This is a genomic window from Salibacterium salarium (assembly GCF_030813635.1).
Lineage (GTDB): Bacteria > Bacillota > Bacilli > Bacillales > Marinococcaceae > Salibacterium > Salibacterium salarium.
Genome location: NZ_JAUSUM010000006.1, coordinates 1 through 55,438 on the forward strand (window position 1 = coordinate 1; position 55,438 = coordinate 55,438).

Annotated in this window: 58 protein-coding genes, 1 tRNA gene and 1 other annotated feature; of the genes, 57 read left to right on the forward strand and 2 right to left on the reverse strand. The window is 40.9% G+C overall.

Going from position 1 to position 55,438, the window contains the following annotated elements:
* Positions 1-343 precede the first annotated feature (343 nt).
* The 10 genes from J2S78_RS16715 (at position 344) to rsmI (ending at position 7,294) form a co-directional block, all read left to right on the forward strand.
* Positions 344-535, forward strand: coding sequence for a sigma factor G inhibitor Gin (locus J2S78_RS16715; RefSeq protein ID WP_306900410.1), 192 nt, complete (start codon positions 344-346; stop codon positions 533-535).
* Positions 536-618: 83 nt separating this feature from the next.
* Positions 619-2,076 carry an aminotransferase class I/II-fold pyridoxal phosphate-dependent enzyme gene (locus J2S78_RS16720; protein ID WP_306900412.1) on the forward strand — a complete coding sequence of 486 codons (1,458 nt, stop codon included), beginning with the start codon at positions 619-621 and terminating at the stop codon, positions 2,074-2,076.
* Positions 2,073-2,708 carry a dTMP kinase gene (gene tmk / locus J2S78_RS16725; RefSeq protein ID WP_306900413.1) on the forward strand — a complete coding sequence of 212 codons (636 nt, stop codon included), beginning with the start codon at positions 2,073-2,075 and terminating at the stop codon, positions 2,706-2,708. Before J2S78_RS16720 ends, tmk begins: the two co-directional genes overlap by 4 nt.
* A gap of 98 nt (positions 2,709-2,806) precedes the next feature.
* On the forward strand, positions 2,807-3,136 hold the full coding sequence (gene darA, locus J2S78_RS16730) for a cyclic di-AMP receptor DarA (protein ID WP_125563612.1): 330 nt from the start codon (positions 2,807-2,809) through the stop codon (positions 3,134-3,136).
* 15 nt (positions 3,137-3,151) lie between these two features.
* Positions 3,152-4,138, forward strand: coding sequence for a DNA polymerase III subunit delta' (gene holB / locus J2S78_RS16735; RefSeq protein ID WP_306900415.1), 987 nt, complete (start codon positions 3,152-3,154; stop codon positions 4,136-4,138).
* Between the two features lie 2 nt (positions 4,139-4,140).
* A complete protein-coding gene (locus J2S78_RS16740; protein ID WP_306900416.1) occupies positions 4,141-4,956 on the forward strand; it encodes a PSP1 domain-containing protein in 816 nt (271 codons plus the stop codon).
* Between the two features lie 28 nt (positions 4,957-4,984).
* Positions 4,985-5,329 carry a DNA replication initiation control protein YabA gene (gene yabA, locus J2S78_RS16745; protein WP_125561332.1) on the forward strand — a complete coding sequence of 115 codons (345 nt, stop codon included), beginning with the start codon at positions 4,985-4,987 and terminating at the stop codon, positions 5,327-5,329.
* A gap of 102 nt (positions 5,330-5,431) precedes the next feature.
* Complete coding sequence (locus J2S78_RS16750) at positions 5,432-6,169, forward strand: tRNA1(Val) (adenine(37)-N6)-methyltransferase (protein ID WP_306900418.1); 738 nt, start codon at positions 5,432-5,434, stop codon at positions 6,167-6,169.
* Positions 6,156-6,425 (forward strand): GIY-YIG nuclease family protein, encoded by a 270-nt coding sequence (locus tag J2S78_RS16755; protein ID WP_306900419.1) that lies wholly within the window; start codon positions 6,156-6,158, stop codon positions 6,423-6,425. The genes J2S78_RS16750 and J2S78_RS16755 overlap by 14 nt, the downstream gene beginning before the upstream one ends.
* Complete coding sequence (gene rsmI, locus J2S78_RS16760; protein ID WP_306900421.1) at positions 6,422-7,294, forward strand: 16S rRNA (cytidine(1402)-2'-O)-methyltransferase; 873 nt, start codon at positions 6,422-6,424, stop codon at positions 7,292-7,294. The genes J2S78_RS16755 and rsmI overlap by 4 nt, the downstream gene beginning before the upstream one ends.
* Before the next feature lie 86 nt (positions 7,295-7,380).
* Here the strand turns inward: rsmI and J2S78_RS16765 are convergent, their stop codons facing one another.
* The gene (locus tag J2S78_RS16765; protein WP_306900422.1) at positions 7,381-7,536 is read right to left on the reverse strand and encodes a hypothetical protein; all 156 of its coding nucleotides are present in this window, start codon (positions 7,534-7,536) and stop codon (positions 7,381-7,383) included.
* A gap of 70 nt (positions 7,537-7,606) precedes the next feature.
* Positions 7,607-7,891, reverse strand: coding sequence for a transition state genes transcriptional regulator AbrB (gene abrB / locus J2S78_RS16770; protein ID WP_125561338.1), 285 nt, complete (start codon positions 7,889-7,891; stop codon positions 7,607-7,609).
* Positions 7,892-8,283: 392 nt separating this feature from the next.
* Positions 8,284-8,557 (forward strand) — a binding site (T-box leader).
* Positions 8,558-8,754: 197 nt separating this feature from the next.
* Here abrB and metG point away from each other — a divergent pair.
* The 47 genes from metG (at position 8,755) to lysS (ending at position 54,856) form a co-directional block, all read left to right on the forward strand.
* Positions 8,755-10,746: a methionine--tRNA ligase gene (gene metG, locus J2S78_RS16775; protein ID WP_306900423.1), complete on the forward strand. Its 1,992-nt coding sequence runs from the start codon at positions 8,755-8,757 to the stop codon at positions 10,744-10,746.
* Positions 10,747-10,837: 91 nt separating this feature from the next.
* Positions 10,838-11,605 carry a TatD family hydrolase gene (locus J2S78_RS16780; RefSeq protein ID WP_306900424.1) on the forward strand — a complete coding sequence of 256 codons (768 nt, stop codon included), beginning with the start codon at positions 10,838-10,840 and terminating at the stop codon, positions 11,603-11,605.
* Positions 11,606-11,825: 220 nt separating this feature from the next.
* Positions 11,826-13,037 carry a G5 and 3D domain-containing protein gene (locus J2S78_RS16785; RefSeq protein WP_306900426.1) on the forward strand — a complete coding sequence of 404 codons (1,212 nt, stop codon included), beginning with the start codon at positions 11,826-11,828 and terminating at the stop codon, positions 13,035-13,037.
* 144 nt (positions 13,038-13,181) lie between these two features.
* Positions 13,182-13,793: a ribonuclease M5 gene (gene rnmV, locus J2S78_RS16790; RefSeq protein ID WP_306900428.1), complete on the forward strand. Its 612-nt coding sequence runs from the start codon at positions 13,182-13,184 to the stop codon at positions 13,791-13,793.
* Positions 13,747-14,625 (forward strand): 16S rRNA (adenine(1518)-N(6)/adenine(1519)-N(6))-dimethyltransferase RsmA, encoded by an 879-nt coding sequence (gene rsmA / locus J2S78_RS16795; protein WP_306900430.1) that lies wholly within the window; start codon positions 13,747-13,749, stop codon positions 14,623-14,625. Before rnmV ends, rsmA begins: the two co-directional genes overlap by 47 nt.
* 435 nt (positions 14,626-15,060) lie before the next feature.
* Entirely contained in the window at positions 15,061-15,948 is an 888-nt protein-coding gene (gene yabG / locus J2S78_RS16800; RefSeq protein ID WP_306900431.1) for a sporulation peptidase YabG, read from the forward strand.
* A gap of 268 nt (positions 15,949-16,216) precedes the next feature.
* On the forward strand, positions 16,217-16,471 hold the full coding sequence (locus tag J2S78_RS16805; RefSeq protein ID WP_306900432.1) for a Veg family protein: 255 nt from the start codon (positions 16,217-16,219) through the stop codon (positions 16,469-16,471).
* Positions 16,472-16,614: 143 nt separating this feature from the next.
* A complete protein-coding gene (locus tag J2S78_RS16810; protein WP_306900433.1) occupies positions 16,615-16,794 on the forward strand; it encodes a small, acid-soluble spore protein, alpha/beta type in 180 nt (59 codons plus the stop codon).
* A gap of 186 nt (positions 16,795-16,980) precedes the next feature.
* The gene (gene ispE, locus J2S78_RS16815) at positions 16,981-17,844 is read left to right on the forward strand and encodes a 4-(cytidine 5'-diphospho)-2-C-methyl-D-erythritol kinase (protein WP_306900434.1); all 864 of its coding nucleotides are present in this window, start codon (positions 16,981-16,983) and stop codon (positions 17,842-17,844) included.
* A gap of 60 nt (positions 17,845-17,904) precedes the next feature.
* Entirely contained in the window at positions 17,905-18,747 is an 843-nt protein-coding gene (gene purR / locus J2S78_RS16820; protein ID WP_306900435.1) for a pur operon repressor, read from the forward strand.
* Complete coding sequence (locus J2S78_RS16825; RefSeq protein WP_125561358.1) at positions 18,744-19,118, forward strand: RidA family protein; 375 nt, start codon at positions 18,744-18,746, stop codon at positions 19,116-19,118. The genes purR and J2S78_RS16825 overlap by 4 nt, the downstream gene beginning before the upstream one ends.
* Positions 19,119-19,355: 237 nt before the next feature.
* Positions 19,356-19,649, forward strand: a complete 294-nt coding sequence (spoVG, locus tag J2S78_RS16830; protein WP_125561360.1) for a septation regulator SpoVG — start codon at positions 19,356-19,358, stop codon at positions 19,647-19,649.
* A 225-nt stretch (positions 19,650-19,874) separates the two neighbouring features.
* Complete coding sequence (gene glmU / locus J2S78_RS16835) at positions 19,875-21,233, forward strand: bifunctional UDP-N-acetylglucosamine diphosphorylase/glucosamine-1-phosphate N-acetyltransferase GlmU (RefSeq protein WP_306900436.1); 1,359 nt, start codon at positions 19,875-19,877, stop codon at positions 21,231-21,233.
* Positions 21,234-21,278: 45 nt separating this feature from the next.
* Entirely contained in the window at positions 21,279-22,229 is a 951-nt protein-coding gene (locus tag J2S78_RS16840; protein ID WP_306900437.1) for a ribose-phosphate diphosphokinase, read from the forward strand.
* A gap of 106 nt (positions 22,230-22,335) precedes the next feature.
* The gene (locus J2S78_RS16845; protein WP_306900439.1) at positions 22,336-22,974 is read left to right on the forward strand and encodes a 50S ribosomal protein L25/general stress protein Ctc; all 639 of its coding nucleotides are present in this window, start codon (positions 22,336-22,338) and stop codon (positions 22,972-22,974) included.
* A 90-nt stretch (positions 22,975-23,064) separates the two neighbouring features.
* A complete protein-coding gene (gene pth, locus J2S78_RS16850) occupies positions 23,065-23,625 on the forward strand; it encodes an aminoacyl-tRNA hydrolase (protein WP_306900440.1) in 561 nt (186 codons plus the stop codon).
* A gap of 71 nt (positions 23,626-23,696) precedes the next feature.
* The gene (gene fin, locus J2S78_RS16855) at positions 23,697-23,930 is read left to right on the forward strand and encodes an anti-sigma-F factor Fin (RefSeq protein WP_125561370.1); all 234 of its coding nucleotides are present in this window, start codon (positions 23,697-23,699) and stop codon (positions 23,928-23,930) included.
* A 264-nt stretch (positions 23,931-24,194) separates the two neighbouring features.
* Complete coding sequence (mfd, locus tag J2S78_RS16860; protein ID WP_306900441.1) at positions 24,195-27,728, forward strand: transcription-repair coupling factor; 3,534 nt, start codon at positions 24,195-24,197, stop codon at positions 27,726-27,728.
* A gap of 214 nt (positions 27,729-27,942) precedes the next feature.
* Positions 27,943-28,482 (forward strand): stage V sporulation protein T, encoded by a 540-nt coding sequence (gene spoVT / locus J2S78_RS16865; RefSeq protein ID WP_306900478.1) that lies wholly within the window; start codon positions 27,943-27,945, stop codon positions 28,480-28,482.
* A 142-nt stretch (positions 28,483-28,624) separates the two neighbouring features.
* Positions 28,625-30,394, forward strand: a complete 1,770-nt coding sequence (locus J2S78_RS16870) for a putative polysaccharide biosynthesis protein (RefSeq protein WP_306900443.1) — start codon at positions 28,625-28,627, stop codon at positions 30,392-30,394.
* Positions 30,378-31,877 carry a bifunctional methyltransferase/pyrophosphohydrolase YabN gene (gene yabN, locus J2S78_RS16875; protein WP_306900445.1) on the forward strand — a complete coding sequence of 500 codons (1,500 nt, stop codon included), beginning with the start codon at positions 30,378-30,380 and terminating at the stop codon, positions 31,875-31,877. The genes J2S78_RS16870 and yabN overlap by 17 nt, the downstream gene beginning before the upstream one ends.
* A complete protein-coding gene (locus J2S78_RS16880; RefSeq protein ID WP_306900447.1) occupies positions 31,874-32,131 on the forward strand; it encodes an RNA-binding S4 domain-containing protein in 258 nt (85 codons plus the stop codon). The genes yabN and J2S78_RS16880 overlap by 4 nt, the downstream gene beginning before the upstream one ends.
* 134 nt (positions 32,132-32,265) lie before the next feature.
* Positions 32,266-32,562: a sporulation protein YabP gene (gene yabP, locus J2S78_RS16885; RefSeq protein ID WP_306900448.1), complete on the forward strand. Its 297-nt coding sequence runs from the start codon at positions 32,266-32,268 to the stop codon at positions 32,560-32,562.
* Positions 32,559-33,146: a spore cortex biosynthesis protein YabQ gene (yabQ, locus tag J2S78_RS16890; RefSeq protein ID WP_306900449.1), complete on the forward strand. Its 588-nt coding sequence runs from the start codon at positions 32,559-32,561 to the stop codon at positions 33,144-33,146. The genes yabP and yabQ overlap by 4 nt, the downstream gene beginning before the upstream one ends.
* A gap of 20 nt (positions 33,147-33,166) precedes the next feature.
* Entirely contained in the window at positions 33,167-33,565 is a 399-nt protein-coding gene (locus J2S78_RS16895; RefSeq protein WP_306900451.1) for an FtsB family cell division protein, read from the forward strand.
* A gap of 94 nt (positions 33,566-33,659) precedes the next feature.
* Positions 33,660-34,082: a S1 domain-containing RNA-binding protein gene (locus J2S78_RS16900; RefSeq protein WP_306900452.1), complete on the forward strand. Its 423-nt coding sequence runs from the start codon at positions 33,660-33,662 to the stop codon at positions 34,080-34,082.
* A gap of 175 nt (positions 34,083-34,257) precedes the next feature.
* Positions 34,258-34,334 (forward strand) — tRNA-Met (locus J2S78_RS16905).
* 390 nt (positions 34,335-34,724) lie between these two features.
* Positions 34,725-37,220 (forward strand): stage II sporulation protein E, encoded by a 2,496-nt coding sequence (spoIIE, locus tag J2S78_RS16910; protein ID WP_306900453.1) that lies wholly within the window; start codon positions 34,725-34,727, stop codon positions 37,218-37,220.
* An 82-nt stretch (positions 37,221-37,302) separates the two neighbouring features.
* Positions 37,303-38,046 (forward strand): VWA domain-containing protein, encoded by a 744-nt coding sequence (locus tag J2S78_RS16915; protein ID WP_306900454.1) that lies wholly within the window; start codon positions 37,303-37,305, stop codon positions 38,044-38,046.
* Positions 38,003-39,007 (forward strand): serine/threonine protein kinase PrkT, encoded by a 1,005-nt coding sequence (gene prkT, locus J2S78_RS16920; protein WP_306900455.1) that lies wholly within the window; start codon positions 38,003-38,005, stop codon positions 39,005-39,007. The genes J2S78_RS16915 and prkT overlap by 44 nt, the downstream gene beginning before the upstream one ends.
* A gap of 29 nt (positions 39,008-39,036) precedes the next feature.
* A complete protein-coding gene (locus tag J2S78_RS16925) occupies positions 39,037-39,795 on the forward strand; it encodes a threonine/serine exporter family protein (protein ID WP_306900456.1) in 759 nt (252 codons plus the stop codon).
* Positions 39,796-39,822: 27 nt separating this feature from the next.
* A complete protein-coding gene (locus tag J2S78_RS16930; RefSeq protein ID WP_306900457.1) occupies positions 39,823-40,266 on the forward strand; it encodes a threonine/serine exporter family protein in 444 nt (147 codons plus the stop codon).
* A complete protein-coding gene (tilS, locus tag J2S78_RS16935) occupies positions 40,250-41,677 on the forward strand; it encodes a tRNA lysidine(34) synthetase TilS (protein WP_306900458.1) in 1,428 nt (475 codons plus the stop codon). The genes J2S78_RS16930 and tilS overlap by 17 nt, the downstream gene beginning before the upstream one ends.
* A gap of 134 nt (positions 41,678-41,811) precedes the next feature.
* On the forward strand, positions 41,812-42,354 hold the full coding sequence (hpt, locus tag J2S78_RS16940) for a hypoxanthine phosphoribosyltransferase (protein ID WP_306900459.1): 543 nt from the start codon (positions 41,812-41,814) through the stop codon (positions 42,352-42,354).
* A gap of 67 nt (positions 42,355-42,421) precedes the next feature.
* Positions 42,422-44,515, forward strand: a complete 2,094-nt coding sequence (gene ftsH / locus J2S78_RS16945) for an ATP-dependent zinc metalloprotease FtsH (RefSeq protein WP_306900461.1) — start codon at positions 42,422-42,424, stop codon at positions 44,513-44,515.
* Between the two features lie 85 nt (positions 44,516-44,600).
* Positions 44,601-45,371: a type III pantothenate kinase gene (locus J2S78_RS16950; RefSeq protein WP_306900462.1), complete on the forward strand. Its 771-nt coding sequence runs from the start codon at positions 44,601-44,603 to the stop codon at positions 45,369-45,371.
* 20 nt (positions 45,372-45,391) lie between these two features.
* On the forward strand, positions 45,392-46,288 hold the full coding sequence (gene hslO / locus J2S78_RS16955; RefSeq protein ID WP_306900464.1) for an Hsp33 family molecular chaperone HslO: 897 nt from the start codon (positions 45,392-45,394) through the stop codon (positions 46,286-46,288).
* 96 nt (positions 46,289-46,384) lie between these two features.
* Positions 46,385-47,314 (forward strand): cysteine synthase A, encoded by a 930-nt coding sequence (gene cysK / locus J2S78_RS16960; protein ID WP_125561399.1) that lies wholly within the window; start codon positions 46,385-46,387, stop codon positions 47,312-47,314.
* A 94-nt stretch (positions 47,315-47,408) separates the two neighbouring features.
* Positions 47,409-48,875, forward strand: coding sequence for an anthranilate synthase component I family protein (locus tag J2S78_RS16965; protein WP_370871585.1), 1,467 nt, complete (start codon positions 47,409-47,411; stop codon positions 48,873-48,875).
* A 4-nt stretch (positions 48,876-48,879) separates the two neighbouring features.
* Positions 48,880-49,464 carry an aminodeoxychorismate/anthranilate synthase component II gene (gene pabA / locus J2S78_RS16970; protein WP_306900465.1) on the forward strand — a complete coding sequence of 195 codons (585 nt, stop codon included), beginning with the start codon at positions 48,880-48,882 and terminating at the stop codon, positions 49,462-49,464.
* Between the two features lie 5 nt (positions 49,465-49,469).
* Entirely contained in the window at positions 49,470-50,339 is an 870-nt protein-coding gene (pabC, locus tag J2S78_RS16975; RefSeq protein WP_306900466.1) for an aminodeoxychorismate lyase, read from the forward strand.
* Between the two features lie 26 nt (positions 50,340-50,365).
* Positions 50,366-51,193, forward strand: a complete 828-nt coding sequence (gene folP, locus J2S78_RS16980; RefSeq protein ID WP_306900468.1) for a dihydropteroate synthase — start codon at positions 50,366-50,368, stop codon at positions 51,191-51,193.
* The gene (gene folB / locus J2S78_RS16985) at positions 51,186-51,548 is read left to right on the forward strand and encodes a dihydroneopterin aldolase (RefSeq protein WP_306900470.1); all 363 of its coding nucleotides are present in this window, start codon (positions 51,186-51,188) and stop codon (positions 51,546-51,548) included. Before folP ends, folB begins: the two co-directional genes overlap by 8 nt.
* On the forward strand, positions 51,545-52,078 hold the full coding sequence (gene folK / locus J2S78_RS16990; protein ID WP_306900472.1) for a 2-amino-4-hydroxy-6-hydroxymethyldihydropteridine diphosphokinase: 534 nt from the start codon (positions 51,545-51,547) through the stop codon (positions 52,076-52,078). The genes folB and folK overlap by 4 nt, the downstream gene beginning before the upstream one ends.
* Complete coding sequence (locus J2S78_RS16995) at positions 52,030-52,233, forward strand: helix-turn-helix domain-containing protein (protein ID WP_125561411.1); 204 nt, start codon at positions 52,030-52,032, stop codon at positions 52,231-52,233. The genes folK and J2S78_RS16995 overlap by 49 nt, the downstream gene beginning before the upstream one ends.
* 19 nt (positions 52,234-52,252) lie before the next feature.
* Positions 52,253-53,254, forward strand: a complete 1,002-nt coding sequence (gene dusB, locus J2S78_RS17000) for a tRNA dihydrouridine synthase DusB (RefSeq protein ID WP_306900473.1) — start codon at positions 52,253-52,255, stop codon at positions 53,252-53,254.
* Positions 53,255-53,389: 135 nt separating this feature from the next.
* On the forward strand, positions 53,390-54,856 hold the full coding sequence (gene lysS, locus J2S78_RS17005) for a lysine--tRNA ligase (protein WP_370871586.1): 1,467 nt from the start codon (positions 53,390-53,392) through the stop codon (positions 54,854-54,856).
* Positions 54,857-55,438 lie beyond the last annotated feature (582 nt).

The following is a 55,438-nucleotide window of genomic DNA, read 5'->3' on the forward strand; positions in this document are numbered from 1 at the left end:
CTCTTTAGCGCCGATGATAATGAAGGGGCAACCCTTTGTGAAAGTAGGACGTCGCCAGGCCATACCAAAAAGGTTGTCAGATATATCATCTGGCAGCTTTTTTTTATAGGATAAGAAAATTTAAAAGGTGGCGTTGGTTGTATTGCATCGTTCATCTCTAGCTGGAGTCGAAGGCAGGGTCTTCTCTAGTCGCGAAGTGAAATTTTATTTTTCTCCATTTCTAATACTATACCTTCCACTTTTGACTAAAAGACATAGAATATAGTAATTCATCTATATCGAGTTGTCTATGAATACAAGGATGATTTTAGGGAAAAATAAGATTCATAGGAGGTGTGTACGTATGAAAAACAGCGAATGGATGGAACGTTGTGTTCTATGTGAAAGCTATGAAACACGAGGGATTCATATTTTGGAATCTTTCTTATGTCATCAGTGTGAAAGAGCTATTGTTCGTTTAGAACCTGAGGACCCGGCTTATAAAGAAACCATTCAAAAATTAAGGAAAATAAAGGCTTCTGCATTGTTATCATAGAAATGGAGAATTGCAAGAATGAGTAGAGTGCGTCATAATTTCAAGTAAAGAATGATGATTCATAGTAAATGAGGGATCACTTGATGAATCAACGTGTTCTGCCTATTGTGGAGGCTTTACAACGACATAATGACAAACGTCCGGTTTCTTTTCACGTACCTGGTCATAAAAATGGATCGGCTATGCCTAGTGCAGGAAAAGAATTTTTTTCTTCCTTGTTGGATTTTGATCAAACGGAACTTTCAGGGTTAGATGATTTACATGAGCCCGATGGTGTCATTGCTGCTGCCCAGAAACTTGCGTCACAAGTGTATGATAGTGCTCATACATTTTTTCTTGTTGGTGGGTCTACTGCTGGGAATCTGGCTATGTTGCTAGCTGCTTTTCAACAAGACGACGTGGTGTTGGTGCAGCGTGATACCCATAAGTCCATTATTAATGGTCTTCGCCTTGCCGGGGTGAAGCCTGTGTTTTTATATCCGGAGTATGATGAAGCTTCTCTTTTATCACTAGGTGTGTCTTTTCAAACGGTAGAAGCTGCATATCAGTCCTATCCTTCTGCCCGTGGACTTATATTAACATCGCCAAGTTATTATGGTTGGACTCCTGCGCTTCGACTTTTGATTGAACATGTTCATGACAGAGGGGGAGTTGTCCTTGTCGACGAAGCGCACGGAGCTCACTTTCGAGCGGGATCCATTTTTCCGGATTCGGCGTTAACACAAGGAGCGGACGTGGTTGTTCAATCAGCCCATAAGACACTACCAGCCTTAACGATGACAGGCTTCCTACATATTGGACATTCAAGCAAAGTTAGTGTCCAAGCCTTGCAAGAGGCGATTGCTATGGTCCAATCCAGCAGTCCTTCCTACCCTCTCATGGCTTCTTTGGACGTTGCGAGACAATATTTGTTTGAGTTGATGCAACGAGAGGATGATGAAATCGCTGCGCATCTGTCCGAACAGAAACGAAACATTTTAAACGCTTCTTCTAAATTGAGAGAAGCTGTTGTTCCGGAGGGAATAACACAAGACCCGCTGAAATGTATTGTACAAGTTCCTGACGGATACAGCGGTTGGATGCTGCAACGTTATTTGGAAGAAAAATATATTTTTACGGAACTAGCTGACCACCGGCATGTCCTTTTCTTTCTGTCTTTTGAAGAGGTACCCGAGTGGACATATGATTATATTGGTGAAGCGGTAAAACAGATGATGGAGCAGGAGGTAATAGACGATTGTTACAGGCCTCCACTGCTTCCTCCGTCTTTTGGTATTCAACCGATACATGATAATATTTCACGAAGAGAAGGTGAACAACAACAGGAACTTGTAGAAGAGTCTTATGGAGAAAAAGCAGGAGCAGATTTGATTCCTTATCCTCCGGGAATCCCGCTCTTTTTAAAAGGAGAAACATTAATAGGGGAGCGTTATACGTATTTGCGTCAATGGCTAGCAGAAGGTGGTGCCATTCACGGTGGTGTGAAAGATAAAAAGGGAAATTGGTATATAAGTATATGGAAGAAGGATGGGGAAACATGACCGAAAAGGGAGTTTTTATTACATTTGAAGGATGCGAAGGTGCGGGAAAGACAACCGTACTTGAGCATGTGTATGCGAGCCTTGAAGAGGATGGCCGCAAAATTATGAAAACAAGGGAACCGGGGGGCATTGATATAGCTGAAAAAATACGTTCCATTATATTAGACCCGGAGCATACAATGATGGAACGACGAACGGAAGCCCTTTTGTATGCTGCTGCTAGAAGACAACATCTTGTTGAAAAAGTAATACCTGCACTGAAAAAAGGATATATTGTTCTTTGTGACCGATTTATTGACAGCAGCTTAGCTTATCAAGGAGCAGCGCGTGGCATTGGAATGGAAGAAGTATTATCTATGAATCAATTTGCGATTGAAGATCATTTTCCTGATGCGACAATCTATTTGGATATCACGCCAGACAAGGGTCTTACTCGTATTCGAGAAAATAAAAAACGAGAGTTTAACAGGCTCGATCAGGAAGCCATTAATTTTCATAAGGAAGTGTATGAGGCCTATCAGACATTATTAGAACGTTTTCCCGATCGGATTCACAAAATAGAGGCGGACATGCCAGTAGAAGATGTCGTTCAAGAAACAAAAAATCATATTTTGTCAGTACTGAATCGATAAAATAAGAGTGATATTTCCGATTTCATTTTCGTTTCATATAAAGTAATATAAAAGAAAAGAAAGATCGTTATAAGGATTTAAAAGAAAGAGGTGTTCCGATGAAGTTAATTGTAGCCGTTGTACAAGACAAGGACAGCAATAGACTATCTAACGCACTGGTGGAGCAGGATTATCGTGCAACAAAGCTTGCTAGTACGGGGGGCTTTTTAAGAGCTGGGAATACAACGTTTCTTATTGGTGTAGAAGACAATCACGTTCAGTCTGTATTAGACATTATACAAGATAACTGTAAAACCCGTGATCAACTGGTTGCCCCGGTATCCCCGATGGGTGGGAATGCAGATTCTTATGTTCCGTACCCAGTAGAGGTTCAAGTTGGCGGAGCAACCGTGTTTATTATGCAAGTAGAACAGTTTGAACAGTTTTAACGAAGAGGGATAGCGATGGATTGGAATGAGATGCAGGTCCAACAGCCGACAGTTATGAATATGCTCAAACGAAGCATAGAAAAAGATAGACTGGCTCATGCCTATATTTTTGAAGGGATGAGAGGGGCAGGTAAAAAGGCAGTAGCTATGCTGATGGCCCAAAGTCTTTACTGCCCCTATAAACAAGACGCAGCTCCTTGTGGTTCGTGCAGTGAATGCCGCAGAGTTGAACATGGCAATCATCCGGACGTGATGCTGTTGGAACCAGAAGGAGCTTCCATCAAAAAAGCTCAAGTAGAGGCTCTTCAAAAAGAGTTAACGTACAAAGGTATGGAAACGGAAGTCAAAATATATATTGTAAATGATGCCGATAAAATGACGGCAAGTGCTGCAAACAGTCTCCTTAAATTTTTGGAAGAACCGGAAAGTCCCACTTTAGCCCTTCTTCTAACAGAGAATGTCCATTTTATGCTTGATACTATCATTTCACGGTCTCAAAAGATTTCGTTTGCGCCTCCTGAATTGGAAAGACGAATAGAAATGTTTGAGGCGCAGGGTTCTTCTAAAACAGCGGCAGCTCTTTTAGCAAAATTACCGGATGACGTTGGCGGCAATTATACGGGAGAGAACTCAGACTGGATTGTACAGGGGAGAGCTCTAGTGATACAATTAGTGGAAGAGGTTCACCATAGGCCTCAGCAGATGTTGTTAACATTACAGGAAAAGTGGCTCACCCATTTTAAAGATAGAGAAGAGCTGGACATCGGCTTGGATTTGCTGCTTTTCTGGTATCGCGACCTTTTGACAGTTAAATATGGACAGCAAAACCTTGCTTATCCCGATCTAACCGAAAGATTGGAACAGCAAGTTATCCTTATGTCAGAGACGGAGGTTGCAAAAAGGCTGCAGCTGATCCTTGATGCGAAACGCCGACTTCGCGCCAATGTAAATGCCCAGCTTCTCATGGAGCATTTACTGCTCCGTTTACAGGAGGGATCATAGTTTTGCATGAAGTGATAGGAGTTAGATTTAAGAAAGCTGGAAAAATATATTACTTTTCTCCAGGCAATTTGAATATAGAAAAAGAGGAATGGGTCGTTGTTGAAACGTCCCGCGGTTTAGAATTTGGGAAAGTAGTGCTGGACAAAAAACAAGTAGGCAAGGAAGATGTTGTTCTTCCGTTGAAAGAAGTTGTCCGCGTTGCTAATGAAAATGACAAATTGACGATTGCAGAGAATAAAGAGCTTTCCCAGAAAGCATATGAAGTATGCGAAGCCAAAATTGAAGAACATGATTTGGACATGAAGCTTGTCGATGCAGCATACACATTTGATCGCAATAAAGTGCTCTTTTATTTTACCGCGGAAGGCAGAATCGATTTCCGTAATTTGGTAAAAGACTTAGCATCAGTGTTTCGTACCCGTATAGAACTTCGGCAAATTGGTGTCCGTGATGAAGCAAAACTGCTCGGAGGTATCGGGCCTTGTGGACGCGTCCTGTGTTGCTCTACCTTCCTTGGAGATTTTGAGCCGGTTTCTATTAAAATGGCTAAAGATCAAAATTTATCCCTTAATCCAGCTAAAATATCGGGCTTGTGTGGTCGACTTATGTGCTGTTTAAAGTATGAAAACGACCACTATGAAACGGCTAAAAAAGAACTTCCTGATATTGGAGAACATATTACAACACCACAAGGCGAGGGTAAAGTAACAGGAATTAATATTTTAGAACGCCTTGTGCAAGTAGAACTCAGAGAAGTGTCAGATATGTTGGAATACAGTTTGGATGAATTAATGGATGAAGGATATATTGTGAGCTGAAGATAAGGGTGATTGAGGTGGAAGGAACGTGGAGAAGAAAGAAATATTCTCACAAGTCATTCATATGGAAGAGCGCATCGGTACCTTCCATGATGAGCTGGGAGAGCTAAAAGAACAACTGGCTATGCTCATCGAAGAGAATCATGCGTTAGCGATGGAGAATCAACATTTACGAGAACTTTTGGACGAAAAAGACACCTCGGAACAATCAAATGAAACAGAATCTTCCCAAGATAAGGCAACTGTAGGGGAAGGACATGATAATCTAGCCCGCTTGTACCATGAAGGATTTCATATTTGCAATATGCATTATGGCAGCTTGAGAGCAGAGGGAGATTGCTTGTTTTGCCTTTCTTTTCTTAACCAGAAATAAATGATAACGGAGCTGCTCCTGTTTACAAGGGGCAGCCTCTTTTGTATTATTATTGTGCTGACGACTAAAGAATGAATAACATAATAAAGCATGGTGAAAATAATGACGACATTGTTTGAAGGAGAGAGATTTGATTTCATTTCAAGCGGCTTACATATTATCCAAAGCCAACATGTCTTTTCGTTTACGATAGATGCTGTTCTTCTTGCAAGATTTGCATACGTTCCAATAACAAAGGGTTCTATCATTGATTTATGCAGCGGAAATGGGGTTATTCCGCTTGTTCTTTCAACTAGAAGCGAGGTTTCGATGACGGGAGTCGAAATTCAGTCTAAGCTTGTCGATATGGCGCGCCGAAGCGCTCAATATAATCAATTGCAAACACAGCTTTCTTTTATTGAAGCCGATGTGCGTGAAAAAAAGTTAGTAAATAAAACAGGAGAAGCAGACTTGGTCACTTGCAATCCTCCTTACTTTGCAACCGCTATGGATAAGGATCAAAATACAAATCCATCTTTTACTGCTGCTCGTCATGAAAAATACGGGACATTAGATGACATTATCCAAGCAGCGTCGAAATTGGTGAAGCAAAAGGGAAAATTGGCGATGGTACATCGTCCAGAACGACTGCCGGAACTCATAGAAACATTTCGAAAGTATCGTATCGAGCCAAAACGCATGAAATGTATTTTTCCAAAAGCGGATAAAGATGCTAATATTCTTCTTATAGAAGGAATAAAAGAGGGAAAGCCGGGAATGACTTGTCTTCCCCCACTAACCGTGTACTCAGAAAATGGCACCTATACAGAGGAGTTTAAAACATATTATGAAGGAACCTGATCATTATGTGTATATACTAGAATGTGGTGATGGTACGTATTACACGGGCTACACAACTAATGTAGAACAGCGGATACAAATGCATAAAAGTGGAAAAGGTGCTAAGTATACAAGAGGACGAGGTCCGTTACGGCTAGTGTATAAACAACGATTTCCAACAAAAAGGGAAGCAATGCAGGTAGAATATGACATGAAAAAAATGAAACGCAAAGATAAGCAGGCATTGCTTCAAAAGGTAATGGAGGATAATCCATGATACATCAACAAAGCTTTCGAACTGAAGAAGAGGCAGCATTATATCTCGTGCCCACTCCTATAGGAAACTTGGAGGATATGACGTTTCGAGCAATACGTATAATGGAAGAAGTCGATATTATATTTGCAGAAGATACAAGACAAACGCGAAAGCTTTGCTCGCACTTTGAGATTTCTACAGACTTGGACAGCTATCATGAGCATAATAAGGATAATAAAGGAAGTAAAATTATATCTTTATTAACAGAAGGAAAAAAAGTCGCATTGGTCAGCGACGCAGGCACCCCACTTGTTTCAGATCCTGGCAAGGAAATTGTGGAACAAGCGCAGCAAGAAGGTATTTCTGTCATTTCTCTTCCAGGTGCTAACGCCGCTGTGACAGCTCTTACCGCTTCAGGATTTGGAGGCGGTCCTTTTTACTTTTATGGATTCTTACCTCGGAAAAAGAAAGATAGAGAAGCAGAAATAAACGATCTTTCTTACGTGAAAGCACCTTTGATTTTCTATGAATCCCCTCATCGTTTAAAGGAAATGGTCAGTCACTTAGAAGAAAAATGGAAAAATAGAAAAGTGGTGCTGGCTAGAGAAATCACAAAAAAATTCGAGGAACTGGTACGAGGCACGATTGCTGAATTAAAAGATTATCTTGAAGAGCAAAATGTAAAAGGGGAATGTTGTGTGATTGTTGAAGGAGCGGACCCTGAAGAAAAAAGACCGGAAGATAGTTGGTGGGAAGAAATAGATATTTTGACCCATGTTCAACTTCACATGGAAAAGGATATGTCTTCAAAAGAAGCCATTAAAGAGACAGCGAAAGAACGCGGGCTCCCAAAGAGAGAGGTTTACGCAGCTTTTCACGATTTATCATAGAACGAAGAGGCAGAGTTGCGCGGACATTTATTCCCTTATTTTTCTCATTTCTCTCATTTTCCGTCTTTGTCGGGACATTTGTTCCTTTATTTCTTTGAAATCTCGACAATTTCACTTTCTCCACGGCCATTAGCGGAACGGATGTCCGCGCGCCCTTCCATTAATCCTTTTTCACTCCCAATAACGGAACCAATGTCTGTTCCCGTCCTCCATAAAGAGGTTGGGGCAAAACTAGCAACCAAAAAGAGATTCCGATCATCAAACGATAATCGGAATCTCTTTTTATTATTTCGGGAGCCCCATTGTTATTTATTACTTGCTATTGTCGACATAGCTTTGAAGCTCTTTGATTACATTTTCTGCGCCTTCTGGGGATAGAATAATCTTACCATCTGCCAGTGAAATATTCTCATCTGATACTTCACCGGTGACCTGACAGGTCATATTAGGCTTGTACTTTTTAAGAACGATGCGGTCGTCATCGACATAAATTTCAAGCGCATCTTTTTCAGCAATATCTAGAGTTCTGCGGAGCTCAATCGGGATAACAACCCGGCCCAGCTCGTCTACTTTTCTTACAATTCCAGTTGATTTCATTTAAAGTTCCTCCTCGAAAATGTTATGCACGTCATCATTCGACATTTTTCTATCTTTATAAACTAAGAATACCAATCTTTCCAAAACACGTCAATTACTTTGCAATAAAAACCTCATAAACTTTGAAAATTTTTACTATATTAATTAAATAGTTGTTATAACGGTAATTAAGTAAAAATTTTTAGTAAGGTATAAGGTGATTTCCTCTGTTTATTATACATTTAGTTTGCAGATAAAACAAAATTATATAACAAAATTCGACAAAATATTTATGTTAATGTCGAAAAATGCATACGTATTGGTTGCCAAACCTTATCCATGCGTGTCTATCTTGACACATCAAATCCGCTTCGTTATAGTCTTAATGAGAAGGAAACGGATAAAACATGATATTTTTTCTGATGAAGGGATAAGTAAAGGGGAAAACTGTCACAGAGAGCCGGAGGGTAGCTGGAAACCGGTACAGGGAAGAACTCTTGAATATGGTCCCGGGAGGAATTCTTTTCGAGCCGTTCGTTGTAAGGGAAGAACGTATTTCTGCGTTAAAGAGGACGTTGATTCACTTTCCCCTGTAAAGGAAATAGTGAATGAACGCGCTAAGCTCCATTATTGTAAAAAATGGAGAAATTTGGGTGGTACCACGTGAGTCAGGCTCTCGTCCCTTTCGAGGACGGGAGTCTTTTTTGTGAGGTAAGAAAGTATAAAATGTGGCGTTTTTGGGATCCAGCTTCAGCGCCCAGCCGCTCGGGGTTTCTTCCCGTGCGACTCCGGGCAGCAGGCTGCCCTTCGCGCCCGGTCCAGAACCTGTCGCGGCTCCCCAGGGCGCTTGCGCTTTTCTTATGAATAAAAAAGGAGGATGAAACATGGCAGAACCAAAAGATAGTTTTTATATTACAACCCCGATATATTATCCTAGTGATAAGTTACACATTGGTCATGCTTATACAACAGTAGCAGGAGATGCAATGGCGAGATACAAACGTCTGCGCGGGTATGATGTAAGATACTTAACAGGAACGGATGAGCACGGCCAAAAGATTGAGCGAAAAGCAGAAGACAAAGGTGTCTCACCGCAGCAGTTTGTGGATGACATTGTGGCAGGCATTAAAAATTTGTGGGACAAGCTTGATATTTCTTATGATGACTTTATTCGTACGACAGAAGATAGACATAAAAAAGTCGTTCAGCAAATTTTTGAAACCCTCAAAAAGAACGGGGATATTTATTTAAGTGAGTATGAAGGTTGGTATTCTGTATCAGATGAATCTTTTTTTACAGAACTTCAACTTGAAGATCCCGTCTATGATGAAAGAGGAGTTATTGTAGGAGGATATAGTCCGGAAAGCGGTCATCCGGTGGAATGGGTGCGAGAGAAATCGTATTTCTTCCGAATGAGTAAATATGCAGACCGACTATTACAATTTTATGAAGACAATCCAGAGTTCATTCAACCCGAGTCACGTAAAAATGAAATGATCAACAACTTTATTAAACCAGGTTTGGAAGACCTTGCTGTTTCACGTACGGCGTTTGAATGGGGGATTCCGGTAGATAGTGATCCTGAACATGTTGTTTATGTCTGGATTGATGCGTTGTCTAACTATATTACAGCACTGGGATATGGCACAGAAGACGATGAAGATTTTAAAAACTACTGGCCGGCAGATGTACATTTAGTTGGTAAAGAAATTGTTCGTTTCCATACAATTTACTGGCCAATTATGTTGATGGCACTTGATCTACCTCTTCCTAATAAAGTTTTCGGACATGGCTGGTTGTTGATGAAAGACGGTAAAATGTCCAAATCAAAAGGAAACGTTGTTGATCCTGTACCGTTGATTAACCGCTATGGCTTGGATGCTCTTCGTTATTACTTGCTACGCGAAGTACCATTTGGGTCTGATGGCGTGTTTACTCCGGAAGGATTCGTGGAACGTTTGAACTACGATTTGGCAAATGATCTTGGTAACTTATTAAATCGCACCGTAGCGATGATAAACAAATACTTTGACGGGAAACTGCCTGCTTATTTAAAAGATGGCACTCCTTATGATGAGTCTCTGCTTGATACGGTTGAGGCCACTGTTGAAAAAGTAGAACATGCGATGGAAGATATGGAGTTTTCGGTTGCCTTAACAGCAATTTGGCAGTTGGTTAGCCGTACGAATAAGTATATTGACGAAACACAGCCATGGATGCTGGCAAAAGACGAAGCACAACAGGAGCAATTAGGAACGGTGCTCTACCATTTGGCAGAATCCTTGCGCTATATATCGATTATGATTCAGCCGTTTATGACAGAAACCCCAGCAAAAATCTGGCATCAACTCGGTATTCCTTCTGATTGCACGGAGTGGGAAACGATGAGAGAGTTTGGTCAACTGCCAGAAGGTACAAAACTAGTGAAAAAAGGCGAACCCATCTTCCCGCGTCTTGAAATGGAAGAGGAAGTTGCCAATATCATTCAAGATATGGGCGGTACGGTAAAAACAGAAGAGGATACGGAACAAGATGAGGAGGAAGAACAAGAACAGGAAATTTCAATCGATGATTTTGCAAGTGTGAAATTAAAAGTAGCAGAAGTGATTTCAGCAGAACCAGTGAAAAAAACGGATAAACTGTTAAAAATACAGCTTGATTTGGGGAATGAGAAGCGACAGGTTGTTTCTGGCATAGCAGAGCATTATGACCCTGCTGATTTAGAAGGTAGAAAGGTCATTTGTGTAACGAATTTAAAGCCGGTTAAACTAAGAGGAGAATTGTCTCAAGGAATGATTTTGGCAGCCTCTCAAGGAAAAGAGCTGACATTAGCGACAATCGATGAGAATCTTCCAAATGGTTCTGAAGTAAATTAATATATTTTGGAGAGTCTGGCCTGAAAGTTATATGAACTTTTAGGTCAGCCTTTATTTTCTCTAAAATTGATAGAAAAGGTGGAATGTCACTATGTTATTTGATACGCATGTACATTTAAATATTGATTCATTTGAAGAGGATTTAGAAGAAACGATTGCACGAGCGCAAGAAGCGGGTGTGGAATCGATGAATGTTGTGGGATTTGATCATGAAACAATAAAAAAAGCAATGCAGTTGGTGGAGGACTATGACTTTCTATATGCGTCGATAGGTTGGCATCCTGTAGATGCTGTGGATATGACGGATAATGACTTAAAATGGATAGAAGAACTTTCTGCTCATCCAAAAGTTGTAGCAATTGGCGAAACAGGACTTGATTATCATTGGGACAAGTCTCCAAAAGAAGTACAAAAAGAAGCATTTCGCAAACAAATTCATTTGGCGAAGAAGGTAAATCTTCCTATTATCATTCATGATCGGGAAGCTCATCAAGATATTGTAGATATTTTAAAAGAAGAGAATGCTTCAGAAACGGGTGGAATCATGCACTGTTTTGGAGGAGACATGGAGATCGCTAGACAGTGCCTTGATATGAATTTTCACATTTCATTTGGAGGCCCCGTTACGTTTAAAAATGCAAAACTCCCAAAAGAAGTAGCCAAAGAAATTCCAATGGATCGATTGTTGGTAGAAACAGATTGTCCGTTTCTCGCCCCACATCCTAATCGAGGAAAAAGAAACGAGCCTGCTTATGTAAAACTGGTGGCTGAAAAAGTGGCAGAGCTAAAAGAAATGTCGCTCGAAGAACTTGCTGAACAGACAACCAGAAACGCAAAAAAACTTTTCCATATAAGTTGACGGGATTCTCTGTAATTTTTTATCTAACCGTGTCGTTGCAACGGTTCTTTCGAATATCTTCTATACATCTCAACCTTTTCATAACATTCGTTGTCGATGGAATGGTGTTTTCTTTTTGCCGTTTTTCTTAAATAATAGAAGACAATGGCATTAAAATGAATTGGTTGACAAGGAAGGAGGAAGTGTCTATAATTTCTTGCTTGTAGAGGAGGATTAGATTATGGTTTCTAAATGGAATGATCTTTTTTCGGGTTTAAAGCCGGGAAAAAGCATGATTCTGGTCTTTTCCGTACTTCTTCTAACAGCGGCTGGTCTTTTCTATGCTGTCTACGAAACGACTAAAGCCACTGTAACGATTGAAATCGATGAAGAAGAGAAAGTCACCGTTGCAACACATGCTAAAACGGTAGATGAATTACTGAAAGAACAGAATTTTAACGTAGCAGAAGAGGATGAATTAAGCTCTTCTTTGCAAGAACCCATTGTCGGAAATATGAAGCTTGAGTGGAACAAGGCCAAACAAATAACGGTCTCCGAAGACGGGGAAGAACAAGACATTTGGACCACAGCTGCGACAGTGGAGGAAGTAATGGACAACCAGGACATCAAAGTTAGCAATCATGACTATATAAATAAAGAACTTGATGAATCAATTGAAGAAGGAATGCATGTGACTTATGAATCTGCTTTTCCTGTTACTGTGAAGGATGAGGATGGGGCAGAAGAAGTGATGACAACTTCAGCAAGTGTCTATGATTTACTGGAAGATGCTGATCGAGAGCTTGATGGGAACGATCGTGTTGAACCAGGAAAGGAAAAAATGATTACCGATGAAACGGAGATTCAAATTATTCGTGTCGAAGAGGTGACGGATGTCGTAGAAGAAGAAGTGGACTATGCGACAGTTACCCGCCGTGATGATTCCCTTGCTCAAGGTGCTGAAGAAGTAGTAGAAGACGGGGAAAAAGGTAAGGTTGAAAAGAAATACAACGTCGTTCTTGAAAATGGGGAAGAAGTATCCCGTGAACTTATAGACGAAACAGAAGTCAAAGAGAGTCGAGATCAAGTAGTGGCTGTTGGTCCAAGCGAACAAACAGCAACGGTTTCTCGTGGAGAAAGTCCGGGAGCAGCTGGTTCGAATGGAAGGACGATTTCAATGCATGCCACAGCCTACACGGCAGATTGCACAGGATGTTCTGGCGTGACAGCTACGGGGGTTAATTTAAATAACAGCCCCAATGCAAAAGTTGTAGCGGTTGATCCATCTGTCATTCCACTTGGTTCTAGAGTGTATGTGGAAGGTTATGGAGAAGCCACTGCCGCTGATACAGGCGGCGCTATAAATGGCAATAGAATTGATTTACATGTTTCATCAAAAGCGGAAGCGAACCGTTTTGGAAGACAAACCGTCGAAGTTACTGTATTGGAATAATATATATTTAATAATGAAGGGTGTGAATGCGGCGTTTACGAACCAACCGTATTCCACCCCTTTTCTTTATCATAGGAAAAGTAGTATAATAATGCGAGCTAAGAATGAAGATACATGGTTTGGTCGGGGAGGCCATTGATTCCTATGAATATACAAGAATGCATTGTCGTTGAAGGTAAAGATGATACAATGGCCGTTAAACGAGCGGTAGAAGCAGATACCATTGAAACAAACGGTTCAGCTATCGGAGAAGCGGTGTTGAAGCGGATTGCACTGGCGCAAGAAAGACGCGGAGTCATTATTTTTACGGATCCCGACGTGCCTGGCGAGCGAATTAGGCGAATTGTAAGCAGAGAAGTACCTGGATGTAAACACGCGTTTTTGACAAAAGAGGATGCGCTTTCGGATGCTCGTGATAACATCGGAATAGAAAACGCATCGCCGGAAGTTATTCAACGGGCGATACGGAGAGTTCGAGAGGAAGTGCCTGTTGATGTGATAAAGACAGAACGAGTCTCTCGACAAGACTTAGTAGATGCTGGAATGATGGCTGGCTCTCAGTCGAGAAGAAGACGAGAAAAAATGGGAGAACGGTTGAACATAGGTTATGCGAATGCTAAACAGTTTTTGAAGCGGCTCGACATGTTCAATATTCAGCGTGCTGAATTTGCCCGTGCTGCCGCCGAAGTATTGGAGGAGGAAGCGACTCGTGCCCAAAGAAATAGCAATGCCGAGCCGGACGAAGGAAATTCTTGATGAACATGGATTTTCTTTTAAAAAAAGTTTAGGCCAAAATTTCTTGATTGATATTAATATTCTAAATAAAATTGTCGATGCTGCCGTTTTGGATGATGAGGATGGCGTCATTGAAATCGGTCCCGGAATTGGCGGATTGACCGAACAATTTGCTAAGAAAGCGAAAAAGGTAGAAGCTTTTGAAATTGATGGGAGACTGATTCCGGTTTTGGAACAGACGCTTTCTCCGTACTCCAACATTACTATTCGCCATCAGGATGTCTTAAAAGCTGATGTAGAAGACGCGGTGAATAAACTGAGAGAGGACGTTCATCATATTACTGTAGCTGGTAATCTGCCTTATTATGTGACGACTCCTATTATTATGAAATTATTAGAAAAACGTCTTCCGTTTAATCAAATGATTTTCATGATGCAAAAAGAAGTAGCGGATCGAATCGCCGCCGCTCCTGATTCAAAAGATTACGGGTCATTATCGATAGCAGCCCAATATTACGCGTATCCAGAGAAGATGATGATTGTACCAAAAACGGTATTTGTGCCAAAACCTAATGTTGATTCTGCGGTTTTGCGTCTCAAATTGCGAGAAGCTCCACCTGTTCAAGTGAAGGATGAAACGTACTTTTTTCAAGTAGTAAAAGCTTCCTTTGCGCAGCGGAGAAAAACTATTTGGAATAACCTACAGCATAACTTATTAGGGAAAGAAAATAGAGATCTCCTGGCGGATGCACTAAAAAGAGCTGATATTGATCCGCAAAGGCGGGGAGAATCCATGTCTATGGAAGAATTTGCGACGATAAGCAACGAGCTTTTATCCAATCAGCCAGAATAATCACCGAGAAAACTGTCACAGTAATGTGGCAGTTTTTTAAATGTTGGCGTCCGCCGCTCGTAGGCCCACACGAGTGCCTTGCCGGATGTAGGTAAGTTTAGTGTTGTGCCGGAACGTCCCGTCTGTAGTGGATGCAAAATGAAGAGCGTGATTTGAATGGCGCGCGGCGGTTCGCTAGCAGAAGAGTAGAGAAGCAGCATGGACATTTAATCCGTTATTCGCATAAAAACCTTGCGATCTGCCCAATGAAACCGTCCGTCCACTACCGAATAAGAGAAGAGATCAAATATTCGTTATAAGAGGTTGTCGCAAGAAAAATCATTAAGCACCCACCTACAGCGTAAGCCATTCAGCAACTATCTAAGATTAAAAAGGATTCCTTGGGCACACTTCTTTTTTTAAAGAATAGGCTGACGAATGAAGGGGGAGAAGGACGTGGAATTAAAAGTTGGAGACCTTGTCACTCGATACTCCTATGATGGTGATATCGTTTTTCGGATTACGTCTATGAACCAAGGGACAGCAGAGTTAGCAGGAGAAGAACTTCGTTTAGCGGCGGATGCCCCATTAGATGACCTAAAGAAAGTGGAAGAAGAAGAACGAAAATCACATGAAAAAGACTTTAGGGAAAAACAAGAACGAAGTTATCGCCTATTTAGACAAGAGGCTCGTTTAATGAAAGAGCGCAATAATCACGAGGCGTCAGAAGGGTATAAAGAAGACGCCTCTTACTTTGAGATGCGAGGCCGTGTTCTTCATTTAGATGGAGATGCGTACTACCTGTCAAAATGCACAACCTTATACGAGCGTCTTGGTATTCCCGTGTATGGTGTACACATACCAGAAAAGGAAATGCCAAATCAAGTATCCTCTCTTATCGAAATGGTTCGTCCTGATATTCTTGTCATTACCGGTCATGATGCTTTTGTTCGAACAAGAGGTCAGGAAAATGAAATAAAATCGTATAAACATTCTAAAGTGTTTGGGCAAACAGTTCGAGAGGCCAGAAAAGTAGTTCCGCAACTCGATCAACTTATCATTTTTGCAGGAGCATGTCAGTCTTATTTTGAATGGCTTGTTAAAGCAGGCTCTAATTTTGCAAGTTCTCCAGAGCGTGTCAATATTCACGCACTTGATCCCGTTTATATTGCCGCCAAAATAAGTTTAACTCCCTTTATGGACAGAATTAATGTCGTGCAGTTGATTCGTCATACATTGACCGGAAAAGAAGGATTGGGTGGATTAGAAACGAAAGGTGTGCTGCGTATAGGATCACCTTGGAAAGAAGACAATCTTTCTAACGGAAAAGGTATAGATGACTGATAAAGGAAGTCTTTTTTCAAAATACTCCCGAACGAAAGAATAACCATTTCATTCGGGAGTATTTCTTATCTATCCAATAATTTAACATGGAAGAATAAAATAGAAATGTAAAGCGTATACTAACAAAAGGATGAGAAAAAATTACTTTTAAAGGATTTAAGATTTTAAGGTTGACAAGGAAAGCGATTAATTGGTAAAATTAAAAATTTATTTGACAAAGGGGCGGGGTATTGGTATAATAAATTAAGAGTGAGGTGGGTCTGAAATCATGGGAAAAACGCTAATAGAGATTAAAGAATCGTTGGACGCTAACATTGGAAAGCAAGTAACGGTCGTTGCGAACGGTGGACGAAAAAAAACAATCGAACGATCCGGTTTGCTTGAAGAAACATATCCATCTGTTTTTATTGTGAAATTAGACAAGGACAAGCATTCTGTAGAACGTATGTCTTATAGTTATACCGATGTGCTCACCAAGACTATTCAGTTAACGATGCTTGGAGAAGAAGAACTGCAAGCGTAATAATAATGGAAAATTGTGTGTGAAACGGTGTAAATTAGCCTTCTTTTTTTTACAGTAGAAGGCTATATTTATGCCGTTTTTACTTATACTATACCTATGCCTGTGGTGTTATGTTTATTTTTTCTATTAAGGGGATGGATGCGATGAGCCGAAGACGCGGCATGATGTCTGATCAGTTAAAAGAAGAAATTGCAAGAGAATTAGGCTTCTATGATACCGTGCAAAGTGAGGGATGGGGCGGCATAAAATCCCGTGATGCGGGTAATATGGTGAAACAAGCCGTCCAAATGGCTGAAAAAAGCATGTCTGAAGATAAAAAATAATAAGCCGCAGGTATTGGTGCTCCGGGGATTCTATTTTCCGGAGCACCGTTTTGTATAAAAGCATGACAGACGCCCTCTCAGGAAATTACTGTACACACTTTGCTTTTTAAACTAAAATGTACAGAGGTAATAACGTGAATGGTGAACGCACTGTGGTTGATGCGTCAAAGAGAAGGAGAATGAAAGGTGAAACGATCCGTAAATGCCCCTGCAAAAATAAATTTGTCTTTAGATGTCCTAGGAAAAAGAGATGATGGATATCATGAAGTGAAAATGGTAATGACTCAGGTAGATTTATCTGACCGTTTGGATTTGCAACGAAGAGGAGATGGGCTGATAAAGGTAGAAATGTCAGAAGGTTTTTTGCCTGCTGACCAGCGTAATCTTGCGTATCAGGCTGCCGCTTTATTAAAACACCGTTTTTCTGTAACGTGGGGTGTTTCTATTTACATATATAAGAATATACCTGTAGCAGCTGGATTAGCCGGAGGAAGCAGTGATGCGGCAGCTGCGCTGAAAGGCTTGAATGATTTATGGGAATTGGGGCTTTCCATGGATGAGTTAGCAGTGTTAGGGGCAGAACTTGGTTCAGATGTTCCGTTTTGTGTTTATGGTGGAACTGCATTAGCGACAGGTAGAGGAGAGTTTATTGAACAGATTCCCTCTCCTCCGCCATGCTGGGTGATTTTAGCAAAACCCCCTGTTGGAGTGTCGACAGGAGATGTTTATAAAAAATTAAAAATCAATGAAAACCAAACGTCTCATTCCGATTTAATGGTAGAGGCGATTTATCACAACGACTACGCCCATATATGTCGTTCTCTCTATAATGCGCTCGAACAGGTGACGTTATCGATACATCCTGAGATAAGTCGTATAAAAGAAAGAATGAGGGATTCAGGGGCAGATGCGGCGATGATGAGCGGAAGCGGTCCGACTGTTTTTGGGTTAATAAAAAAAGAAGCGAAACTGAACCGTGTGTACAATGCCTTGCGGGGGTTTTGTGATCAAGTGTATGCCGTTCGTTTAATAAGCGAGAAGGAAGCTTGATAAAATCCGTATAAAGATGATATATTTCAATTATAATATTCGGTTTTTATGGAGGTTTTCATGAAGAAATTAAAACGGAGCGGCAGGCTCGTTGATATGACATACTATTTGTTGCAACACCCGCACCAACTTGTTTCACTTAGATATTTTTCAGAGAGGTATCAGTCTGCAAAGTCTTCTATCAGCGAGGACCTGACGATAGTGAAAGAAATTTTTGAATCACAAGGCTTTGGTTCCTTACTAACCATTGCAGGAGCAAGCGGTGGCGTGAAATATATTCCGACAGTAAATATAGAGGAAGGGACAGAGCTTGTTCACTCTTTATGTGAGATGCTTGAAGATAGTGAACGTTTGCTTCCTGGCGGCTACCTGTATATGATGGATATTCTCGGAAAGCCGCAGCTTATGAATGATATAGGCCGTCTGTTTGCAGCGGCATATGCTGATCAACATATAGATGCAGTGATGACAGTAGCTATGAAAGGGATTCCGTTAGCTTATGCGATCGGTTCTTATTTAGATGTACCTGTAAGTATTGTCCGCAGAGATCACCGTGTCACTGAAGGTTCGATGGTAAGTATTAATTATGTGTCGGGTTCAGCAAAGCGGATTCAGACGATGTCTTTAGCAAGAAGAAGTTTAAAAGAAGGCTCCAATGTACTTATTGTCGATGATTTTATGAAAGCCGGAGGCACTGCACGAGGTATGATGGACCTATTGGGGGAATTTAACGCTAATGTTGTCGGCATCGGCGTCTTAGTAGAAGCAGAAGATGTAGAAGAGCGTTTAGTTGATGATTACATATCAATAGCTCGTTTGGAAAAAGTAAATGAAAAAGAAAAACAAGTAAAGACTGTTCCAGGTAACTTTTTAGACAAATTAAAAGAGGTGAAAGCAGAATGAAAACAATATATACGCCAAATGCACCAGCTGCCATAGGCCCTTACTCTCAAGGAATAATTGTGAATAATATTTTTTACAGTTCCGGACAAATTCCTTTAACACCAGAAGGAGAAATGGTGGAAGGGGATGTTCGTGAACAAACGCACCAAGTGTTTCAAAATGTAAAAGCCATTTTAGCAGAAGCTGGTTCTTCACTAGAATCAGTTATTAAAGCAACGGTATTTATAAAGAATATGGATGAATTCCCTGTCATTAACGAAATATACGGCGAATACTTTGATGAACATCAACCGGCCCGGTCTTGCGTGGAAGTGGCAAAGTTACCGAAAAACGCTTTGGTAGAAATCGAGGTTATTGCTCTCGTAAAATAATTTCCGTTTTTCCGCCTATGATAGATAGGCGGTTTTTAATAGGAAATATGAAGATCCCTGATTAGCTGTGATGTATCCTGTAGAAAGCCTTTTTGTACAATAATTACTTAGAAAATGACTGTTGTCCTAATTAATTACAAAATTTTAAACTTTTTTTATTATTTTAGAAGGAAAAGCTATTCCTTTTGTTGAATAGTATGTCAGAAGTATTTTTAATTGGAAAAAGGTGGTGAAAGAATGCAGGTAACAGACGTAAGGCTTCGTCGGGTTAATACGGAAGGGCGTATGCGAGCCATTGCATCTATAACGATTGATGGTGAGTTTGTTGTCCACGATATTCGTGTGATTGATGGTAATAATGGTTTATTTGTAGCTATGCCTAGTAAACGTACACCTGATGGTGAGTTCAGAGACATCGCCCACCCAATCTCGTCACATACACGTGAGAAAATTCAATCGGCTGTTTTAGGTGAGTACAAACGTCAGGGCGAGTTTGATAAACCTGAATATGAAGAGGCTGGTGCTTCTTAATTTTAGCGAATGGATGAGTGCACAGTTTTTCTATGTTTATCGGCTATTATACTTATGTCATCAGGCGGTCTTTTATGTTATGCGACCGCCTGATTTTTGTGTCTTTTATAGGAGTATAATGGTATTCTAAGTATAAACATGTGAGAATATGTTGTCTTTCCTTGAAATAAAAAGGGTTTTAGGATATATTCGTAAGGGAAAAAACGGATAGTTGGAGGATGAGTAATGGACAATCGTTATGCGGTTATTTTAGCCGCTGGACAAGGAAAACGAATGAAATCCGACTTGTATAAAGTGCTTCACCCGGTTAATGGGAAGCCAATGGTCGAGCATGTCGTTGATCAAGTTACGGATGCAGGACTAACTGAAGTAGTAACTGTAGTAGGGCACGGTGCCGGTGCTGTTAAGGAGCATTTGGGTAATCGTGTTTCTTATGTGATACAAGAAGAACAACTAGGGACAGGTCATGCTGTTGTTCAAGCAAAAGATTTGTTAGAGGGGAAATCGGGTGTTACCGTCGTGCTTTGCGGGGATACACCACTTATCCGTGCTGAAACGATGCAGGCTCTTATGGACCATCATGAACAAACATCTGCAAAAGCAACTGTTTTGACAGCTCATGCAGAAGATCCCTCCGGCTATGGACGCGTAATTCGTGATGAGAAAGGCCGCGTTACACGAATTGTTGAACATAAAGACGCTGATAACGATGAGAAACAGGTCAAAGAGATAAATACGGGAACGTATTGCTTTGATAATGAGATGCTCTTTCAAGCTTTGACAGAAGTAGGAAATGATAATGCTCAAGGAGAGTATTACCTTCCGGATGTTATTGAAATCTTAAAAAGCCGTGGAGAAGTCTTGTCGGCATGGCAAACACCGGATTTTTCCGAAACGATTGGAGTGAATGATCGTGTCGCTTTATCTAAAGCTGAAAAAGCACTGAAGCAGCGTATTAATGAACATTGGATGAGAAATGGTGTGACCATTATTGATCCAGACCATACTTATATTTCTACCGATGCAGACATTGGATATGATACGGTATTATATCCTGGAACGATGTTAAGCGGATCTGTTAAGGTAGGAAACGGTTGTGAAATCGGGCCGTATACAGAAATAACGAACAGCCGGATAGGTAACAATACAGATATAACCCAATCTGTTGTTTCCCAAAGCGATATCGGGAATAATGTGAAGGCAGGTCCATATGCTCACATTCGTCCGCAATCGGATATCGCCGATGAGGTAAAAATAGGTAATTTTGTAGAAATAAAAAAATCTTCTTTCGGACGAGGGAGCAAAGCATCGCATCTTAGCTATGTTGGAGATGCGGACGTCGGAGAAAGAGTTAATTTTGGCTGCGGTTCTATAACTGTGAACTATGATGGGAAAAATAAATTCCTTACACAAATTGGGAATGATGTTTTCGTAGGCTGTAACGCAAACCTAGTCGCTCCGGTAAATGTCGAAGAAGGCGCTTATATTGCTGCAGGCTCAACCATTACAGAAGACGTTCCAAGCCACTCATTGTCTATTGCACGATCAAGACAGACAAATAAAGAAGATTACTTGAAAAAATAAGAATTATGCCGGTTTTATTAAAATTTTTAACGGAGGGAATATTTCATGCCAACCTATGACGATCCATATTTGAAGGTGTTCACCTTAAACTCTAACCCTGATCTCACACAAGAAGTGACGAACCAGATCGGAGTGGAAATAGGGAAAAGTTCAATTAAGCGATTTAAAGATGGAGAAATTCAAGTAAATATTGAAGAAAGCATCCGTGGTTGCGATGTCTTTCTCGTACAGTCTACATCGGAACCTGCTAATGAGCACTTAATGGAACTTCTTATTATGATCGACGCAATGAAAAGGGCGTCTGCTGCTACCATTAATGTTGTAATACCTTACTATGGATATGCTCGTCAAGATCGTAAAGCACGATCAAGAGAACCAATTACCGCAAAATTGGTCGCTAATCTTGTGGAAAAAGCAGGGGCGACTCGAGTGTTAAGTGTGGATTTGCATGCTACACAAATTCAAGGCTTTTTCGACATTCCGGTAGATCAGCTTCTTGGTGAACCTATATTATCAAAGCATTTTCAAGACAAAGGCATGGAAGATATTGTTATTGTTTCCCCGGATCACGGTGGTGTGGTTCGTGCTAGAAAAATGGCAGATCGCTTAAAAGCTCCGATTGCCATCATTGATAAACGACGTCCGGAGCCTAATGTGTCCGAAGTTATGAATATCATTGGGGATGTTGAAGGGAAAACAGCTATTATTGTCGATGATATTATAGATACGGCAGGAACAATGACATTAGCCGCTGATGCATTACTCGAAAAAGGAGCAAATGAGGTTTATGCTTGCAGCACCCACCCTGTGTTGTCCGGTCCGGCGATAGAGCGTATTGAGAACTCTAACATTAAAGAGTTGGCTGTCACAAACACAATCACGCTACCTGAAGAAAAAAATATCGACAAAATTACACAGTTATCTGTCGCTCCGTTGATTGCAGAAGCTATCATTCGTGTGCACGAGCAAACTTCCGTGAGTACATTGTTTGAGTAAAAATCGATAGTCTTGCTTTTTACAGTTATAAGTGGTATAATTCTCAATCAAGTGGGTTTAAAAATCGAAATGCCCTAACAAGACAATATAATGAGGTGAATCAACTATGGCTACAGTATTAGAAGCCAACACACGTACGGATCTTAGAAAATCTGTGTCTAATAAATTACGTACGGATGGATATGTTCCAGCTGTTCTTTACGGAAAAGACACGGAAAGTAAGCCTGTTTCCGTTCCTAATATTACTTTTATAAAGACAATCCGTGAAGTGGGACGTAACGGAATTATTGAGTTAGATGTAGAAGGAGAAAGTGAAAAGCACAAGGTTATCGTCCACGATATTCAAGTGGATCCAATTAAAGATTATCTTGTACACATAGACTTCTTTGAAGTAGACCTTAAATCTGAAATGGAAGCAGATGTTTCCGTTAACTTGCAAGGAGATGCTCCTGGTGAAAAAGAAGGCGGCATTTTATCTCCGCTTCTTTACAATGTTACTGTTCGTGCGCTACCAACAGACATTCCAGAAGAAATTGCGGTTGATATTTCTGAACTAGGTGTTGGAGATTCTGTTCAGATTGCAGATCTAGCATCCGGTAAAGGATTTGAGTTCGTCAACGAACCAGAGGAAACAGTTGTTACCGTTCTTCCTCCAGAACAAGAAAAAGAACCTGAAGAAGAGCAAGGACAAGAACCTGAACTTGTTGGAGCCGATGAGGAAGACGGAGAAAATAAGTCTGAGTAAATAATACAGAATGAAAGGTATAGCCGTCACGCGGTTATGCCTTTTTACTGTGCTGTCAGAGAAGTGAACGAGGAAAAGAGGGAGCGGAAGATGAAGCTAATCGCAGGCCTTGGGAATCCTGGACGTAAATACGAAAAGACCCGTCACAATGTAGGGTTTCAAGCTCTTGATACACTAGCTGAGAGTGTAGGGGCGTCTTGGAAAAAAGGGAAAAAGAGCATGACTGCCGAACTAACAGTAGATGGAGAAAAAATCTATTTAGTCAAGCCGCTCACTTATATGAATCTTTCTGGAGAGGCGCTGGCTCCAGTGATGAATTATTATAATATCCCTACGGAGAATCTCCTTGTTGTTTATGACGATCTTGATTTACCTCCCGGCTCTTTGCGTGTACGCTTAAAAGGAGGTCACGGGGGGCATAACGGATTAAAATCTATCTTTCAAGAGGTTGGGAGTAAGGATTTTAAACGAATCAGGATCGGAATTGGACACCCGGAACCTGGTGATACCGTCATCTCTCATGTGTTAGGGACGTTTTCTCCAGAGGAAAAGAAAGCCGTGCAAGAAACAATCGAACTGTCGGCTAAAGCGGCTGAAGTTTGGCTTACAAAACCATTCGTCGAAGTAATGAATGATTATAATAAGAAATAAGTATAGTGTCCTTTTTTTCAGCTTATACTAGAAGGGAAAAACAACCTTTTAGAAAAAAGGGGCTATGAAAAATGGCTATTTGTTATTATTGCAGGCATTGTGGAACTGCTGTAGGAACGTTAGAAGACGAAGAGCTGCTTGTATCTCCGCAACTTGGTTTCGATCAATTAACGGACGAGGAACAACAGCAGATTATTCATTACGGATCAGATGGTCACGTTCATGTGAGAGTGACATGCGATCATTGCGAAGAAGCATTGGAGCGTGATCCAGAGCTCCATGATCTTGATCGATGGATTCAATAACGCTGGTGAGAAGCTGGTTGATATTTTAATAAGGAAACTTCTTTCTAATGGTTTTAGAAATGGGCCTGGTCCTTCGTAAACGTAAGAGTATGAAGAAGACCGGCCTCTTTTTCTATTGCTGTTAAAAGCTGAAAAACAATACAATGAAACGAGTATCTTAAAATAAATCCATTCATAGTATTAACAATGCTCATGGCTCATAAATGGTCTTGCAGTGGAGAACCCAACGTAGTGGGGTGTAGGAATGAAGGAGGAACAAGAGGTATGAAGGGATTACAACAAGCCCTTGCTGAAAATGATCATGTGAAGGCAGTGTTAGATGGAGTAGAAAACGGGATGAAAGAACAGTTGGCAGCTGGATTAACTGGTTCAGCCCGCCCTTTTTTCATGTCATTAACAAAGTCAAAAGTCAATCATCCGCAACTTATTATTACTCATACGTTATACCAAGCCCAAAAGTTATATGAAGACATCGTTGATTTAGTAGAACATGACGTTTACTTATATCCTGTCAACGAGTTGATATCATCTGAAATAGCGACGGCTAGTCCAGAGATGAGAGCGCAACGCATTGAAGTGTTGAACAAGTTGATGGGTGATTTTAACGGAATAGTTATTGCCCCTATAGCAGGTGTGCGGAGACTGCTGCCACCGGTAGACTTGTGGAGGGACTCTCAATTTACGATACGCCAAGGTGAAGAGATTGATTTAGAAACTTTTATACCACATCTATTCTCTTTAGGCTATCAACGGGCTGACATGGTATCTGCACCTGGGGAATTCAGTGTAAGAGGCGGCATTATTGATGTTTATTCTTTAACGGAAGAAAACCCGGTTCGAATTGAACTATTTGATACGGAGATTGATTCTCTCCGCCATTTTCAAGCTGATGATCAACGTTCATTAGAGCAGCTGAAAGAAATAACCATTGGTCCGGCTCAAGAAACGATTCTGTACTCGGTTCATTTTGAGAAAGCTGCGGCACAACTCGAACAATCTTTGGCTGATACGCTTAGTAGAGTCAAGGATAATGAAGTGAAAGAAAAGCTCCAAGAACACTTAGGCTATGAAAAAGAACAATTGGCGGAGCAATCCCGTTTTCAAGGTCTTTATAAATATATGGAGTATTTTTATGAACAGCCAGTCACTCTCTTGTCATACTTTTCTGAAAATACAATTCTTTTCTTAGATGAAATTAGCAGAGTGCAGGAAATGGCGGAAAACCTTGATAAAGAAGAAGCGGAATGGGCGACGACCGTCTTAGAACAAGGAGAGATTCCAAGCGATCTTTCCTTATCGGTTCCTTTTGATAAACTATTTGCCGACAGTAATCATCCGCGAATCTATCTTTCTTTGTTTTTAAGAAACATTCCTTCTATCCAGCCGCAAAACATAGCCAATATACAATGTAAGGCGATGCAGCAATTTCATGGGCAAATGCATGTTTTGAAAAGTGAGATGAATCGTTGGCAACAAAATAATTACAACATTGTGTTCATTGCCGGAGATCAAGATCGAGCACAAAAGCTACAAAACGTCCTTTATGATTACGACATGGAAGCAGAAATAATTGATAGGGCCGGGCCTTTTACTCCTAAAAAACCAGCCATTATTCAAGGGCAATTAAATAGCGGCTTTGAGCTTCCCATGGAAAAAGTAGTCGTCATTACGGAGGAAGAAACGTTTACTAAAAAAGTGAACCGACCGCAGCGCCGGCAGAAACTGTCAAATGCGGAGCGAATTAAAAGTTATTCCGAGTTGAAGGTTGGGGATCTGGTCGTCCATGTAAACCATGGTATAGGAAAATACTTAGGTATTGAGACACTAGAAGTTAAGGGTGTACATCAAGATTATCTTAATATTTCTTATCGTGGTAATGATAAACTGTATGTCCCTGTTGAGCAGATTGATTTAGTCCAAAAATATGTTGGTTCTGAGGAGAAAGAGCCAAAGATTCATGCACTTGGCGGCAGTGAATGGAAAAAGGTTAAACGTCGGGTCGAATCCTCTGTTCAGGACATAGCCGAAGACCTAATTAAGCTATATTCTGAGCGTGAGGCATCTAAGGGACATGCTTTTGCGAACTATGAGGAAGAAGAGCAGGCATTTGCTGATACGTTCTCTTACCAGGAGACTGAAGATCAGTTAAAAGCTATTCGGGAAATTAAAGAAGATATGGAAAGAGAACGTCCGATGGACCGCCTTTTATGCGGAGATGTTGGCTATGGAAAAACAGAAGTAGCCATTCGAGCGGCATTTAAAGCAATTTTGGATGGAAAACAAGTGGCGCTGCTCGTTCCAACAACAATACTGGCGCAGCAGCATTTTGATACTTTAACGGAGCGCTTCGCCGACTATCCTATTAATATAGGGATGCTGAGTCGTTTTCGGACCCGCAAACAACAATCAGAAACAATCAAATCTTTAAAAACAGGCGGCTTGGATATTGTTGTTGGGACACATCGTATTTTATCTAAAGATATAACGTTTAAAGATTTAGGGTTATTAATCGTAGATGAAGAGCAGCGGTTCGGGGTGACTCACAAAGAAAAAATTAAACGCTTGAAAGCGAATATTGATGTGCTTACATTGACCGCAACGCCTATCCCTCGGACACTCCACATGTCAATGCTCGGGGTACGCGACTTATCTGTTATTGAGACGCCGCCCGAAAACCGTTTTCCAGTACAGACCTATGTTATGGATTACAATGCGTCCTTAGTAAAAGAAGCGGTAGAACGAGAATTAAGCAGAGGCGGACAGGTTTATCTTCTATACAACAGAGTAGATGACATCAGCCGCATGGCCGATCAAGTGTCGATGCTTGTTCCTGACGCAGAAGTTGCGTATGCACATGGACAAATGAATGAACAAGAATTGGAATCGGTCATGATTGATTTTCTAGAAGGTGATAAAAATGTACTCGTTACAACAACAATTATTGAAACGGGTGTCGATATTCCTAACGTAAACACATTAATAATATATAATGCCGATAAAATGGGGCTTTCTCAACTTTATCAAATTAGAGGTAGAGTGGGCCGTTCGAACAGAGTAGCGTATGCCTACTTTACGTATCAGCGTGACAAAATCCTGACGGAAATTGCAGAAAAACGACTACAGGCTATTAAAGAATTCACAGAGCTTGGTTCAGGTTTTAAGATAGCGATGCGGGACTTGTCTATACGCGGTACAGGTAATCTGCTGGGTGCGGAACAACATGGTTTCATTGAATCTGTCGGGTTTGATATGTACTCTGAAATGCTGAAAGAAGCGATTGAGGAACAAAAAGGGCAGACACCAAAGAGTCAAGAACGGGAAGTTGAAATTGATGTGAAAATGGATGCCTATATTCCAGGTAGTTACATTAGCGATTCAAAACAGAAGATTGAAATGTACAAACGTTTTAAAGGTTTGGAGACAATAGATGAACTTCAAGATTTGCAGGATGAAATGATAGACCGTTTTGGCGAATATCCTCAAGAAACGGCCGATTTGTTTGCGTTGTCCAAAGTGAAATTGTCAGCGAAAAAGAATGGTGTAGAGTCTATTGTTCAAGAAGGGACGAAAACAACCGTACTTTTGACAGAGGATATGAGTCAGGCCATTGATGGATCGAAACTTTTTGAAGTAGTTAATGAATTTGGAAGAGAAGTCGGTATTGGTGCCAGTTCCCAAAGTATTAAAATTGCGATCCACCAAAACAAGATGACGAGTCGTCGATTCCTAGAGATACTAGAGACTCTTGTCCAAAAGCTACCGGAAACAGTCAAGGAAGCAGAAGAGACACCTTCATGATAAAGTTTCCTGAATGAAGGGATTTCTCCCATTTTTTCTAAATCTAATGAATAGTAATTTTCTGCCGGTGGATAATAAGCATTATACAGTATAGAGGCGGAGGTTCTTTATAGGCAGAGCCGTCCTTGTAAAGAACATGGAAGGATGCTTAAGGTCTTTATTTGTCTCTAATCATTTTATGAAAACATCTGCAGAAAGGGAGGCAGTTCCAATGATGAAAGCAACTGGTATTGTCCGTCGAATCGATGATTTAGGAAGAGTGGTTATCCCAAAAGAAATTCGTCGTACTTTACGTATCAGGGAAGGCGATCCGCTCGAAATTTTTGTTGATAGGGATGGAGAAGTGATTTTAAAGAAATATTCTCCTATCTCTGAGCTTGGAGATTTTGCAAAAGAATACGCGGAGGCTTTATATGACACGCTTCACCACCCGATATTAGTCGCCGATCGCGACACATATATTGCTGTTTCCGGCGGAGTAAAGAAAGATTACGCTAATAAGAGTATAGGAAGTCTTGTCGAAGAAGCTATTAATCAACGGCAAACCAAGGTTACATCAAGTAAAGGTGATTACAATCTCGTCAGTGACCATGAAGAAGCGATGAAAGGATATGCTGTTGCTCCTATTATTGCCAACGGTGATCCCATCGGAGCTGTGGTTATGATAGCGAAAGAAGATAAAGTGGACGAGGCCATTTCGGCTAAATTACTCGAAACAGCAGCTGGGTTTTTAGCACGACAAATGGAACAATAGTATCGTAGGAAAGCTGTCTGTGAAAGGGCAGCTTTTTTGTGTAAAAGGTTGGCGTTTTCGGAATCCCAGCTCCAGCGTCCAGTTGCCCTGCACGCATAGAAGAATCGCCGCCTGCCATCCCTTACGTCCGGTGGGAGCGGCGGTGTGCGTCGCAGAACCTGTCGCGGGCCTGCAGGACGCAGGTCAGTTCGATGTTACCACAGGACGTGGCGGCCTCCACTATCCAGGGCGCTTGCGTGTGGTCTCTTCTTTTGCTGTGATATACTGGGCTTTTGGAGAAAGGAAGATCCACATGGTCGGCTTATACATAAAAGATAAAAGGTTTTGGAAAGGAGCTTTTCTTGTTACCGGGGCTGCGTTTATTGGCAAGGTGTTAAGTGCGTTATACCGAGTTCCTTATCAAAACATGGCTGGAGACCAAGGGCTTTATGTTTATCAGCAAGTTTATCCTATTTACGGTGCGGCTATGGTTATTGCTATGTATGGGTTTCCGGTAGTAATATCTAAAATGGTAATGGAAAAGGAAAGTTACGATGGAATAAAGGCAGCAAAAGAAACAGCATTTGCCTGCTTTTTTACATTATTATTAATACATATCATACTGTTTGTACTCATGTTTTTCGGGGCGGAAAAGATAGCAGTATTAATGGGGGATCATCGGTTACATACCCCGCTTCGCTCGATTTCTTTTGTGTTATTAACGATTCCGTTTTTTTCTGCGATAAGAGGGTATTACCAAGGGAGAGAACAAATGAGTCCCACCGCGGCATCACATTTGATCGAACAAACGGTACGTGTCAGTGCTATTTTATTATTTACCGGATTGGTTGTTTACGCAGGGAACGGAGCGTATGAAGCGGGGAATGCAGCGGCATCGGGGTCTATCCTTGGTAGTGCATGCGGTGTTATTTTTCTCGTATCGGTTTGTTTGTACAAAAAGAATGAAAACCGCCAGCCTGTTCACGGGAAAACCATCTTAAAACAAATGAAGATGAACTATTCTATGTTAAGTCGCGGCGTTCTCGTTTCGTGTGGAGCTATGATATTTATTTTGTATCAATTGGTAGATGCTTTTACGGTAATGCGCCTTTTAACGACTAGTGGTATTGAATCGGATACATCGAAAAATTTAAAGGGTATCTTCGATCGGGGCCAACCTCTATTACAATTTGGAACGGTTTTGGCAACTTCCTTTGCTATGGCAATGGTGCCATTTCTTCGTCGTGAGGAATTAACCGGGGATAAAGAATTATCACGTTATTATGCGACACTAGCTTTTCGAATGAGCCTGCTGTTGGGCGCAGCAGCAGCGGTTGGTCTCATCATTATCGCAGAACCGGTCAATATTATGCTGTTTAAAAATGCAAAGGGCACTGGGGTTATGCAAATACTTGCCGGAACATTAGCTGTAAGCGGTTTGGTTATGACAACTTCTGCCGTTATGCAAGGGCATAATCAGTTTGCTTTGCCTGCTGTTTTTCTTATTACCGGGTTAGTAACCAAGGTAACAGGGAATCTCGTATTGGTTCCTCTTTTTGATGTGAAAGGAGCAGCGGCAGCTACAGTCATCGGGATGTCAGTCACCGCTGTTTGTAATGTTAATTATATTTTACATCGACGTTATATTTTGGCCCCTTCCTTCTTATGGTTGAGAAAAGCAATTGTATCGTTATTGGGCATGGGGACTGTGATCGTTGTGTTAAAATATATTTGTGCTTCTTTTTTTACTATGAATAGAATAAACGCAGTCTGGTCCGCTTTACTGATGGCTGTAATCGGCGCCTTTTTATTCGTATGGTTGATCATGAAATTGGCCCTTTTTACGAAAGAGGAACGTGCGATAATACCCGGAATGACTAAGTGGGAGAGCTTGTTTGAACGAAAGGAGAAAAAAAGTGAAAACGGAAAATAAACAAAACAGTCAACTGCCGCGTGTAAATATAGCAGGTCTTGGTGCTGGGGAATTATCTCAACTTCCTCTTGGCATTTATAGAAAATTGTTAAAGGCTGAGCATTTGTATCTTCGCACTGCAGAGCACCCAGTCGTTCAAGAGCTCGAACAAGAAGGTCTCCGCTTTTATAGTTTTGATCATATATATGAAAATCAACCGCAGTTTGATCTTGTTTATGAACATATTATAGAGGAATTGATAGGAGCGGCGTGGAAATATAATACAATTCACTATGTCGTTCCCGGACACCCTTTAACTGCTGAATCTACGGTGCAGATGCTTTTACAAAAGGAAAAAGAAGGGCGTCTCGAGGTGAATATTTTAGGGGGACAAAGCTTTCTGGATCCTATGTTCACGGCGCTGAAAATAGACCCTAACGATGGGTTTCAACTGCTCGATGCTACAGCGTTTGCTGCAAGGGATGTACAGATGACCCAACACGTGATTATCAGCCAAGTGTATGATGCGATGATGGCCTCTGAAGTTAAATTGACATTAATGGAAAAGTATCCGGATGAGTATGAAGTGATGCTAGTAACTGCTGCTGGCACAACGTCTGAGAATATTCAGAAGCTGCCTTTATATAAAATCGACGGCCAAATGAAAGTAGATAATCTTACAGCTTTATATGTTCCCCCTGTTACGAACGAAGAATTGCTTCATCATGAATTTACGACATTACGGCAGGTGATTGCTCAATTGCGGGCTCCGGATGGATGTCCATGGGATAAAAAACAGACCCATCAGTCTTTAAAAAGATATTTAATAGAAGAGTCCTATGAAGTGCTCGATGCAATCGATCAGGAAGATGATGAACATTTGCAAGAAGAATTAGGCGATGTTCTGCTTCAAGTATTGCTTCATGCTCAAATTGGAGAAGAAGAGGGATTTTTCACCATGGACGATGTCATTGAAACATTGACTACAAAAATGATTCGCCGGCATCCGCACGTATTTGGCGAAGCCATTGCTGAAACAGAAGATCAAGTAAATGAAAATTGGGAAACGATTAAAAAAGCAGAAAAAAATGAGGATTCTTTATTAGCCGATATTCCGGCGTCGATGCCGGCGCTGATGCAAGCGTATGAATTGCAAAAGAAAGCAGCGAAGGTAGGGTTTGATTGGGGAGATGACGCCCCGATGTGGAAAAAACTTCAGGAAGAGACGGCGGAATGGCTGTACGAAGTGAAACACGGAACGCAGGAAGCAATGAAAAAAGAGTTTGGAGACTTACTATTTGTCGTTGTAAATCTTGGACGTTTCTATAAGCTGCACCCAGAAGAATCGTTACATATGACCAATAGGAAATTCTTTGAACGTTTTTCCTATATTGAAGAGGCATTAGACAAACAGAATCGCACACCAGAACAAACGACGCTTGAAGAAATGGACGTATTATGGGAAAAAGCGAAAACGCATTTGAAAGGGGAAAATGACGAATGAGAATTGATAAATTTTTAAAAGTATCGAGACTTATTAAACGTAGAACATTAGCTAAGGAAGTAGCGTCTCAAGGCAGAATCACAGTGAATGGAAACAAAGCAAAGGCTGGTACGGAAGTGAGTCCGGGAGATGAGATTGCGATTAAATTCGGTTCGAAATTGGTGACGGTGCAAGTGGATGAAATTAATGACACGACCAAAAAAGAGGCCTCTGATTCGATGTATACTGTCCTAAAAGAAGAACCTCTTTCTTAAAAGCTAGGTTATGTTTAGCGCAAACGCTTAGCCGTCTTTCGCTTTGCTTAAAAAAATCCAGTTGTTTTACTACTAACTTCTGTTGATAGGACATAGATATAGAATACAAGCTACTTACTAAAGGAGTGTCGTCTATGTCTTTCAACGAAGAACCAATGATGCAGCGTCCACAATCCCATCATGAAGTTGTCATGAAAGGCCGAAAAAATCTTGAAATAACAGGCGTGAAAGAAGTAGAAAGTTTCGATAATGAGGAATTTCTGTTGGAAACTTCTATGGGGTTTCTATCTGTTCGGGGCCATGAACTGCACATAAAAAATCTTGATGTAAATGATGGGATTATTTCAATAGAAGGTAAGGTGGACGATCTCGTCTATGTAGACCAAACGCAAGGGAAAACAAAAGGCTTTATGGGGAAGTTATTTAAGTGAGCTTGACGGTTCAGTTTCAAACGCTGGCAACGATGGTTATGATGGGACTAGTCGTAGGGCTAAATTTAGATTTTTATCAACGTTTGACGGTCCAGGCTATTCGAAAATTATGGTCTAGGGCTGTAAGTGATATTTTGTTTTGGATTGTACAAGCTCTCCTTGTTTTCTATGTACTGTTACGGACAAACGAAGGAGAGCTGCGATTTTATATATTCTTTGCTTTGTTGGCGGGATTCCTTTTCTATCGTAAATTTGGAAGGACATCTTTTTTAAGTGTATTAGAACGTGGGTTTAATCTTGTTAGCTGGTGTAGAAGGTTAATTATAGCCGTTGTACAAGTCGTATTGGTGGATCCGTTGAAATTCATATTGAAACTATTGACGTCCTCCGTTATGATAGGATTAAGGCTAATTATAAATATTCTGTCCATTTTGCTTAGATTTCTTTTATTTCCTTTAACATGGATAGGTTCTATGATGAAGCCTTTGGTAAGCAGATTGCTTCCTTCACCTATCATTACTTTTACGAAAAAAGTTTATAACAATATAAATCGAAAGCTAAAAAAGTTGTGGCATTTCAAATAAATGAATAGGAGGGATGTTTAGTGGTATCAGGAAAGAAAAAGGTCACTCAAATAAACCAGTCTTATGCCCAAGAACAAGAAAGAAAACAAGAATGGGAAAAAACAGCGTCAGGTAAGTATCGACGCGGCCTAGTGCGGCGTCTTACTGCTTTAGGTATAGTTGGAGCCGCGTTAGCAGTTGTTTTCACGATTATATTAACGTCCCAATGGTCGTCGCTTGAAGCAAAAAAAACAGAGCGTTCCCAACTAGAAACAAAAATGGAAGAACTTGAAACGGAAGAAGCGAACTTAAAACAAGATATTGAAAACTACAACGATTTAGATTACATAGCAGAGGTAGCAAGAAGAGATTATTATTTAACAAAACCAGGCGAAACCCTTTATAAAATACCAGATGATTCAACTGTTGAAGCGGATTGACACTTTTTTTATGAGTCGAGTATAATAATAATGATTTTAATCATGTTAAAATCAAGCTTGTTAATGAAAGAATACAAGGAGGAGCATTTTTTAAATGTCAATAGAAGCAGGCAGCAAGTTACAAGGAAAAGTGACGGGTATCACCAAGTTTGGAGCGTTTGTTGAGCTGCCGGGCGGTAAAACAGGTCTAGTCCATATTAGTGAAGTTGCAGACAAGTATGTGGAGGACATTAATGAATTTGTGAGTGTCGGGGATGAGGTTACTGTAAAAGTAATGAAAGTCGAAGACGATGGTAAAATAGGTCTTTCCATTCGCAAAGCTGTCGACCGTCCGAAAGAGGACCGACCGAAAAATGATCGACCAAAAGGGGATCGTCGTGGTGGTTCAGGCAATAAAGGACAACGCTCTCTATCTTTTGAAGAAAAGATGAGCCAGTTCATGAAAGACAGTGAAGAGCGTCTTTCTTCTCTTAGGAAACAAACGGATTCAAAGCGCGGTGGTGGTTCCAGAAAATAAGCTTGCTGTTCATTTGACTGTATAGATGATAGACCGAAGACTGTCCGGAGGGCATTACCGTTTTGCCGGTATACTCCAAGAGGCAGTCTTCAGTTATGAATAGCCACAAAAAATAATGAGTAACGGTTGACGGCACAAGTTTGTCATTATATAATCGTTCATGTTGCTTCATTACGGCGGTGTAGCTCAGCTGGCTAGAGCGTACGGTTCATACCCGTGAGGTCGGGGGTTCGATTCCCTCCGCCGCTACCATACATAGTATAAACAGAGAGACTTGTATTTCCAAAAGTGGAAAGCAAGTCTCTTTTTTTATAAGTTCAGAAAGAAATTGCTATGGATAGTCTGTTCTTTTTTAAAAAACAGGACGGGTTTTGTGCAATTCTTCGAATCTCTGTTTTTTTGTTTCAATTGGTGTGTGATTTTGATGTCTAGCTTCAAGTTTCTCCTTTGTTTGCTGTAACTTCTTGTTTTATTTTGCTCGTCCATGCTTTTAATAATATGGAAAACACTCTTAACCCCTGTCTTAGAAGGGATAGGAAAACGTCGAAGGATTTTTTTCTGTTGTTTGCTATTTTGACAAACATTGAATAAATGAATAGGTATAATAACGTTCATAAACTATGGAGCAAGGTGGTGAACGACATGCACCAAAGGGGTATTATTAAAAGAGTAGAAGAAGTTCAACCAATGTGGGGATTAGCTTGGAAAAAGTGGAAAGAAACAAAACAACGGTGGAAGAACAAAGTAGTAACAGGGATGGAAATGTTGTTCATCCAGTGGGGCGCGCTTATTTTCTTGACGGGCTTATTGTTAGGACGAGCTGTGTTGTTGGCAGAATTATTTCCATTTGCGATTCCGTTTTTTGCTGCGGTGTATGCTTGGAGGAAAGAGAAGGCTGTCATTGGTGCAGCCGGAATTATGGTTGGGGCCTTTTCTGGAGCCTTATTTCATGTAGCTTTTGTAATAGCAGCGTTGACATTGTTTATTATTATGTATGAATGGATTGCTCGTTTTGGCTGGAAAACAAATTGGACGCTTCCGATTACCGTATTTTTAGCTACTATAGGTGCGAGGACAGGTACAACCTGGCTCGAAGACGGTATGGTTTCTTCCTATTCTTTTGTTATGGGGGGAGTGGAGGCTGGATTAAGTTTTATGTTGACTATGATTTTTTTGCAAAGTCTGCCTCTGCTCATTACAAACAAACGAAAACAACCATTAAAACATGAAGAAATTATATGTTTCATCATTTTGTTAGCTTCCATTATGACAGGAGCTATAGGCTGGGTCATTTATGGGATGGCTGCTGAACACATGTTGGCGCGTTATTTGGTTTTACTGTTTGCTTATACAGGTGGTGCTGCAATTGGAGCATCCGTGGGTGTAATTGCGGGGTTAGTGCTAAGCCTAGCTTCCATTGCTAACTTGTATCAGATGAGTTTGCTGGCGTTTGCCGGACTATTAGGAGGTCTGCTGAAAGATGGGCGCAAGTTTGGTGTAAGTGTTGGTATGCTGCTAGGCACAGCTTTAATTGCCTTGTACGGCGATGGATTGAATGGTGCAACGTTAACCTTGGCGGAGTCTGCTGCAGCGATTGTTGTCTTTTTGTTTACTCCACGAATGATTACATCATTTATTGAAAAATATATTCCTGGAACACCGGAATATGCAAGAGAACAACAAAAACATATGAAAAAAATAAGAAACGTCACAGCTTCGAAGGTGGAACAGTTTTCTCACTTATTTCAAACGCTATCAAAAAGTTTTGGAACCAGTGCTTATATAGAGGAAACGGACAAAGTGGACAAACACAAAGATGAATTAATGAGTAAAATAACAGAAAAAACTTGCCAGACGTGTTTTCGAAAAGAAAGGTGCTGGGTCCATCAATTTCAAGACACATATGACGGAATGACAGACTTAATAGAAGAAATGGAAGATACCGGACGAATTAGCTCTAGGTCGAGGAGTTTGTGGAAGAAACACTGTCACTACGATAAAAAAGTAACAGATGTGATGGCGGATGTTTTGCATGAAAATGAATCACAAAAGGTTTTTACGAAACAAGTCCAAGAAAGCCGGCAGTTGGTGGCCGAACAGCTCCAAGGGGTTTCGGAAGTAATGGAAAACTTCGCAAAAGATATTCAGCGCGAAAAAGAGGCCCATCATACACAAGAAGAACAAATATATGATGCGTTGCATGAGGCGGGTCTTGATATTGGACATGTTGACATTTATAGACTGGACGAAGGTAATGTTGAAGTGGAAATGAGTGTTCCGAAACAAGCAGGAATGGAACAGGCTGAAAAAATCATTGCACCGATGCTTTCCGATATTTTAAAAGAACATATTATAGTGGACAAGGAAGATCCTTATGAAGAGATAGTCGAATATTCCAATTTCACCTTTGTGTCTGCTCGAACGTTTACCGTTGATCTTGGTACGGCCTCCGTTGCAAAAGGCGGAGGATGGGTGTCTGGTGACAGCCATGCGGCAATGGACGTTGGTGCTGGGAAATACGTGATGGCCATTAGCGATGGTATGGGAAGTGGACAAAAGGCTCATCAAGAAAGTAGTTCGGCATTGCAAATTCTGCAAACGATTTTGGCATCTGGTCTTGATGAAACAACCGCCATTCGTTCGATTAATTCGATATTAAGTCTTCGTTCGAATGAAGAAATGTTTTCAACGTTAGACCTTTTCATGGTTGATTTACAAAAAGCAACGGGTCGATTTATTAAAATAGGCTCTATTCCAAGTTTCATAAAAAGGGATGAAAAAGTGAAACAGATAGAAGCAGGCAATCTGCCTATTGGAATGATGGAACATGCCGAATTAGATGTAGTAACCGAGCAAATGAAAGATGGGGATATGCTGGTTATGATGAGTGACGGGATATTGGAAATGGCCGCCCCGATTGAAAACACAGAAATATGGATGAGACGAGTTATTTCCCAATTGGAAACCGAAGACCCTCAAGAATTGGCTGATATGTTATTAGAACGGGTCATACGAGTATCGCATGGGCAAATTAATGATGATATGACAATTATGACTGCAAAAATTAAACGAAATATTCCGAAATGGGCAGCTATCCCTGTTTATCATTCAGTGCCTCTAATACGAAAAAAGGCGTAATAGGAAGGTTCTCCCTATAGGTATATATTTTTTCATGAACGTCAAAAATGAAAATAATACCAATAGTGAAGGGGAATAAAACATGAATGCTGGAAAAATAAAGCAGATTTTATTGTTGACAGATGGGTGTTCGAATCAAGGAGAAGACCCGGCTGCTGTTGCAGCGTTTGCGAACGAAAAAGGGATAACTGTAAATGTTATTGGAATTCTAGAACATGAGTCGAACCGAGGGAAAGGTATGAAAGAGGTTGAAAATATTGCAGCATCGGGCGGAGGTGTTAGTCAACTCGTTTATGCAAGTCAATTGTCACAAACGGTTCAGATGGTGACAAAACAAGCAATGACTCAAACACTTCAAGGGGTTGTGCACGGTGAATTGCGTCAAATTCTTGGCGAAGAACGAGAAATGGAGGATCTTCCGCCTGATAAACGAGGCGAAGTGATGGAAGTTGTGGATGACCTTGGCGAAACGGTTAACTTAGAAGTGCTGATTTTAGTAGATACGAGTGCAAGTATGAAACCGAAACTACCGATGGTGCAAGAAGCGTTATCTGATTTATCTATAAGCTTAAATTCAAGAACGGGAAACAATAATTTTGCATTGTTTTTATTTCCCGGGAAAAGAAAAGATACAGAAAAGGTGCTAGACTGGACGCCAAAAATCAATTCTTTAACGGACACCTTTCATCGTTTGACGACAGGAGGAGTAACTCCAACGGGCCCTGCGCTTAAATCTGCTCTCTATCATTTTGAAAAACGTCGTGGCAAAAGGAGTCTGATTGATGATGGAGAAGATGAATTTCCAATCGAAGAATCAGGCTTCTAAGTTATCAGCCGGAACTAAATGGGTTGGGAAATGGAACAAAAATCCTTATAGGATTATTCGGACATTGGGAAGCGGAGCAACGGGAGTTGTATATTTAGTAGAGACAAGATCAGGGCAGAGGGCTGTGAAAATTGGCGAAAATAAAATGTCATTAACGTCGGAGATTAACGTTTTAAAGCATTTTTCCAAGGTTCGGGGGAATGTCTTGGGTCCTTCTCTGTTAGATGTGGATGACATAGAGATAAGAGGAGAAATGTATCCTTTTTTTTGTATGGAATATTTAAAGGGAGAGCCATTATTGGATTTTGCAAAAAAAAGAGGAACGGAATGGGTGCCTGTCTTTATTGTCCAGCTCTTAGGCGACTTAGATCGGCTGCATCAGGAAGGATGGGTGTTTGGCGATTTAAAACCGGAAAACTTGATTATTACCGGACCGCCTTCAAGAGTGAGATGGTTTGATGTAGGAGGAACGACAAAACAGGGAAGAGCCATAAAAGAATATACAGAATTTTATGACAGAGGGTATTGGGGACTGGGAGACAGGAAAGCCGAACCCTCGTATGATTTGTTTTCGACAGCTATGATTTTTATTCAGACAGCTTATCCGCACCGTTTTAAAAAACCAGCAGATGCGGGGTCAGACAACTTAGAGTTATTGCGACGCTACATTAGTCATTCTCCTCCATTGCTACCGTATAAAAAAATACTAATACATGCATTAAAAGGAAAATACACAGATGCTCAATTAATGAAAAAAGAGCTTATGGAAGCCATTGACAATCGGACAGCTCCGAAAAAAACGGTTGAAAAACAATCCAGGTCTGTGCAGCCAAAGCGTCATCGAAAGAAGACGAAGAGTAAAAAATATAAAGAACCTCAATCATTTCGGACAGAATTAATTCTTACAGCCTCTTTTCTCTTTCTATCATCTGTTCTATACTTTATGGGACAATGGATGTAAAGAAAAAAAGAAGAGGTGAGCAAACAACAATGGGTAAAGCGGAACAAACCATGGCATTTTGTTTGCTCGGTGGTAAGCTGATGCTTCGTTATGGAGCGGAAACGTACAGAGTGGAAGACACGATGTATCGAATGGCAAAGGCCGCCGGCATGCGCAACATAAATAGCTTTGTAACACTTACAGGTATTTTTCTCGCATATCGTACGGACGAGGGTCAGGATTATATGCAAATGATACGCGTGCATGAGAGATATCAAGATTTGAGCAAAGTGACGTCGGTGAATCAAGTGTCGAGAGAGTTTTCACACGGTGAGTTAAGCATTGAAGAAGCGACAAATGAACTTACAGCTATTGAAAAAGCACCGATGAATTACCCGTTATGGCTCATATACTTAGCATCGGGTATTGGCGGTGCTGCTTTTTCCTATTTGATAGGCAAGAGTTTTCCAGATATATTCCCCGCATTTATTGGGGGATTAATGACAACCGTCACATTAGTTCTGTACCAAAAGTATCTAAAAGTGAAGTTTTTCTCGGAATTTTTGGCTGCTGTATCTGGTGGTTTGGTTGCGGTATTAATGTCTGTCACCGGACTAGCTTTAAATTTTGATCAAGTCATTATCGGTACACTTATTCCGCTTGTACCTGGTGTTCCTTTAACCAACTCTGTGAGAGATCTTATGTCAGGCGATCTAGTTGCGGGGGTAGCGCGCGGGGCAGAGGCCGGTGTGACGTCTCTTTCTATCGCGGCAGGCGTTGTTGTTTCCTTATCCTTTCTTTACTTTTAACGAAAAATATCAGGAGTGTGCATGATAATGTGGCTTGAGTTAATGTTCTGCTTTGTGGCGACTGTGGCATTTGGAATCATATTTAATATTCCGCTTCGTCTCGTATGGTGGGGTGGTCTGATAGGAATGGTAATCTGGTTGATTTATAGTTCGCTTCCTATGTACGGTTTAAGTCAGGTTTATTCTGCTGCCGTCGCTGCTTTTGTCGCTGCATTTACGTCACACTGGCTTGCTCGTTTTAAAAAGGTACCGGTCACAACCTTTACGATTCCGGGAATTATTCCGCTAGTTCCCGGAGGAAGAGCATATTCGAGCATGTTGGCGATTGTCGAGGAGAACTATTCAAATGGTCTCGCACTTGGAATAGAAACGTTACTTCAGGCAGGTGCAATTGCAGGAGGATTAGTATTTGCCCTTTCGATTTTCTCTATTGGAAAAGGGGTAGGCCAGCGTTATGAAACCAACCGTTGAGCAGTGGATAAAAGAAAAGAATTTAATAAATACAGGAGATCGGGTGTTAGTAGCTGCTTCAGGTGGACCTGATTCTATGGCTCTTCTTCATCTTTTGAAAGGATGGGAGAAAGCATGGGGGCTTCAAGTTATGGCAGCTCATGTGAATCATGGGCTGAGAACAGAAACAGCTGTAGAGGATGAAAGGTTTGTTCAACGTTGGTGTGAAGAAAAAGACATTCCTTTTTTCCGTACGTATGTAGCAGTTGAAAAAGAGATGACAGAACACGGTGGCAGTGTACAGGAACAAGCACGCCGGCTTCGATATAATTATTTGGCCGAACTAATGCAGGAGCAGGATATTCATGTGTTGGCAACGGGTCATCACGCAGATGATCAAATAGAAACCATATTAATGAAACAAGCTTCCGGTCGTGCTATCTTGGGTGATGTGGCAATGAGATCGATCCGGCGTTTTGAAAATCGTTTACTAGTTCGACCGTTACTTGCGGTCACAAAGGAAAATATTTTGGATTATTGTAAGGGACACGGGATTTCGTTTCAGCAAGATGAGAGCAACTTGTCTGATAAGTATACGAGGAATCGCTTTCGTCATAATATGCTGCCTTTTCTAAAGGAAGAGAATGCCCGTGTTCACGAGCATTTTCAACAGTATGCAGATTGGCTAACAGAGGAGCGAGACTATATAGAAAGTCAGGCTGAGAAGGAATGGGCAAGTCGAATCATAAAACAAAATGAAAATTCCGTGACGATTTCCACAAAAAGGATGGAAACGCTCCCTTTGCCTTTACAAAGACGAGGTATTCATCTAATATTAAAGTATATTTGTGTGAACCAAATTCCAGAGTTATCTGTGGTACATATTAATCAGTTTCTATATTTATTACATCAAAACCATCCCTCCGCCACACTGGATTGGCCGGGAAACATAAGTGTAACCCGATCCTATGATACGATAACGTTTGCTGTGAATAATATAGACATCGGTGCTAAAACGATTGAACCTGCCGTCTTGTCGATTCCTGGTCAAACATTTTTTGCAGGGACAGCTTTTTCCGCGCAATATCTTCAAGACGAAACGATATTGGAAGGAGAAGGGAAGGAACATGTACTTGTTTGTAGAAGAGACGATGTAACCTTTCCGTTAACGATTCGGCCAAGACTTCCAGGAGATAAAATTCAACCGTTGGGAATGAAAGGTAGCAAAAAAGTAAATCGTATCTTTATAGAGAAAAAAATCCCGATAGAACAAAGGTTGAATTGGCCGGTTGTAGTTGATGCTGTCGGAAACGTGCTTTGGGTGCCGTTATTAAAAAAGTCAATCTGGAGCAGTAGTGATTTGCAATCATCAGATAGTGTGCTGGTTGTTATGGAATGTACTGATTTCTCAGAGGACGAAAACGGTGTATGAAACATATTTAAGCCTAAATGATGAAATAACATATTGCTTCGTGGTATGATGGAGAGCGGACATTTTGAATGGCAAGCTTACTATTTTTTATAAAACAGAATGGTGTACCGTTTTGGGAGGGTAAATGAATTCAGATGCATAATGAAATAGAAAAGGTACTATTCAGTGAAAATGAATTACAAGAAAAAATTAAAGAAATTGGACAAGATTTAACGAAGGAATATAATGAATGTTTTCCGCTTGTTATCGGGGTGTTAAAAGGGGCTCTTCCTTTTATGTCCGATGTAACAAAGCGAATCGATATCCATTTGGAAATAGACTTTATGGATGTATCGAGTTATGGAAACAGCACTGTATCTTCCGGTGAAGTTAAAATTATTAAAGATCTTGATACAACGGTGGAAGGCAGAGATGTCATTATATTAGAGGACATCATTGACAGTGGCGTTACATTAAATTATCTTATTAGTTTAATTAAACATAGAGGAGCGAAATCACTAAAGATCGTTACTCTTTTAGATAAACCAGCTGGCAGACAAGTAGATCTGGTCCCGGATACAGTAGGATTTACTGTTCCTGATGAATTTGTAGTAGGTTATGGACTGGATTATGCAGAAAAGTACCGGAACCTCCCTTATATAGGTATTTTAAAACCTGAAGTATACAAGGGGTCTTGATTGTGAGATATATAACAAATATGGTACTATTATCTAAGTTGTCAATGCCCGTGGGAGGAGGTCAGGAATGAATCGTATTTTTCGAAATACCGTTTTTTATTTACTTTTGTTCCTTGTGATTATAGGAATTATCAGTTTCCTAAGCAATGATCAAACAAACACAAGTGAATTAACAACGGAAGAGTTTATGACTAAATTAGAAAATGATCAAATAGCGTCTGTTACACTACAACCAGAAGGTGATGTGTACCTGGTAACAGGTCAGGAAGTCGGACAAGAAGAAGACGAGTCTTTTGAAACATATATGCCGGTTTCTGAAGAGAACACCCAAATGGTTATGACAGCAGCGCAAGGGTCTGGTGACACACTGGATTTAGACACTAAGCCTGCCGAGGAACCAAGTGCCTGGGTAACGTTTTTCACATCAATCATTCCTTTTGTGATTATATTTATCCTCTTTTTCTTCTTGCTTAGCCAAGCTCAAGGCGGCGGAAGCAAAATGATGAACTTTGGCAAAAGTAAAGCCAAGTTGTATCAAGAAGAAAAGAAGAAGGAACGCTTTAAGGATGTAGCTGGTGCTGAAGAAGAGAAGCAAGAACTGGTAGAAGTGGTTGATTTTCTTAAAGACCCTCGTAAATTTGCCAGCATTGGTGCCCGCATTCCTAAAGGGGTGCTTCTCGTAGGACCGCCTGGTACTGGTAAGACGTTAATTGCCCGTGCAGTTGCTGGAGAGGCTGGCGTACCATTTTTCTCCATCAGCGGTTCAGACTTTGTTGAGATGTTTGTTGGTGTGGGTGCTTCTCGTGTTCGTGATCTTTTCGAAAACGCGAAGAAAAATGCACCGTGTATCATCTTTATTGATGAAATCGATGCGGTCGGTCGTCAGCGTGGAGCTGGTGTCGGCGGTGGCCATGATGAGCGCGAACAGACGTTGAACCAGTTATTGGTTGAAATGGATGGTTTCAGTGCGAACGAAGGAATTATTATCATTGCCGCTACAAACCGTTCCGACGTATTGGACCCTGCGCTACTACGTCCAGGCCGTTTTGACCGTCAAATTATGGTCGGACGCCCTGATGTAAAAGGTCGTGAGGAAGTACTTGGAGTACATGCTCGTAACAAACCATTGGCAGATGACGTCAATCTGAAAGCAATCGCACAACGTACACCTGGATTCACAGGTGCGGACCTTGAAAACTTATTAAACGAAGCCGCTCTTGTAGCTGCCCGGTCAGATATAGACAAGATTCGTATGTCCCATATTGAAGAGGCTATAGACCGTGTTATCGCTGGTCCAGCTAAGAAGAGCCGTGTTATTTCAGAAAAAGAAAAGAACATTGTTGCCCACCACGAAGCAGGTCATACTGTTGTCGGGGTTAAACTTGAAAATGCAGATATGGTGCATAAGGTAACGATTGTACCGCGTGGTCAAGCTGGTGGTTATGCGGTGATGCTTCCAAAAGAAGATCGTTTCTTCATGACTAAACCAGAATTGATTGATAAAATTGTCGGCCTACTTGGCGGGCGAGTTGCCGAAGAAGTAATGTTTAATGAAGTTAGTACCGGTGCCCATAATGACTTTCAGCGTACGACCGATATTGCGCGGAAGATGGTAACCGAATATGGAATGAGCGAAAAATTAGGCCCAATTCAATTTGGATCAAGCGGAGGCGGACAGGTCTTTCTTGGCCGCGATATTCAAAATGAACAAAATTACAGTGACGCCATAGCACATGAAATCGATAAAGAAGTTCAAAATATCGTTAATGAGTGTTATGAACGTTGTAAGCAGATTTTGACCGAGAACAAAGACAAGCTCGAAGCTGTAGCAGCAGCATTGCTTGAGTTAGAGACATTAGACGCAGAGCAGATTGAATCGCTTGTTGAGAAGGGTGAACTTCCTGAAAATCACCATTCCACTAAAGAGGACGATGAGGTCGGTGTAACGAAAAAGTCTGGTGACTCTGATGATGAGAACCAAGACGGTGATGTAAAGGTTAATATTCAATCAAAGTCTGATTCGGAAGAAGAAACGTCCGAAGCATCTGAGACAGAAAAAAATCATTCTAAACAGACGAATGAAGAAGATAATAAATCAGAAGTAGAAAAACTAGGAACCAATAACCCGCCTTCCTCTGAGGATGATCGGGACCGTAAATAAACTTATTTACCGCAGGAAAAGGGGTGCCGCTTACCGGCATCCCTTTTTGCGAATAAAAATGATATATAACGGACGGAGGATGCCTGTGCTACTTGTGATGAACATTGGTAATACTCATATTTCTCTCGGTTTGTTTAAAAATAAGGAGAGAATAGGGGATTGGCGTTTATCAACAGACCAAAATAAAACAGAGGATGATTATGGCCTGCAAATCTGCTCGTTGACAGAACAAAAACAAGCGAAAGTAGAGGAAGGGATCGACGGTATTATAATATCATCTGTTGTACCTCCAATCGTTCCTGTGATGGAACGGATGTGTCAGAAATACTTTCAGCAGACTGCGTTTATTGTTGGGCCAGGCATGAAAACAGGTTTAAATATTCGCTATGATAATCCTCGCGAAGTTGGTGCAGATCGTATTGTAAATGCAGTTGCAGCGATTAAGGAATATAATGGCCCTATGATTATCGCTGATTTTGGAACTGCAGCAACGTTTTGTTATATAGATGATGCGAACCGTTATATTGGTGGTGCCATTGCACCTGGTTTAACGATATCGGCAGATGCCCTTTATGAAAACGGCTCTAAGCTTCCTCGTGTGGAATTAGATCAGCCGGCGCAAATTATTGGGAGGAATACAATACATGCCATGCAATCCGGAATCTATTATGGTTACGCCGGCCAAGTTGATGGTATTGTTTCGCGAATAAAAGAAGAAGTGGGAGGAAATCCTTTTGTCTTAGCAACAGGTGGAGATGCAACATTAATAAGCAAAGCTTCACATGTCATAGACAAAGTAGATCCTTACCTTACTTTAAAAGGACTTTGTTATATTTACGATAAGAATATATCTTAAAAGGAAAGGAAGACATCATAATGGAAGATTATTTGGTTAAATCGGTAGCCTATGATGGAAAAATAAGAGCTTACGCTATACAAACAACGAATATGGTGAACGAAGCTATGCAACGCCATCAAGCATGGCCGACAGCAAGCGCCGCTTTAGGTCGTACGATGACCGCAGGATCGATGATGGGGGCGATGCTAAAAGGGGACGATAAGCTTACGATTAAAATCGAAGGCGGCGGTCCGATGGGCCCGATCATAGTAGATAGTGATTCGTCAGGGAATACCCGCGGTTATGCACACAATATGCAGGTTCATTTTGACTTGAACGATAAAGGGAAACTGGATGTTGCTCGTGCTGTTGGAAATGAGGGTATGTTGTCTGTGGTAAAAGACCTTGGCATGAGAGATCATTTTACTGGTAGTGTTCCATTGGCAAGCGGAGAAATTGGCGACGATTTTACTTATTATTTTGTATCATCAGAACAAGTCCCGTCTTCTGTTGGGTTAGGCGTATTGGTCAATCCCGATAATTCGATTTTAGCGGCTGGAGGATTTATTATTCAGTTGTTGCCTGATACAGAAGATGAATTGGCCGAAAAAGTAGAAAAGCAACTGGAAGCTATGCCTCCTATTTCTAAATTAATTGAAAAAGGGAAGTCTCCGGAAGAAATACTTCATATTATTTTAGGAGACGAAGTAAAAATACTTGATCGACAGCCTGTAGCTTTTTCCTGCCACTGTTCTTCTGAGAGAGTATCGAATGCATTAATTTCTTTAGGAAGAGAAGAATTACAAGATATGATAGATAAAGATGGCGGCGCAGAGACGCAATGTCACTTTTGTAACGAAAAATATAATTTTTCTGCTGAAGATTTGAAGGAACTTAAGCAAGAAGCGTGGAATATAGAAAACGGTGCACAATAGTATATTCTTTTGATTTGACACTTGTTTAAAAGGCTGATACTATATTATCAACAAAACCAATAAATTTACTTGGTATTAACGAGGGGGAACCATTAAATGAAAGTGGCAAATAACATTACAGATCTTATTGGAGAGACACCCTTAGTAAAATTAAACAATTTAACCGGCGAAAATGATGCAGATGTATATTTGAAACTAGAATACATGAACCCAGGAAGCAGTGTGAAAGACCGTATCGCTCTTGCTATGATTGAAGCAGCTGAAAGAGATGGCAAAATTAAGCCTGGAGATACGATTATTGAACCGACAAGTGGAAATACCGGTATTGGGCTTGCAATGGTTGCAGCGGCTAAAGGATACCGTGCGGTTCTTGTTATGCCGGATACGATGAGTTTGGAACGTCGTAACCTACTTAGAGCGTATGGGGCAGAACTTGTTCTTACACCTGGACCTGAAGGCATGGGTGGAGCTATCGGAAAAGCAAATGAACTTGCTGAAGAGAAAGGTTATTTTGTACCGCAGCAGTTCGAAAATGAAGCAAACTCAGCTATCCACCGTGAAACAACGGGACGCGAGCTGCTTAAACAAGTAGACGGTCAAATTGATTCATTTGTATCAGGAATCGGTACTGGTGGAACGATCACAGGTGCAGGTGGTTTGTTAAAAGAAAACTTCCCTGAAGTTAGAATTATAGCCCTTGAACCAGCAGATTCTCCTGTACTAAGTGGCGGGAATAAAGGCCCTCACAAAATCCAAGGAATTGGGGCAGGCTTTGTTCCGGGTATTTTAGACACAGACGTGTATGACGAAGTGGTAACAGTAACAACGGAGCAATCTTTTGAATATGCACGTCGTGCAGCAAAAGAAGAAGGAGTTCTTGGCGGTATCTCGTCTGGGGCAGCAATTTATGCAGCTCTTGAAGAAGCGAAAAAACTAGGAAAAGGCAAAAAAGTTGTTGCTGTTCTGCCTAGTAATGGTGAGCGTTACCTTAGTACTCCTCTTTATCAATTTGAAGAAGAAGAGTAAAACGAAAACCAAAGCATGTTAGAAAGCAGGGCTTAACGGCTCTGCTTTTATTTTTAATCATTAAAGCAATTAGAAATGAAAAAGGTGGGATAGAATGACGCAATACTTTGCTTCGCTGCCAAACCGTTTTTCTGAGTTTGATGTTATGGGCTCGGCCTATGATTATCCAGAAGACATGTTTTTTTCTACATATAAAGCGTTAAGCGAAAACCTGCCTTATCACGTGTTGCTCGAAAGCGGTCAAAGAGGGAGATACAGCATAGCGGCGCTTCATCCGTTTGCCATTTTTAGTGCCAAAAACCATTGTCTTTATATTGAAACAGAAGAAGGGAACAGTCAAAAAGAAGGGGATCCTTTAGACGAAATGAAAAAATGGCTGGCTCCGTTTGAAGTAGAAACTAATGCGGATCTTCCTGATTTTCAAGGAGGGCTTGTCGGATATATTAGTTACGACTATATACGTTATATTGAAGATTTACCGCTAGCGACGAAAGACGATTTGGATACAAGGGATTTATATTTTTTGGTTTTTCAGAATGTTTTTGTATACGATCATGTTTATAAAAAGCTGTGGATTATCGTCCACTATGACAAACAGATGCCAGCAGAGGCGAAACGGGAATGGTATGAGCTTAAGAAGATGTGGGATTATCCTCCAACATTTACGTGGGAACAGCGCTCTGTTGAAAAAGATGTATTGGCGGCAAAACCCTCTTTTTCAAGAGAAGGATTCGGCGAAGCGATTGGACGAGTCCAAGAATATATTCGAGCAGGTGATGCGTTTCAAGTCAATTTGTCCGTTAGACAATCTAAACAGGTGAAAACTCCGCCGCTCCATATATACGAAAAACTTCGTGAACTGAACCCCTCTCCCTATATGGGATATTTTCACACGCCGGATTTGCAGCTTGTGAGCGGATCTCCTGAACTTCTCATTAAAAAAAGGGGCGATGAAGCTTCCACTAGACCGATTGCTGGAACACGTCCGCGCGGTGATACTGAGCAAAAAGATTCGTATTATGAACAAGAAATGATGGGAACTGAAAAAGAACGAGCAGAACATGTCATGCTTGTGGATTTAGAGAGGAACGATCTCGGTAAGGTATGTACGTACGGAAGTGTGGAAGTTGATGAGTTAATGGTAGTAGAGCGTTATTCTCACGTCATGCATATTGTTTCCAATGTAAAAGGAAAACTTGCCGATAATGTGGATGTATATGATATGATAAAAGCAGCTTTTCCTGGCGGAACCATTACAGGAGCTCCTAAAATTCGAACAATGGAGATTATTGAAGAACTAGAACCTGTGCGAAGAGGCGTTTATACTGGTTCTCTTGGATGGATTGGATTTAACAAAGATATGGAATTGAATATTTCTATCCGTACGATGATTATAAACGATGACATTGCTTACGTACAGGCAGGAGCTGGAGTCGTCATTGATTCGATTCCGGATGCGGAGTATGAAGAATCATTAAAAAAGGCAAAAGCATTATGGAAAGCAAAAGAAATCAGTGAAGAAGAGATGGCTTTAAAGAAGAGCAGAGCAGAGGAGGAATAAAAAAATGATTTTAATGATTGATAATTATGACTCGTTTACGTATAACCTCGTTCAATATCTTGGTGAAATGGGAGAAGAACTGGTTGTACGCCGTAACGATAAAATAACGGTGGAAGAAATGGAAGAGATGGCGCCAGATTTTCTGATGGTATCGCCAGGTCCGTGCAGTCCGGATGAAGCAGGAATAAGTATGAAAGCAATCGAACATTTTGCCGGAAAAATCCCGGTTTTTGGTGTCTGTCTTGGCCATCAGTCTATAGCACAAGTATTTGGCGGCAATGTGATTCGTGCTAATCGCTTAATGCACGGTAAAACGTCCGAGATCAGCCACGATGAAAAGTCGGTATATGATAGTCTGCCAAATCCGTTTACAGCAACCCGATACCATTCCCTTATCGTAGAAAGAAAATCATTGCCTGAGTGTTTTGATATCACTTCAGAAACAAAAGAAGGGGAAGTAATGGGGATTCGGCATAAAACCCTGGCCGTTGAAGGCGTACAGTTTCATCCTGAATCCATCATGACAGGAGAAGGCAAACAACTCCTTCGTAACTTTATTGAAGCGCACCGCAAAAAACAGGGAGTATAGTAGACATGTATGTTTATATAAACGGAAACATTCAGGAGGCGGGCAATGCTCGTCTTTCTATTTTTGAACATGGATTTATGTACGGTCTTGGCTTGTTTGAAACATTTCGGGTATATGATGGACATCCTTTTTTATTAGACGAGCATTTTAAACGAATGGAAAATGGCTTGAAGTGGATGAATATCGTGTGGGAATACGATAGAAATCACGTATTGGCCCAAGTGCAAATGCTGTTAGAAGCAAATGGTTGGAATAATGCTTATGTTCGTTATAATATTTCTGCAGGGGAAGATAACCTTGGACTTTCGACAGAACCTTATCATTCACCAACCATTCTTATATATATGAAACCGATGCCGGAGGCTAAAGCAAAATTGGAAGCTGAGAAGAAAGGAATTTTTTTAACGATTCCCCGGAACACTCCCGAATCTGCTGTCCGGTTAAAATCTCATCATTACCTTAATAATGTGTTGGGAAAAAGAGAAATCGGGAATGATTCTGAGAAGGAAGGGATCTTTTTAACGGCAGACGGTTATATAGCAGAAGGTATTGTTTCAAACTTATTTTGGATAAAAGGTTCGACCTTATATACTCCATCTTTAGAAACGGGTATTTTAAATGGAGTAACCCGTTCTTTTGTCATAGAGCTAGCTGAAAAGCATGGGATGGATGTGAGAGAAGATCATTTTACTCCCGCTCATTTATATGAAGCAGAGGAAGTGTTTGTAACAAACTCTATACAAGAAATCGTACGTTTGACGGCGGTTAATGAACACTTTTGGAATAGGAAGAAAAACCCATCAATGATAGATGTATTTCAACAAGAATACGCAAGATATCGTCATACATTGTTTTGTCTGGATGACATGTTTTAGTGAGAAAGAACGAAGGGGTGAATCCAATGAAATGGAAAAATTGGTCGCTGGATTTTTCGGAAAAGACTTATGTTATGGGCATATTAAATGTAACACCGGACTCTTTTTCTGACGGAGGCCGGTTCAATAACAAAAAAACAGCCGTGGAACGGGCTAAGGAAATGGTGGACCAGGGAGCGGATATCATTGATGTCGGTGGAGAATCGACGCGTCCTGGTTTTGAAAAAGTAGACGGGGAGGAAGAATGTAACAGGGTTATTCCTATTATTGAAAAGCTATCCGAAACCTTAAATGTACCTATTTCTATTGATACGTATAAAGCCGAGACGGCTAAACGTGCAATCGAAGCTGGTGCGGATATTATTAATGATGTATGGGGAGCGAAAGCGGACAGCGATATGGCGCAAGTGGCTGCTCAATACGGCACTCCTATTATTTTAACGCATAACCGGGATAACACCGATTATAGCGATATTATGAGTGATATTTTAAAGGATATTCAAGAAAGCTTGGCTATTTGCCGAGAAGCTGGAGTGACAGAAGAACAGATTATTTTAGACCCGGGTATTGGATTTGCTAAGACGTATGACCAAAATCTTGAAGTGATGCGCAGACTAGAAGAGTTCACGGCGCTGGATTATCCTGTATTGTTAGGAACATCGAGAAAATCACTTATCTCAAAAACGTTGGATCTCCCGGCTCAAGACAGAGTAGAAGGAACGGGAGCGACAATTAGTTTAGGGATTGAAAGAGGAGCTCACATTGTGCGGGTGCATGATGTGCTGGAAATGAGTCGGACGGTGAAGATGATGGATGCTATGCTTGGAAAAGGGAAGGTGAAAACGGTTGGATAAGATTTATATAAAAGGGATGGAATTTTATGCATATCACGGTGTGTTCCCGGAAGAAAATAAATTAGGACAACGTTTTCGAGTAGACCTTGTACTTGAAGCTGATTTATCCGAGGCGGCAGCGGAAGATAATCTAAATAAAAGTGTGAATTACGCAGATGCACATCAAGCGGTAAAACATGTGGTTGAAGGAGAAACGTACAAACTGGTCGAAACAGTAGCGGAAGACATAGCTTCTGAAATATTGCGGGATTTTTCCGTTGTTGAAGCAGCTACAGTAAAAGTAATCAAACCGGATCCACCTATTGCAGGTCACTATGAACATGTAGCTATTGAAATTACGAGGGCAAGGGCATGACCAATCATCTTTTTTTAGCGCTTGGTTCTAATGTTGGAAATAGAGAAAGCTATCTACGCCAAGCTGTGGAGAAGTTGAACCAACACCCTGATGTGTGTGTTACACAATTGTCCTCTATATATGAAACGGTACCTGTTGGTGTGACGGACCAACCCTCTTTTTTTAATATGGTTCTACGGTTGAAAACAACTCTTAATGCCTCAGAAGTATTGAGGACGACGCAGAAAATGGAACAAGACTTAGATCGAAAAAGAGAAAAGCGCTGGGGACCGCGCACGATAGACCTTGACATTTTACTCTTCAATGATGAAAATATTAAGATGGAAGACTTATATATTCCGCACCCCCGGATGCACGAACGAGCGTTTGTGCTCATTCCTTTGAATGAAATAGCGGGAGACAATTATGTGTCATCATATAATCAATACATTAGCGAAATGACCAGTCAATTATCTGATCGCGAAAAAGAAGGTGTTCATTTATGGAAGAGCTGCACTGGTCCAGGAGGATTCGGGCTTTTCGAAAGTTAAAGGGTCATACGCAGGAGAGTCTTGCGAATAAAATGGGTATTGCTGTATCCATTTTAGGGCAAGTAGAGAGAGGCACTCGTATCCCGGATGACGTTTTTTTACACCAAGTGACAGAGGCATTAGGTATTTCCATACAGGAACTTGAATCTGAATGAAGTGTTGGAGGTGGAATCATTGTTGAAAATAGACAATATTGAAATGAAAAATCCCGTCGTATTAGCTCCGATGGCAGGAGTTTGTAACCCTGCTTTCCGACTGATTGCGAAAGAATTCGGAACGGGTCTTGTCTGCGCGGAAATGGTAAGTGATAAGGCGATTATTAATAAGAACGAAAAATCACTGCAAATGCTCTATGTAGATGAAAGAGAAAAACCACTCAGTCTCCAAATTTTTGGCGGCGAGAAAGATACGATGGCCGAGGCTGCTCAAGTAGTGGACCAGCAGACAAACGCTGATATTATTGATATTAATATGGGGTGTCCTGTTCCGAAAATAACGAAATGTGATGCAGGGGCAAAGTGGCTTCTCGACCCTGATAAAATTTATGAAATGGTGTCTGTTGCAGTAGAAGCTGTTGATAAGCCAGTAACCGTTAAAATGAGAATGGGCTGGGATGACGAGAATATTTTAGCAGTGGAAAATGCCCAAGCAATCGAAGCTGCAGGCGGAAAAGCTGTGTCCTTGCACGGACGTACAAGATTACAGATGTATGAGGGAACAGCTAATTGGGATATCCTCAAAGAAGTAAAAGATTCGATTAATATACCTCTCATTGGTAATGGAGATGTCAAAACCCCTCAAGACGCCAAAGCTATGCTAGAACAAACAGGAGTTGACGGCGTGATGGTAGGTCGTGCTGCATTGGGAGACCCTTGGATGCTTTATCGGACCATTCATTATCTAGAAACAGGAGAATTCACCGAAGAACCAACTCCTCGAGAAAAAATGGATGTGTGCATGATTCATATGGACCGTCTGATTCATCTAAAAGGAGAAAAAGTTGCTGTTCGTGAAATGAGAAAGCACGCTGCCTGGTATTTGAAGGGGATGCGAGGTAACAGCAAAGTCCGGGATAAAATTAATCATTTAGACTATCGTGATGATGTTGCCCATGCTTTATATCAATTTGTTGATGAACTCGAAGCGAAAGAAAAAGAGAAAGCATCGGCTGTATAAATTCTAGGTAAAACATGGGGCTGCCCCTTCAAACATTAAGGGTCAGTCCCCTTTGCATGAAGGAAAATAATAATCAAAATTAATGATGGTGAGGAGTTGTTGTAGGTGAGTCAAGAGCAGGAAAATAATGATCAAATGGCTGTTCGAAAAGAAAAACTCCAAGCATTGCAAGACCAAGGAAAAGACCCTTTTGGCGAACGCTTTGACAGAACTCATACAGCCCAAACGATGACAGAAGAATTTGATGAATATAGTAAAGAGGAACTAGAAGAGAAAGAATCTGTTGTATCATTAGCGGGAAGAGTGATGACAAAACGCGGAAAAGGAAAAGCAGGTTTTGCTCACATCCAAGACATTTCTGGACAGGTTCAAATTTATGTACGTAAGGATCAAGTAGGAGAAGAAGCATATGAGTTGTTTCAAAACACCGATATTGGTGATTTTGTAGGAATAACTGGTATAGCCTTTAAAACAAAAGTGGGCGAGTTGTCTGCAAAAGTTTCCGAGTTTGAGCTATTGTCGAAATCTTTACGACCGCTTCCGGATAAGTTTCATGGATTAAAAGATGTTGAACAGCGTTATCGTCAGCGCTACTTAGACTTGATTGTGAATCCTGAAGTTCGTGATACGTTTGTTATTCGAAGTAAAATATTGCAATCGATGCGGCGTTATCTTGATGATCAAGGGTATCTAGAAGTTGAAACCCCGATGCTGCACTCGATACCTGGGGGAGCGTCAGCACGCCCATTTATCACTCATCATAATGCTTTAGATATGGAACTATATATGAGAATTGCAATAGAACTCCATTTAAAACGATTAATCGTAGGTGGAATGGAGAAGGTTTATGAAGTAGGGCGGGTGTTTCGAAATGAAGGAATATCGACCCGTCATAACCCTGAATTTACAATGATAGAACTATATGAAGCATATGCAGATTACACTGATATCATGACACTTACGGAAAATCTTATTGCTCATATTGCTCAAGATGTTCTTGGGACAACTGTTTTTTCTTATGGAGATAATGAAGTCGATTTGACTCCGTCATGGCGCCGTGTGCATATGGTCGATGCCATTAAAGAAGAAGTTGGTGTCGATTTTTGGGAAGACATGAGTGATGAACAAGCTCATGCTCTCGCGAAGGAATATAAAGTGCCTGTGAAAGAAACGATGACGTTTGGACATATCGTCAATGAATTTTTCGAGCATTTTGTTGAAGAAAAACTGATTCAGCCGGTCTTCATTTATGGACATCCGTTGGCGATTTCTCCACTTGCTAAAAAGAATGCAAATGACCCTCGTTTCACCGACCGTTTTGAGCTATTTATTTTGGGGAGAGAACATGCGAACGCATTTACAGAGTTGAATGACCCGGTAGATCAACGTGAACGGTTCGAAGCACAAGTCAAGGAAAGAGAACACGGAGATGATGAGGCTCATATGATGGATACGGATTATCTTGAATCGATGGAATACGGCCTTCCCCCAACTGGAGGTCTTGGAATTGGTATCGACCGCTTAGTTATGTTATTGACTAATTCTGGTTCTATACGTGACGTTCTCTTGTTTCCTCAGATGCGTAAACAATCCCAAGAATAATATAATAGCTGGTCCCACTCCGGGGGCCGGCTTTTTTTAAAGATAAGAATATAGATCATATCCTATAGTGGGCACCCCCCCACTGTCTGATAAGACCGAGCTATTCCTTCGTAGCGAGAATTGGGTGCGTGCGACTGTCTCCTTGAAGCATAGACAGGTTTAGTACAGAAGTGTCAGTTCTCATCTGATAATAATGGTGTCACTACAAGGTGAATGTACAAAAAATAAATCATGCAGCAGCGGCTCTCTTCTTATAAAGCCAACTCTTTGTTAGTCTTTGTCGTATTTAAAAACAAAATAACTACAAAAAAATTTAAATGAAGGGTTGCGTGTGTATTGTATGGGTGATATATTATTACCTGTCGCTGTAATTACAGCACTTTTTATGAAAGAGCAATAAAAAAACCGAAGAAAACTTATTGACACAAGATTTTTCCGGTGTTAACATTAAAAAGTCGCTAATTAAGGCGAAGAAACACGAAATAACAGTTGTTCTTTGAAAATTGAATGAAAGTCAAGCGTCTGTCAATTCAAGCAACAAATATCGATTCAATATTGATTGAATCAATCAGTTAGAATCAA

Bases quoted from the DNA above. Each gene is read 5' to 3' on its own strand.
- J2S78_RS16715 (WP_306900410.1), top strand. From the start codon at position 344: ATGAAAAACAGCGAATGGATGGAACGTTGTGTTCTATGTGAAAGCTAT.
- J2S78_RS16720 (WP_306900412.1), top strand. From the start codon at position 619: ATGAATCAACGTGTTCTGCCTATTGTGGAGGCTTTACAACGACATAAT.
- tmk (WP_306900413.1), top strand. From the start codon at position 2,073: ATGACCGAAAAGGGAGTTTTTATTACATTTGAAGGATGCGAAGGTGCG.
- darA (WP_125563612.1), top strand. From the start codon at position 2,807: ATGAAGTTAATTGTAGCCGTTGTACAAGACAAGGACAGCAATAGACTA.
- holB (WP_306900415.1), top strand. From the start codon at position 3,152: ATGGATTGGAATGAGATGCAGGTCCAACAGCCGACAGTTATGAATATG.
- J2S78_RS16750 (WP_306900418.1), top strand. From the start codon at position 5,432: ATGACGACATTGTTTGAAGGAGAGAGATTTGATTTCATTTCAAGCGGC.
- J2S78_RS16755 (WP_306900419.1), top strand. From the start codon at position 6,156: ATGAAGGAACCTGATCATTATGTGTATATACTAGAATGTGGTGATGGT.
- rsmI (WP_306900421.1), top strand. From the start codon at position 6,422: ATGATACATCAACAAAGCTTTCGAACTGAAGAAGAGGCAGCATTATAT.
- abrB (WP_125561338.1), bottom strand. From the start codon at position 7,891: ATGAAATCAACTGGAATTGTAAGAAAAGTAGACGAGCTGGGCCGGGTT.
- metG (WP_306900423.1), top strand. From the start codon at position 8,755: ATGGCAGAACCAAAAGATAGTTTTTATATTACAACCCCGATATATTAT.
- J2S78_RS16780 (WP_306900424.1), top strand. From the start codon at position 10,838: ATGTTATTTGATACGCATGTACATTTAAATATTGATTCATTTGAAGAG.
- J2S78_RS16785 (WP_306900426.1), top strand. From the start codon at position 11,826: ATGGTTTCTAAATGGAATGATCTTTTTTCGGGTTTAAAGCCGGGAAAA.
- rnmV (WP_306900428.1), top strand. From the start codon at position 13,182: ATGAATATACAAGAATGCATTGTCGTTGAAGGTAAAGATGATACAATG.
- J2S78_RS16805 (WP_306900432.1), top strand. From the start codon at position 16,217: ATGGGAAAAACGCTAATAGAGATTAAAGAATCGTTGGACGCTAACATT.
- J2S78_RS16810 (WP_306900433.1), top strand. From the start codon at position 16,615: ATGAGCCGAAGACGCGGCATGATGTCTGATCAGTTAAAAGAAGAAATT.
- purR (WP_306900435.1), top strand. From the start codon at position 17,905: ATGAAGAAATTAAAACGGAGCGGCAGGCTCGTTGATATGACATACTAT.
- J2S78_RS16825 (WP_125561358.1), top strand. From the start codon at position 18,744: ATGAAAACAATATATACGCCAAATGCACCAGCTGCCATAGGCCCTTAC.
- spoVG (WP_125561360.1), top strand. From the start codon at position 19,356: ATGCAGGTAACAGACGTAAGGCTTCGTCGGGTTAATACGGAAGGGCGT.
- glmU (WP_306900436.1), top strand. From the start codon at position 19,875: ATGGACAATCGTTATGCGGTTATTTTAGCCGCTGGACAAGGAAAACGA.
- J2S78_RS16840 (WP_306900437.1), top strand. From the start codon at position 21,279: ATGCCAACCTATGACGATCCATATTTGAAGGTGTTCACCTTAAACTCT.
- J2S78_RS16845 (WP_306900439.1), top strand. From the start codon at position 22,336: ATGGCTACAGTATTAGAAGCCAACACACGTACGGATCTTAGAAAATCT.
- pth (WP_306900440.1), top strand. From the start codon at position 23,065: ATGAAGCTAATCGCAGGCCTTGGGAATCCTGGACGTAAATACGAAAAG.
- fin (WP_125561370.1), top strand. From the start codon at position 23,697: ATGGCTATTTGTTATTATTGCAGGCATTGTGGAACTGCTGTAGGAACG.
- mfd (WP_306900441.1), top strand. From the start codon at position 24,195: ATGAAGGGATTACAACAAGCCCTTGCTGAAAATGATCATGTGAAGGCA.
- spoVT (WP_306900478.1), top strand. From the start codon at position 27,943: ATGAAAGCAACTGGTATTGTCCGTCGAATCGATGATTTAGGAAGAGTG.
- J2S78_RS16880 (WP_306900447.1), top strand. From the start codon at position 31,874: ATGAGAATTGATAAATTTTTAAAAGTATCGAGACTTATTAAACGTAGA.
- yabP (WP_306900448.1), top strand. From the start codon at position 32,266: ATGTCTTTCAACGAAGAACCAATGATGCAGCGTCCACAATCCCATCAT.
- J2S78_RS16900 (WP_306900452.1), top strand. From the start codon at position 33,660: ATGTCAATAGAAGCAGGCAGCAAGTTACAAGGAAAAGTGACGGGTATC.
- spoIIE (WP_306900453.1), top strand. From the start codon at position 34,725: ATGCACCAAAGGGGTATTATTAAAAGAGTAGAAGAAGTTCAACCAATG.
- J2S78_RS16915 (WP_306900454.1), top strand. From the start codon at position 37,303: ATGAATGCTGGAAAAATAAAGCAGATTTTATTGTTGACAGATGGGTGT.
- prkT (WP_306900455.1), top strand. From the start codon at position 38,003: ATGATGGAGAAGATGAATTTCCAATCGAAGAATCAGGCTTCTAAGTTA.
- J2S78_RS16925 (WP_306900456.1), top strand. From the start codon at position 39,037: ATGGGTAAAGCGGAACAAACCATGGCATTTTGTTTGCTCGGTGGTAAG.
- J2S78_RS16930 (WP_306900457.1), top strand. From the start codon at position 39,823: ATGTGGCTTGAGTTAATGTTCTGCTTTGTGGCGACTGTGGCATTTGGA.
- tilS (WP_306900458.1), top strand. From the start codon at position 40,250: ATGAAACCAACCGTTGAGCAGTGGATAAAAGAAAAGAATTTAATAAAT.
- hpt (WP_306900459.1), top strand. From the start codon at position 41,812: ATGCATAATGAAATAGAAAAGGTACTATTCAGTGAAAATGAATTACAA.
- ftsH (WP_306900461.1), top strand. From the start codon at position 42,422: ATGAATCGTATTTTTCGAAATACCGTTTTTTATTTACTTTTGTTCCTT.
- hslO (WP_306900464.1), top strand. From the start codon at position 45,392: ATGGAAGATTATTTGGTTAAATCGGTAGCCTATGATGGAAAAATAAGA.
- cysK (WP_125561399.1), top strand. From the start codon at position 46,385: ATGAAAGTGGCAAATAACATTACAGATCTTATTGGAGAGACACCCTTA.
- J2S78_RS16965 (WP_370871585.1), top strand. From the start codon at position 47,409: ATGACGCAATACTTTGCTTCGCTGCCAAACCGTTTTTCTGAGTTTGAT.
- pabA (WP_306900465.1), top strand. From the start codon at position 48,880: ATGATTTTAATGATTGATAATTATGACTCGTTTACGTATAACCTCGTT.
- pabC (WP_306900466.1), top strand. From the start codon at position 49,470: ATGTATGTTTATATAAACGGAAACATTCAGGAGGCGGGCAATGCTCGT.
- folP (WP_306900468.1), top strand. From the start codon at position 50,366: ATGAAATGGAAAAATTGGTCGCTGGATTTTTCGGAAAAGACTTATGTT.
- folK (WP_306900472.1), top strand. From the start codon at position 51,545: ATGACCAATCATCTTTTTTTAGCGCTTGGTTCTAATGTTGGAAATAGA.
- J2S78_RS16995 (WP_125561411.1), top strand. From the start codon at position 52,030: ATGGAAGAGCTGCACTGGTCCAGGAGGATTCGGGCTTTTCGAAAGTTA.
- lysS (WP_370871586.1), top strand. From the start codon at position 53,390: ATGGCTGTTCGAAAAGAAAAACTCCAAGCATTGCAAGACCAAGGAAAA.